Raw genomic sequence first — 57,671 nt, forward strand, 5'->3', positions numbered from 1 at the left:
CCGCGAACGGCCCGGCGGTGCGCACGGGAGCGGCGGCCCGGCCCGGCGCGTCCGGTGCGGCCGCGCGGGCCCCGCGCGGACCCGGGCGGCAGTTCACCGACCATCCCGAGGTCGCCGCGGCCGTGCGGAAGCGGGCGCTCATCGCGTCGATGAGCGAGCAGTCCGGCATGACGAGCCCGGTGTTCCTGCCGCGAACCAGCCCCAACGACACCGTCATCCGGGCCGAGGGGACAACCGGGGACCTGATCAACTTCAGCGCCTACAACTACCTGGGCCTGTCCAGTCACCCGCGGGTGGTGCAGGCCGCCAAGAACGCGCTCGACGAGTACGGCGCCTCGGCCTCGGCGAGTCGCATCGTCTCGGGTGAGATCCCGCTCTACGGCGAGCTGGAGCGCAGGCTCGCCGACACCTACGACGTCGGCGACGCCATGGTGACCACCAGCGGCTACCTCACCAACGCCGGGGTGATCGGCTTCCTGCTCGGCGAGGGCGATGTGGCCTTCTGCGACACGCTCATTCACGGCAGCGTGGTGTCGGGCACCCAGTGGGCGGGCTGCCGCCGCATCAATTTCCGGCACAACGACCCCGAGTCGCTGCGCGCGGTGCTGCGCATGTCGCGCTCGGGCTTCGATCGCGCGCTGGTGGTGCTCGAGGGGCACTACAGCATGGACGGCACGGTCGGCCGAGTCGCCGAACTCGCCGCCGTCGCACGGGAATTCGACTGCGCCGTGATGGTCGACGAAGCGCACTCGTTCGGCGTCTTCGGCGCACGCGGGCACGGCATTCGCGAGCACTACGGCATGCTCGGGTCCGAGGTCGACATCTGGATGGGCACGCTGTCCAAGGCGCTGGGGAGTTGCGGCGGATTCATCGCCGGGGATGCCGACCTCATCGCCGCCATGAAGGCCAGCGCCCCCGGCGTGGCCATGCTCACCGGCGGCCCGGCGCCCTCCACCATCGCCGCGGCCCTGGCCGGGCTCGAGGTCATGGACGCCGAGCCCAAGCGGATCAGCAGGCTGTGGCGCAATGCCGAGTTCTTCCACTCCGCCCTGCGCGAGCGGGAACTGAATCTCGGTGATTCCCAGGGCACCCCGATCGTGCCGGTCATCGTCCCCGGCGAGATCCGCGCCGGATTCGTCTCGGCCATGCTGCTGCAGCGCGGGGTCTACGCGGGCGCCATCTCGGCCCCCGCCGTCCCCCTCGGCAAGGAGCGGCTCCGCTTCTTCATCACCTCCGAGCACACCGAACAGCAATTGCTCGGCACCGCCGACCTGCTCGCCGAAACGGTCGCACTCGCGAATCACGTCCCCGAGGGCGCGGCCGTCTGACACTCGATCGCACCACCCGCGAAGGCGCTGCCGCACAGCGCCTTCCGCATCGCCTCAGCCGCCGACTCCGGTCGGCGGCTGACTCGTTCCCGCGGCCCCGCACGCCGCCCCTTCACTGTCTGGGACAGTTGACGTAGACTGTCGGGACGGTGAGCCCGCCGTGTCGCGGCTCAGCGGTGGCGACGAGGCCGAGGAGAGTGCATGTCCAAGTTCCGGAACAAGCTGGTGGTGGTGACCGGCGCGGGGAGCGGCATCGGCCGCGCGACCGCGGAATGCTTTGCCGCACAGGGCGCGCGGGTGGTGATCAGCGATATCAACAAGGACGGCGCCCAGCGCACCGCCGACACCGTCGCCGAACTGGGCGGGCAGGGCTTCCCGTACGCGGTGGACGTCTCGGACCCCGAGGCGATGACCGAGTTCGCCGCCGACGTCTACACCGCCCACGGCACCCCGGCGGTCCTGGTCAACAACGCCGGATACACCACGGCGGGACCGTTTCTCGGCCACTCGGCCCAGGATTGGGACCGCATCATGGCGGTCAACTTCTGGGGCCCGGTCTACGGCAGCCGGCTGTTCGGACGGCAGATGGTCGACGACGGCGCGGGCGGGCGCATTCTCAACGTCACCTCACCGGCCGCGGTGGTGCCCATTCCGCTCAGCACGCCGTACTGCACCAGCAAGGCCGCGGCGCAGATGCTCACCGAATGCCTGCGCTTGGAGTTCGCGGGCACCGGAGTCGGTGTGACAGCGGTGCTTCCGGCCTTCATCAACACCGGCTTCTACCCCTCGGCCCAGGTTGTGGGCCTGGATCCGCGGATGGCCGCGCGCGGGCGCGACATCTCGGTGCTGGTCGCCAAGCTGGTCGCCCGCGACCCGAAGACGATCGGCCGCAACATCGTTCGCATCGCCGGGCGCAATCCCGCCATCGCCGCCACCCCGATCGAGGCCCGCCTCGTCTGCACCGCGGCCCGCATCTCCCCCGCGGGCGCTCGCCTGGCCGCGCGCTTCATGGACACCCGGCAGCTGGTGGAATTGGTGACGCGCTACGTCCCCGACGCCGTGCTGGACCGCGTCGACGATACCCTCGCGCGGCTGCTGCCCGCGGAGTTCCCCGCCGACACGGAGGCCGTGCGATGACGAACTTCCACCCCCGGGTCGCCGTGGTCACCGGCGCCGGCAGCGGCATCGGGCGCGGCATCGCCAAGGCGCTGGCCCAGCGCGATGCCTCGGTCATCGTGGCCGACATCAATCTCGCCACCGCGCTCGACACGGTGGAAGTGATTCGCGCACAGGGTGGTTCGGCACACGCGTACGCGCTCGACGTCGCCGACACTCCCGCCCTCGAAGCGTTCGCCGAAACAGTGCGCGCCGAGCACGGGGTGCCGGACGTGGTGGTCAACAATGCCGGGATCATCGTCGGCGGGCCATTTCTCGACGTCCCGCTCGAGGATCTGCGGCGCATCATCGACATCAATATGATGGCGATGATCCACGGCTGCCGGATATTCGGCGCGCAGATGGCCGAGCGCGGCACCGGCGGGCAACTGGTGAACATCGCCTCGATGGCGGCCTTCGCACCCGCCCGTCTCACCGGCCCGTACAGCATCGGCAAGGCCGCGGTGAAGCACTTCAGCGAGACCCTGCGCGCGGAGCTGGCCGCCCAGCACATCGGCGTCACCGTGGTCTGCCCCGGCCTGATCGCCACGAATCTGCCCGCCACCGCGGCGGTCGCCACCCTCACCGGCGATCAGGTCGAGATCGGGAAGAAGGCCATGATCAAGGCCATGACCTACCTGGGCATGGACCCGGACAAGGCGGGCCGCAAGATCGTCGCGGCGGCCGCGCGCAATCAGGCGGTACTGCCGCTGCGCCCGGAATCATGGGTGGGCTACCGCGTGGCCCGGGCATTCCCGAACCTCACCCGCGGCGCACTCCGGGTGATCACCGGCCCCGAACTCGAACGCGTGGGCCGGCTGCTCATCGACCGGCCCGAGGTGCTGCGCGCCGCCGAGCGCCTGGCCGAACGGCTCCCGCAGCGGGAAGGCTTGCAAACCTATTGGGAGCCAACGGCATACGAGCCCGGAGCACACGTCTGAGACACTCCCCGGCCCGCCGCCCGCCCGGGATGGCAGGATCACTGACGGTCATGTCATTTCGAGCAGTCGGTGGGTGAAGACGATGAAGTCCAGCGCAACCAGGTCACGCACACGGGTCGGCGAGATGATCCCGGTCCTCGATCGCGAGGTGCACGTGCGCGAGGACGGGCCGGCCGACGGCAAGCCGGTGCTGCTGCTGCACGGCTTCGAGGGCTCGCTGCACTGGTGGGACGCGCTCACCCCGCTGTTGTCCGGCGACTACCGGGTCATCCGCCCGGACCTGCTCGGATTCGGTTGCACCGGAGGCAGTTCCGGTTTCGATCAGGACGGCCAGGGCGACATGCTCGCGGGCCTGCTCACCGCCCTGGACATCGAGAACGTGGCGGTGGTCGGGCATTCCTGGGGTGCGGACGCCGCGCTCGCGGTGGCCGCCCGCACCGAGCGGGTCAGCGAGGTGGTCATCATCGATCAGGCCCCGGATCTGAGCTATCTCACCGTCACGCCGGGTGCGCCCGTGCTCGCGTTCGCCCCGATCGCGATGCTGGTGCAGCACCTCGCCCCCGAGCCGCTGGTGCGGCGTGCGCTGTCCGAGGGCTTCGCACGCGGCTTCGATCTCGACGCCGCCGTACCCGGTCCGGCGCAGATGATCAGCGACCATCGGGCCATGTCGTGGCGGGCCTATCGGGAGGTCAGCGCGGTTCGCCGCCGGGCCCTGGCCGCCAATCCCCTGGACCGTCAGCTGGAGATGACCGAGCTGCCCGCGCTCGTCGTCCACGGGCGGCACGACGGGATGTACGACTGGCAGCGCACCCGCGATCGCTACACCGCGGTGGGCGCGCGCTTCGAACTCATCGACGAGGCCGGGCACAGCCCGAACGTGGAGACGCCCGAACGGCTCGCGGAGATTCTTCGCGACTTCTTGGCTACTTCACAGAAGGTCACCGATACACCGGTCTGATCTGGGTTTTCGTTGAGGAACAAGGTCATCTCAATCCGGTCGAGGCCCGCCCGGAACCAGACCTGGCCATTACCCTGGCTAACGCCTGGGGATGACCGGCAACCTCAACCTAAGGACGGCCGATGTTCACACAGTCCGACCTTTCCACCCTGATCAAAGCCGCGCCGGGGCGCGGTGTTTCCATTTTTCTGCCCACCCACGTGAGCGGGCCGCAGACCCGGCAGGATCCGATTCGCTTCCGGAATCTGCTGACCGAGGCGCACACCGCACTGCTGGCCGCGGGCGCGAGCAAAACCGAGGCCCGCGAGCTGCTCGCCCCCGCCGAGGCGCTCATCGAGGACTATCCCTTCTGGCAGCACCGGGATCAGGGCTTGGCCCTGTTCCTGGGCGCGGACGGCACCCAGTACCGCCACCGGGTGCCCCTGGAACTGACCGAACAGGTGGTGGTCGGCAGCGACTTCTACGTGAAGCCGCTGCTCCCGCTGCTGGCCGCCGACGGCGAATTCGCCGTTCTCACCATGACCGCCGAGGGCGCGCACCTGTATTCGGCCTCCCGGTTCGCCATGACCGAGGACTACGACGGCGGCCTGCCCGGCAGCCCGACCGACAATCTCGACGACGACCGCCAGAACCGCGTGCAGGCCACCCCCGCCGCACGCCCGCACACCGGCGGCCGCACCAGCGCCAGCACCCAGGCCTACGGCGTCACCCCGACGGATTGGCGCAAGACCACCCTCGAGGAGTGGACGGGCAAGGTGGCCGCCGCCGTCGATCGGCACCTGACCGACACCGCCATCCCGCTGGTGCTGGTCGCCGATCCGGAAATGACCGGCCAGTTCAAGAAGCGCACCACCCTGGGCCCGCTGCTGGCCGGCACGGTGGACACCAACCCCGCGGCGCTGACCGGGCCGAAGCTGCACGCCGCCGCCTACGAGGTGGTCCGGCCGCGTTTCGAGGCCGCCCAGCGCGCCGCCGTCGAGCACGCCGCGCAACTGCTGGCCGACAGTCCCACCCGGGTCGCGGTCACCATCGGCGAGGTGGTGCGCGCGGCCTTCCAGGGACGCGTCGAATCGCTGCTCGTCACCCAGGGCGCGGCCGAGTGGGGCCGCTTCGACGAAATGACCGACGCGGTCGAAACCCATTCCGAGCCCGGCACTTCGGTGATCGACCTGGCCGAGTACGCCATCGTGCGCACCCTCGAACACAAGGGCGCGATCTACCTGCTCGCGGCCGAGCAGATCGAGGGGTTGTTCCCGGCCAGCATCGCCGCCCCGGCCGCCATCGCGGTCCTGCGTTTCTGATCCATCCGCCCGGCGCGAGCTCGAATCCGCGCCGGGTTCCGGCGTGCCGATCGTGACCGGCGGCGGGTTGCAAACTCGTTAGCCAGGCGTACGCTCTTCAATGAGTCCACTCATTACGGGATGCGGAAGCGGAGGTGTCGAATGGCGGTCAACAACCAATCGGCACAGGTCAACAGGCGTACGCGCGGCATGCTCGACAAGCAGGACCGCATTTTCGAGGCCGCCGCGGCGCTGTTCGCCGAGCGCGGTTTCGCCAACGTCACCACCCAGCAGATCTCCGATCGCGCCGACATCGCGGCGGGCACGCTGTTCCGGTACGCCGCCTCCAAGGGCGAGCTGTTCCTCATGGTCTTCAACCGGGATTTCCGCACCGCGCTCGACGCGGGCGACCGGGCGGCCCGCACCGAAACCGATTCCGTACCGGCGCTGCTCGCCATGGTGCGGCCGATCACCGCGGCCGCCCGCCGCGGCGCCGAGAACACCGCGATCTATCAGCGCGAACTGCTGTTCGGATCACCCGCCGAGAAGTACCGCGTCCAGGGCCTGGAGCTGGTGGCACGGGCCGAGGCGATGTTCGCCGGCCGGCTGGCCGCCGACGCCCGGGCCCGTGGCATCGACGACCCGCGAGTGGACGAACAGGCCCGGCTGACCGGACGCGGCATCTTCGCGGTGCTGCACCTGGCATTGGCCCGGCCCGCCACCGGCGTCGATCCCGAGCACGACCCGATCGAGGATCTGCGGGCGCAGATCGCCCTGCTGGTCACCGGATTCTTCGCCGCACTCACCCACCGATAGGAGAGAGCATGAGCATCGATATTCGCAAGGTCACCGTCCTGGGAACCGGCGTGCTCGGTTCGCAGATCGCCTTTCAGACCGCCTTCAGCGGCTTCGAGGTCACCGCGTACGACATCAGCGACGACGCGCTGAAGGCCGCGCAGGACCGCTTCGACAAACTCGCCGCGATCTACAAGACCGACGTCGCCGGCGGCGGGGACGGTAAGGCCGAACAGACCGCGGCCGGCATCACGCTGACGTCGGATCTGGCCGAGGCGGTGCGGGACGCCGACCTGGTGATCGAGGCGGTGCCCGAGGTGCTGTCCATCAAGCAGGACACCTACCGCAAGCTCGGCGAATCCGCCCCGGAGAAAACAATTTTCGCGACCAACTCCTCCACTCTGCTGCCCAGCGACATGGTGGAGTTCACCGGCCGCCCGGATCGATTCCTCGCGCTGCACTTCGCGAATCAGGTGTGGAAGTTCAACACCGCCGAGGTCATGGGCACCCCCGCGACCGACCCGAAGGTGTACCAGGCCGTCGTCGACTTCGCCTCGGCGATCGGCATGGTGCCGATCGAATTGCACAAGGAGAAGGCGGGTTACGTCCTCAACTCGCTGCTCGTGCCGCTGCTGAACGCGGCCATGGCACTGAGCGCGGGCGGCTACGCCGATCCCGAGGCGGTGGACAAGACCTGGAGCATCGCCACCGGCGCGCCCATGGGCCCGTTCCGGATCCTGGACGTCATCGGCCTCACCACGCCCTACAACATCCTGGTCAACAGCGACGACGAGAACGGCAAGAAGCTGGCCGCGTGGCTCAAGAGCAACTACATCGACAAGGGCAAGCTCGGCATCGCCACCGGGGAGGGCTTCTACAAGTACTCGGCGTAATTCTCCTGCCGCACACCATGTTCGAAACGATTCGAGAAGGAGCCAGATGTACTACAGCAACGGCAACTACGAAGCGTTCGCCCGGCCCCGCAAGCCCGCGGGCGTCGAGGACAAGACGGCATGGTTCGTAGGGTCCGGCCTGGCCTCGCTCTCGGGCGCGGCCTTCCTCATCCGCGACGGGCGGCTGCCCGGGAACAAGATCACCATCCTGGAAGAGCTGAAGCTGCCCGGCGGCGCGCTCGACGGCATCAAGGAACCGAAGAAGGGCTTCGTCATTCGCGGCGGGCGCGAGATGGAGAACCACTTCGAGTGCCTGTGGGATCTGTTCCGCTCCATCCCCTCCATGGAGATCGACGACGCCAGCGTGCTGGACGAATTCTATTGGCTCAACAAGGATGACCCGAATTTCTCGCTGCAGCGCGCCACCCTGAACCGCGGTCAGGACGCGCACACCGACGGCCTGTTCACCCTGAACGAGAAGGCGCAGAAGGACATCATCAAGGTCTTCCTGGCCACCCGCGAGGAGATGGAGAACAAGCGCATCGAGGAGGTGTTCTCGAAGGACTTCCTGGAGAGCAACTTCTGGATGTACTGGCGCACCATGTTCGCGTTCGAGGAGTGGCACAGCGCGCTCGAGATGAAGCTGTACCTGCACCGCTTCATCCACCACATCGGTGGCCTGCCGGACTTCTCGGCGCTCAAGTTCACCAAGTACAACCAGTACGAGTCGCTGGTGCTGCCGCTCTACCGCTGGCTGCTGGACCAGGGCGTGACGTTCAAGTTCGACACCACGGTCACCGACGTGGATTTCGAGATCACCGCGTCGCGCAAGCAGGCCAAGCGCATTCACTGGGTGTCCGAGGGCGTCACCGGCGGGGTCGACCTGGGCGCGGACGATCTGCTGCTCATGACGATCGGCTCCCTCACCGAGAATTCCGACGAGGGCGATCAGCACACCCCGGCGAAGCTCGACGAAGGCCCGGCCCCGGCCTGGGATCTGTGGCGCACCATAGCCGCCAAGGATCCGGCGTTCGGGCGGCCCGAGGTCTTCGCCGGCGACATCAGCAAGACCAAGTGGGAATCCGCGACGGTGACAACCCTGGATCAGCGCATCCCCGAATACATTCAGAAGATCTGTAAGCGAGATCCCTTCAGCGGCAAGGTCGTCACCGGCGGCATCGTGACGGTGAAGGATTCGAGCTGGCTGATGAGCTGGACGGTGAACCGCCAGCCGCACTTCAAGAAGCAGCCCAAGGACCAGATCGTGGTGTGGGTGTACGCGCTGTTCGTCGACACCCCCGGCGACTACGTCAAGAAGTCCATGCAGGAGTGCACGGGCGAGGAGATCACCCAGGAGTGGCTGTACCACATGGGAGTTCCGGTCGAGGACATTCCGGAGCTGGCCGCGAACGCCGCCAAGTGCGTGCCGGTCATGATGCCGTACGTGACGGCGTTCTTCATGCCGCGCACCGCCGGTGACCGCCCGCAGGTGGTGCCCGAGGGCGCGGTGAACTTCGCCTTCATCGGCCAGTTCGCCGAGACCACCCGCGACTGCATCTTCACCACCGAGTACTCGGTGCGCACGGGCATGGAGGCCGCGTATCAGCTGCTCGACATCGAACGCGGCGTGCCGGAGGTCTTCGGTTCGACCTATGACATCCGGTCGCTGCTGGCCGCCACCAGCCGGTTGCGCGATGGCGAGGCCATCGACCTGCCCGGCCCGCAGATCCTGCGCAAGCGCCTGATGAAGCGGCTGGACGGCACCGAGATCGGTGAGCTGCTCACCGAATTCGGGCTGCTCGAGAAGTAGCGGCTACTCGACGAACCACCGCAGCCCCGAGCCACCGGCGGCATCGCAGAACAGGCCGGTGCCGTCCGGGGCGCGGCCCCGCTGCCCGGCCTTCTTGCACGGCTGACCTTCCACGCCCGCGACCACGGGCCCCGCGCTCCCGCTCGGGGTGGTCGCGGTCGTGGTCGGCGCGGCGGAGGTGGTGGTCGGCACCGGCGCTTCGCAGGAGTACCAGAGTCCGTACTGCTTGGAGGTGTACTCCGACAGGCAGCCGAAGGCGACCGGGCCGGCCGAGCTGAATTGCACACCCGTTCCGGCGCTTTCGTTGACGCAGAACAGCCCGGCGTTGTCCATGCGGCAGACGTAGTCGTCGAAATCCAATCGGCTGCCGTAGGTCAGGATGTGGCCGTCGCCGAGCGTGAACTGCCCGGGGTCGCCCTGCATCCGCCCGATGCCCAGGGTCGCCCCGGGGTAGTCGATCCAGTTTCCGACCCAGTTGCCCGAGGCCTTCGACGGGCGCTCGGGCGGGTTGTCCAGGTCAGCCATGCAGGTCAGCCCCTGCTGCTGGGGGTTGGCGCGCTTGGGCGTCATGCACCGGATCTTGCCGGTCGGGCTGGTGAAGGCGACGGCCGAACCCAGATCGCTGGTGACGCCGGAGGTGTTGGTCACGGTGTGGAAGTCGGCGTCGTCGGCGGGAGTGCCCGCCTTGATCCAGGTGAGCACCGAGGACAGCGCGGCCCCGGCGGCCGGGGGTTTGGATTGTGCCGAGGTGGTGGTGACCGGCGGCGGGGTCGTCTCGGTCACCGTGGGCGCTGCCGCCACGCCGGTGTCGCTCGGTCCCATGAAGTGCCGGGTGGTGAAGAACGTGCCCACGGCCAGTGCCACCAGCACCACGGCCGCCAGCGCGATCAGCCCGGCCCGTTCGGCCTGCGATCGAGCACGGGCGGGCGGGCGCCGGGGTGACTGCCGGGTGGCGGCCGGTCCGCCGGGCTCGGGGTCACCGGTGGGCGCGTAGTCATCGCGGATGGGCTCGAAGACATCGGTGACCTGCGACCAGAGGTCGGCGTCGGGCACGTGCCTGCCCGCGTCCCGCGACCACGGCTCGCCGTCCCGCGACCGCGATTCGGCCTCCCGCGACCGCGGGTCGCTGTCCCGCGACCACGGCTCGGCGCTCTGCGTCCACGTGTCGTCGTCGGGCCGACGGTATCCCGGTGACATCGAATCCCTCTATCTCCTTGGTGCGCAGGCGGATCTGCATCCCGTTCCGCCTTGCCGGTCAGCATAAGACCAAAACGGACATACTCCCCGGTAGGTATGCGGTCCGATCCGGCGCCGCCGAGTCAGTCGGCGCAGGCCCGCCAGATCCCCGCCGTCTCCAGCAGCCGATCCCGAGTCCGATCGGCGTGTACACGCGGCGGTCCCCCGACCCGCCGTGCCAGGTAGACGGTGTTGATCGGCGCGTCCTGCGGATCCAGCAGCAGGACGAGATTTCCCGCGGCGAGTTCACGCGAGCACAGATAGCGCGGGAGCACCGACACGCCCGCCCCGGCGACGACCGCCGAGAGCACCGCCCGCAGATCCGGAATGACCAGGGCCGCTTCGGCTTCGAGCCGGGTGCCGAACACGTGCCGCCAGTACCGGCGCACGATCGGCAGGTCCGCGGCATAGCTGACCAGCGGGACCCCGGTGAAGTCATTGGCGCGCAAACGCTCCGGATCGACGCCCGCCGCCACCGCCGGGGCCGCGACGAGCACGAACTCCTCATCGGCGAGGGGTTCGGCCAGTAGCGTGCGCCCGCGCGGGCGAATGGTGGACAGCACCAGATCGAGCTTGCCGACCCGCAGATCGGCCAGCAGATCATCGGCCAGGCCCGTGACCACGGTCAGCCGCACACCGGCGGCGACCAGCGGGGCGAGCGCGGGCAACACCAGGGCCGCGAGCAATTCGGCCGGGCCGCCCAGCAAAACCGGCGGCTCCGCGGCGCTCTCGGCGGGCGCGTTCCCGACCACGATCTCCAGCGCGTCGAGCGGATCGGACACCCGGACCGCGAGATCGTGTGCGGCGGCGGTCGGGGTGACCCCGCGCGGCAGCCGTTCGAACAACGGCCGCCCGATGCCGCGCTCGAGCGCCTGCAATTGGGTGGTGACCGTCGGCTGTGACAGCCCGACCTGCGCGGCGCCGGCCGTGATCGATCCGGCTCGGTAGACGGCCAGGAAGGTCCGCAGCTGGGCGAGATCCACCGAACCATCGGTCTGCCTATGTCTCATATAGGCGAGTCTATTGGTCAGTCGATCCGAGAGTGCCTAGCGTGGGTGGCACGACGACCTGACACATCGCATACGAAATGTCAGGTGATCCAGTCCGCAGCCCGTTCCGATTCGAGGAGATTTCATGGCCAAGGTTCTTTTCGTCATGACCGGCGTCGATCATTGGACGCTGAACGACGGTACGAAACACCCGACCGGGTACTGGGCCGAGGAGTTCGCCGCACCCTACGAGGCACTGCGCGGGGCCGGGCACGAGATCGTGGTCGCGACACCCGGCGCGGTCGTGCCGACGGTGGATCGCGGCAGCCTCGCCGCCGATGCCAACGGGGGCCAGGCCGGCGCCGAGAAGGTCGCCGAGACGCTGCGCGCGGCCACCGAGCTGACCCGGCCCATCGACCTCGCCGATGTCCGGCTCGACGACTACGACGCCGTCTACTACCCCGGCGGCCACGGCCCGATGGAAGACCTCGCCGTGAACGCCGACTCCGCACGGCTGCTCACGGCCGCCCTCGCCTCGGGCAAGCCCCTCGGTGTGGTGTGCCACGCGCCCGCCGCCCTGCTGGCGACCGCCGATGCCGAGGGGCGTTCCCCGTTCGCCGGGTACCGGGTCGCGGCCTTCTCCAACGCCGAGGAGACCCAGGCCGGCCTGGCCGACAAGGCCCCGTGGCTGCTGCAGGATCGGCTCGTCGCGCTCGGCGTGGACTACCGCGAGGGCGAGCCCTGGGCACCGAAGATCGAGGTCGACCGCAATCTGTACACGGGCCAGAATCCGGCGTCCTCGGCTCCGCTGGCGGCGGAGCTGCTGAAGGCGCTCTGAGTTCGATGGCCGACCGGACCGCGGATGTACTCGACGCCACCCAGCGCTGCCTGCTGCGCTACGGGGTGCGACGGACCACCATGGACGACATCGCCGCCGAGACAGGCGTTTCCAGGTCCGCGGTCTACCAGTACGTCCGCGGCAAGGACGATGCCGTACGGCGGCTCACCGAGCGACTGCACGGCACCGCACTCGAACACGCTCGCGCGGCCGCGAACGCGGATGCCCCACTGGCCGAACGGGTGCACGGGATTCTGGCGGCGAAGGTCGAACTGACCTCCGGCCCGTTCGCCGAATCCCCGCACGCCGCCGAGCTTCTCGATGAGCAGGCCCGGCTCAACGGCGATATCTGCCGCCGCTTCACCGGCGATCTGCACGGCATCCTCACCGCGACGCTCACCGGCGCGCACCTGCGCGATCCCGCGGACACCGCACACATCTTGCTGGCCACCACCATCGGCCTGCTCGCCGCACGCCGCACCGACCTGGTGCCCCGTGCCGCCACCGCCGTCCTGCACGGCATGCACTCGAAACATCCCGAAGGAGAACAGCTATGACCGTAGCCAGTCGTGAGTGGCGTCTGATCGCACGCCCGTTCGGCGAACCGAAGCCCGCGGACTTCGAACTCGCCACCGTCGATCTGCCCGATCCGGCGCCGGGGCAGTTGCTGGTGCGCAACGACTGGCTGTCCGTGGACCCGTACATGCGGGGACGGATGAACGACGTCGAATCCTATATTCCGCCTTTCGTTCTCGACGAGGCGATGACCGGCGGCGCGGTGGGCACGGTCGTGGCCTCGGCATCCGACGCCGTCGCGGTCGGCGCGACCGTGTCGCATTTCGCGGGCTGGCGCGAATACGCGCTGCTGGACGCGGGCTCGGCGCAGGTCGTCTCCACCGAAACCGCTCCGGCACAGGCTTATCTGGGCCTGCTCGGCACCACCGGCCTGACCGCCTACGCGGGCCTGACCGAGATCGCGCCCGTGCGGGAGGGCGACGTGGTCTTCATCTCCGGGGCCGCGGGCGCGGTCGGCTCGGTGGCCGGGCAGGTCGCGAAACAGCTCGGCGCGGCCAAGGTGATCGGCTCCGCCGGTGGCCCCGGCAAGGCGGCGCGCCTGCGCACCGACTTCGGCTTCGACGCCGCGATCGACTACCGCGCGGGCGATCTGGCGGAACAGCTCGCCGCCGCCGCGCCCGAGGGCATCGACGTGTACTTCGACAATGTCGGCGGCGATCACCTGGACGCGGCCCTGGTCACCATGAACCGCTACGGCCGCATCGCGCTGTGCGGTGCGATCTCGATCTACAACGACACCGAACCCGCACCCGGCCCGCGTCACCTGCCGCTGGCCATCGGCAAGCGGATCACCCTGCGCGGCATGAACGTCAGCGATCACATGCACCAGCTGCCCGAGTGGTTCGCCAAGGCCGGCGGCTGGCTGGCCGACGGCTCACTGCGGACCGAGGAGACAATCGTCGAGGGCATCGACCAGGCCCTGGACGCCTTCACCGCGATGATGAACGGCGCGAACACCGGCAAGATGCTGGTTCGACTACCGCACAACTGATTTCGCCCGGCGCTCATCCGCCGTTCACCCGCGCCACACCCCGCCGTGTTTAGGCTCTCGACATGGAGGGGAAGGTGGCGCGGCGGGTCCGCCCGCACACGAAACTGATTGTCGCACTGCTGGTCACGGCGGCCGCACTGGTCGCCGGTTGTACGGGGTCCGAGCCGGGGACGGGCCCCGTCACCGCGCACGACCCGAATGCCGATGTGATCAATATCGTCGCCGGTTCCGAACACGCCGCGGTCTTCGAGCACATCGTGCAGCCGTGGTGCCGGGAACAGGGCCTGACGTGCACCATGACCGCCATGGGTTCGGTCGATCAGGCCCGGCTGCTCCAGGGCGGCGACGCCCCCTACGACGCGTTCTGGTTCGCCGGCAGCGTCTTTCAACAGCTCGGCGACACCGAGCACCGGCTGCAGCGGGTCCAGCCCATGTTCAGCACCCCGCTGGTCTACGCCGGGCGCAAGAGCGACTTGGACGCGCTCGGGTTCACCGGTCGCGACGTGGGGATCGAAGAGATCCTGGCGGCGGTGGAGGCCAAGCGCACCACGGCGTGGATGACCAATCCCACCCAGTCCAATTCCGGCGCGACGGTGCTGCTGGGCTTCCTGAATCACTTCGCGGGCAACGGACCCGGGGTGGCGCTCACGGCCGACCAGCTGAACTCCGAACCCGTGCGGACCGGAATCACCAGATTCGCCCGGGCTTTCGCGCGCACCCCACCCTCGACCGGGCTGCTCATGGACGAATGCCTGGCCGCGCCGCAGCAGTGCCGGACGCTGTTCACCTACGAGGACCTGGTTATCGAGCGCAATCGGGACCTGATCGCGGCCGGTCGAGAACCGCTGCACGTCGTGTATCCCCGCGGGGTGCTGGCCATCTCGGACGCACCGCTGGGCTTCCTGCCGCACGGCGACAATCCCGCCAAGCTGGCCAACTTCGCCAAGCTCCAGGACTTCCTGCTCACCGCGGGCACCCAGCATCGGCTGACCGAGCTGGGCAGGCGGCCCATCACCAGTATCGGGCTGTCGCTGCCCGATGCCCCGCGCGCGGTGTTCGATCCCGATCGCGGCATCCGCGCCACGCTGACCGAGCAGCCCATCACCTATCCGGCCGCGCCGGTCATCGAAGCGGCACTGGACAATTACCAGACCGCCTATCGACCCCCGACCGATCTGGTCTACTGCATCGACGCCTCGGGCAGCATGGGCACCAACGGCGGCTGGGACGGCGTCCAGCAGGCCGCGGACCTGCTCTTCGACCCGGTGGAGTCCAAGAAATACCTGCTGCAGACCGGACCGCAGGACCGCACCGCGGTGCTGGTCTTCGACAGCGTCACCATCTCCGTACCGTGGACCGCCGGCAACGCCGCACCCGCCCTGCGAACCCTGCGCGGTGTCGTGCGCGATCGAAAGCCCAACGGCGGCACCGGAATCTACCGCTGCCTCGCCGCGGCGGCCAGCGCGTTCGAGGGTGCGCCCGACCCCGCCCGCAAGCGCCTGGTCATCCTGATGACCGACGGCACCGACACCGAGGGCGGCGGGCTGGACGCGATCACGCGCAGCGGTGTGCCGGTGGTGACCATCGGCTTCGGCAGCGCCGTGAACACCAAGGCGCTGAACGAGATCGCCCAGCGCACGGGCGGTTCCTACTTCAGTTCCGACAATATGGTCGCGGCCCTGCGCCAGGCCGTTGGTTACCGATAGGAGCGCGTTGCCGAGCAATTCCGTCCTGATCACCACCCTGGCGGTGCTGGTCCTGTCCTTCCTCGGGTTGTACGCGGTGCTGGGCTCCGCGGCCGGCGCGGCCTGCGTCGCGGCCGGCGCGGCGGTCCTGACAGCGCTTGCCGGACAGGCTCTTTCGGACCGCGCACGACGCGGCGCGCTGTCTCGCGAGCTGAGCGCGGCCACCCTGCGCGTGGCGGCCCGGGCAGGGCGCGTCGCCGATCCCGAGACCCGCGCGGCGCTGCTGCGGGCCTGCGACATCATCCCGAGCCTGGTCGAGCGCACCGAGCGGGCAGACCCCGGGCAGCTTCCGGCGCTCGCCGCGGGTCTGCGCGGCGGGCTGGCGAGCGTGGAATCGGTGCTCGATCGCTATCTCGAGATGCAGGAGCATCCGGCGCGCTTCCGCGACACCGACCGGCTGCTCGCGCGCAGCCGCGAGATACTGCGCGGCTTCGAACATTTCGCGGCCCATACCGCCGAGCAGATCGGCGATCCGGACCTGGAGTCCTTCTTCACCGATCTGGCCCGCCTGGAACTGAGCTATCCGCCCGTACTGCCCCCGAGCGAGGACAGATGAACAAGTCCCGACTGCCCGTGCTGCTGGCCGCCGTCGTCGCGATAGTGGTGATCGTGGTCGGCGTCGCGGTGATTCGCGGCTCCCGGGCCACCCCGGCCGCGGTCACCACCCTGAGCTGCCTGGGCGGTTCGGAGAAGTCCGCGCTCATGGCAGACGCCGACGTCCAGGCGATATTGCGCGACGACTACGGGCTGACCGTGAAATTCGACCAGCGCGGTTCCTACGACCTGGTCCAGGTCCCGACCGCGCAATTGCGGAGTCAGGGCGTCGGCTGCCTGTGGCCGTCCTCGGCGAGTGCGCGCAGCGTGTTCGAGGCGACGCATGACATCAACGACTTCCCCGGCTACCGGGCCGAATCGGTGCTGGAGACACCGGAAGTCGTCTACGCCGGACCGGCCGCGACCGACGCCCTGATCAAGGCCGGCATCGTCGCCCAGCGCGAGAACGCCTACTTCATAGTCGATCTCAAGCGCCTGCTGCTCGACTACATACTGCCCAAACAGAAGTGGGAGACGCTGGCCGCGCAGAACCTGGCGGGCCCGATCCGCATCACCAGCACCGATCCCGCGACCTCCAACTCCGGATTCAGCCTGCTGCAACTGGAATTGACGGTCATCGCCTCCGGCGACGTCTTCCAACCGCCCACCGTCGCCGAAGCCAAGGCCGGACTGCCCACCGTGCGCGGACTCTACGATGCCCAGGGCCTGCAGTCGGACAGCTCCAACGGCGGCTTCCGGGAGTGGCTGATCCAGGGCGCGGCCACGCTCTACGCGGGCTACGAGAACCAGGTCCTGCAGCAACTGGCGGCCTACCGCGACAATCCCGCCGCCACCGACGCGCTGCTGGCCGGGACGCGCATGCTGTATCCGGATCCGACGCTGTTCAACAGCAATCCGGTGCTCGCGCTGACGGCCGACGCCCAGCGCCTGATCACCGCGCTACAGGATCCCGACGTTCAGCGGATCGCCTGGCAGCGGTATGGCTTTCGCTCGGCCACCCAGCTGGGTGCGCCCGCCGCCGCGGACTTCGCCCGGATTCCGCTGGCCGCTCAGCCGCGCGGGACGGCGCCGCCCAAGGCGGATGTGACACTGCTGCTGCTCGGGTGTGTGCGCGACAACAGGTGCTCCTGAGAACCGGGAGCAATCTCGAGGCGAGACAGTCTGTCAAATATGTATCGCCGATAAATGTCTCTCACCAGGTGTTATCGATGCTTTCCCTGTCATACCGGGAAAGCGCGTACCTCTGAAATTCTCATACCGAGACACTTCTTGACACCCGATCCACCCCCGGGAAACCGTGTGCCGACGGCAGGTTCCCCGACCCGGAGTGGCAATGACACCGATCTCACCGGACGCGATCGATCTCTTCGATCCCGCCCACCTCGACGACCCGAATCCGCTGTACCGGCTGCTGCGCGAACATTCCCCGGTGTACCGCGTCCCGGGCACCGACTTCTTTCTGGTCAGCACCTGGGACCTGGTCACCGAGGCGGTGAGCAGACCCGAGATCTTCTCCTCGAACCTCACCGGCGTGCTGCTGCGGCAACCCGACGGCCCGCCGATCACCTTCGACATGGACGGCGGCGGCCAGGCCGTGCACGTGCTGGCCACCGCCGACGACCCGGCCCACCTGGTCCAGCGCAAACTGGTACAGCCGCTGCTGGCGAAGCGGATTCGCGGCCTCGCGCCCACCGTGCACGCGCTGGTCGGCACGCTGTGGGAGGACGGGCTGCGGGACGGGCGCATCGACTGGGCCACCGGGATGGCCGACCGACTTCCGCTGGCGCTGGTCGCCGACATCATCGGGCTCCCCGATGCCGATGTGCCGCAACTGCTGTCGTGGGCGTACGAGAGCACCGAGATGCTGGGCGGCGTGGTCGACGCCGACGGCTTCACCCGCTCGGTGGGCGCGGCGGCCGAGCTCACCGGCTACCTGTACACGAAATTCGCAGCCGCCCAGCAGAATCCCGGCGACGACCTGCTCGGGGTGCTGGCGCGCGCGTGCGCCGCCGGCGAGCTGACCGACACCGTCGCGGTCCTGGTGCTGGTTCAACTGGTGGGAGCGGGCGGCGAATCCACCGCGGGCCTGGTGTCCACCGCCGCGCGCATGCTGGCCGCCGATCCCGCACTGCAGCGGGAGATCCGGCGCGAGCCCGCGCTGCTGCCGGCCCTGCTGGACGAGGCGCTGCGCCTGGAATCACCCTTCCGGGCGCATCATCGCCACGTCACCGCCGACACCGTGCTGGGCGGGGTCGAGCTGCCCGCGGGCGGTCACGTGCTGCTGCTGTGGGGCGCGGCCAATCGCGACCCGGCCCGATTCGAGGATCCGGACACCCTGGATCTGGACCGGCGCAGCGGCGCGAACAACCTCGCCTTCGGCCGCGGCGTGCACTTCTGCGTCGGCTCGGCGCTGGCCAAGCTCGAGGCGACCGCCGCGCTGACGGCGCTGCTGGAACGCAGCTCGCATTTCACACTCGCCGACGACGCTCCCCCGCAATGGTTTCCGAGCCTGTTCGCGCGCCGGCACCGTAGCCTCACCCTGCAGATCTCCTGAAAGGCCCGACATGACCGACCTGTCCCCCGAAGCCCTGGTCACCGCGTTCTGCGCCGAATGGCTCACCGGCACACCCGAATCCATCGCCGAGTACTTCCACGACGACGCGATCTACCACAACATCCCGATGGCGCCGCTGCTCGGCAAGGCGGCCATCCTCGAGTTCCTGCGCGGGTTCATCGGCGCGTTCGGCGGGATCGAGTTCACGATCCACCACCAGTCCGCGAACGGCGGCACCGTGCTCAACGAGCGCACCGACCGCTTCACCCTGGGCGACAAGCCGATCGAGCTGCCGGTCATGGGCATCTTCGAGGTCTCCGGCGGCAAGATCACCGCCTGGCGCGACTACTTCGACATGGCACAGTTCGCGCAGATCGGCCAGTCTTGACGCAGCTCAGCCGGACCTGATGCGGCTCGGCCGGGCTCGGCTCAGGCCGACCATCGCCGATATCCGGATTTCGCGTCCGCGATCCTGGCACGACCGTCCCGGAACGACGGTCCGGCAAGACGGCCTGGCGCGACGGCCCCGGCGTCGGTATGACGCCGGGGCCGTCGCGTTCCGTGCGATTGCCCTACTTGCCGTGGGCGCGCAGCTGGTACAGGCCCTCGGTCTCCGCGACCACCACGCCGTTGGCGTCGATGACCTTCGCGGTCAGGGTGAAATCCGACTTGCCCTTGAGGTCGGCTTCCTCGGCGATACGGGCGATCTCCGCCTCCGACAGCGAGGCCTCGGCGATCACATCGGTGCCGGCCGGCTTGCGGAAGAAGATGTGCAGGTCCTTGACCAGCGGGTAGTACTTCGCGGTGTCGAAGCTGGCCAGCGCGAGCGCGCCGCCGAGCACCTCGGCCACGGTGAAGAGCACGCCCGCGTACATGACGCCGAAGTGGTTGCCGTTGCCCTCGGCCGGCACCTTGGTCGCCGCGTAGCCCGGCCGGACCTCGGTGGCCGTGACGCCCATCTTGTGCGCGATGGGGATGGTGAACTCGAGCGCGCTGTTCACTACCTCGTGCAGCGGCGGGGTGGCGTCGTTCGCCATGCGGACCTCCGTGTCTGAACTTACTGGCAATATGCCAACAGCACAGATCATCGTGCGTGAGGCGCGTCTCGCGCAAGTCCGCCCGGTCGGTCCCGGGTCCGGGCGGTGAACCCGGCCACATCCCAGCAAATACCGGCGGTCGCGCTCCTAGGATCGACCGAGGCCCATCGCCGTCCGCACCCGGATCGCGGCGCACATCGAGGCGGGCGATCCCACCGGTTTCGCCGCCCGCCCCGGCCGCACCCCCGACGCCAGTGCCCAGGCGTCGCACCGCGAGAGGATTTCGATGCCGACGCCGTCCGCCGCACCCACGCTGACCACCACCGCACCCGCGACCCGCGCGACCGAGCGCGCCTGGGTCGGCGTCGCGGCCGCCATCTTCGCCATCGCCTGGGGCGGAAACGAATTCACTCCGCTGCTGGTCATGTACAAGCGCGACGGACTGCCGCTGGCGACGGTCGACCTGCTGCTGTTCGAGTACGTGCTCGGCATCATTCCGGCGCTGCTCATCGGCGGGCCGCTGTCGGACCGCTACGGCCGCAGGCCTCTGATGCGGCCCGCACCCCTGGTCGCCGCGGCCGGGTCGCTGCTGCTCGCCTTCGGGGCCGGCTCGGTGCCCATGCTGTCGGCCGGGCGGGTGCTGTCCGGCATCGCGCTCGGACTGGCGATGGCGGTCGGCAGCAGCTGGCTCAAGGAACTCTCCCAGCCGCCCTACACCGCCGGGTCCGCCGCCGGCGCGGGGGCGCGGCGCTCGGCCATGAGCCTCACCGGCGGATTCGGTGTCGGAGCGGGAGTCGCCGGCGTGCTCGCGCAGTGGGGCCCGCTGCCGGACACCCTGCCCTATCTCCTCAATGTCGCGCTCTGCCTGGGCGCGGCGGCGTGGGTGCTGCGCGCACCGGAAACGATTGTGCCGCAACCCGTGACGGCCCGGCTGCTGGACGATCTGAAGGTCCCGGCCGCCGCGAACCGCCGCTTCCGGCTCGTCGCACTGCCGCTGTCGGTATGGCTGTTCACCTCCGCCGCAACGGCTTACGCGATCATGCCCACCCTCATGATGCCCAAGGTGCAGGGTGCGCCCATCGCCTTCTCCGCGCTCATCACCGTCATCACGCTGGGCTGCGGGTTCGCCGTGCAGTCGCTGGCCCGCCGGCTGGACCGGCCCGGCACCCTGCGGCTACCGGTGCTCGGGCTGTGCCTGACCGTGACCGGCATGCTGCTGGCCACCGTGGCCTCGGGTGCGCTCACGCTCTGGCTGACCGTGGCCACCGCGGTCCTGCTGGGGGCGGGCTTCGGCATCGGGCTGGTAGCCGGGCTGCTGGAGATCGAGCGCATGGCCCGGCCCGACGACCTGGCGGGCCTGACCGCGGTCTTCTACGCCGTGAGCTACCTGGGATTCGGCGTCCCGGCGGTGATGGCGGTGCTGCACCAGCACGCCGGGTTCGGCTATCCGGCGATGTTCCTGGCGCTGGCGGCCGCCGCGGCCGGCTGCCTCGGCCTGGTCACCCGAGCCGGACGGGGCTGAACCGCTGGTCACGCGGATCGCCCCTTCCGAATCCCGCGATCCGAGCCTTACAGTCGGGGTGATGAAGTAACCGCGTGTTCATCGGCGCGGGAGTGGAGTGAGCACCGTGGACCTGTGGGAACAGATCAATCAGCCCGTCACCTACGCGATCCCGTTCTTCGTGCTCGCCCTCGTCGTCGAGGTGCTCGCGCTGCGCGAGCACGGCGAGGACCGCACCGGGTACGACCGGGCCGACGCGCGCAACAGCCTGCTCATGGGCGCGGTCTCGGTCTTCGTCAGCGGGGCGGCCAAGTTCGTGGCGCTGCTCGGGTACGCGGTGCTGTACGTGCACGCGCCCTGGCAGCTGGATCCGCGCAATCCGCTGAGCTGGGTGGCCGTCATGCTGGGGGTGGATCTGCTCTGGTACGTGTACCACCGCACCTCGCACCGGGTCCGGCTGATCTGGGCCGCGCACCAGGTGCACCACAACAGCCGGTACTTCAACTACGCCACCGCGCTGCGGCAGAAGTGGAATCCGTGGTTCGAGCTGCTCATCTGGATTCCGCTGCCGCTGCTGGGCGTCGCGCCGTGGATGGTGTTCACGGCGTGGTCGTTCAATCTCATCTATCAGTTCTGGGTGCACACCGAGACGATCGGGAAGCTGCCGCGCTGGTTCGAGTTCCTGTTCAACACGCCCTCGCACCACCGGGTGCACCACGCCAGTGACGCGGAGTATTTGGACCGGAACTACGGCGGAATCCTGATCCTGTGGGACCGGATGTTCGGCACCTTCCGCGCGGAGACCTTCCGGCCGACCTACGGACTCACCAAGAACGTCGACAGCGACAATCTGCTGACGCTGCAGTACTACGAGTTCGGGGCGCTGTGGCGGGACCTGCGCTCCACCGGGCGGATTCGGGACTGGCTCGGCTACACGTTCGGGCCGCCCGGCTGGAAGCCCGGGGACAGGTGGGTGTCGAAGAAGGCGAAGATCCGCGCCCAGGCGTCGGATGTGGCGGCTTCGTCGTAGCCGAGCCCGGCCACGCGCAGCAGGCCCTGGGCGGGCAGGTCGTTGGCGAACGAGTGGCCCACGCCCGCATAGGTTTTGACGTCGTGGTCGATGCCGTACTCGGTGAGGACGCGTTCGAGTTTGTCGCCCCGCCCCCGGTTGGCCGGGTCGTTGGCGCCGTAGCTGGCCACGATCGGGCACGCGCCGCGCAACACCTCTTCGTAGTTGCCGCGGCCCGAGGGATAGAACGGGGCGGCGACGTCGAAGCCCTGCGGGGCGAGCAGCAGCGCAAAGGCGCCGCCGAGGCAGAAACCGACGATCGCGACCTTTCCGGTGCAGCGCTCGTCGGCGGTCAGCAGCGCGCGGGCGGCCTGGATGTCGCGGGTGGCCCGGCCGTCCTTGCTGCTGAGCATGTCCCGGAAGACGCTCGGCACGCAGCGCGCCTTACCCCGGGAGAAGAGGTCGGGCGCGACGGCGAGGTAGCCGTTGTCCGCGAGCAGGCGGGTCTTGCGCCGGATGTCGCCGCTGAGTCCGGCGATGTCGTGCAGCACCACGACCCCCGGCCAGGGCCCGTCCCCCGACGGGGTCTCGAATACCGCCGATACCGGTCCATCCGGTGCGGGCATCTGAATCGCGCTCATCGCCGAGCCCTCCCCACTGGTCGAAACGATCACCTGCGGCGCATCCTATCCCGTCTGGGACAACCATTTCGGGCATCGGGCGGATGGAATTAGACGCGCGGGGCGCGCAAAGGTTGCCCGCCGCGTCGCGGGCGAGAACAGTGGATCTCGGACCGCGTCTTCACGCGGACGGAAACTGCTCGGCAAACGGAGGAGAACTCGTGCGCTTCGGCCTATTCATCCCGCAGGGCTGGCGGCTCGATCTGGTCGGCATCGAGCCGGCTGCGCAGTGGGACGTGATGCGCGGGCTGGCGCAGCGCGCCGACGCGAATCCGGACTGGGAATCGCTGTGGGTGTACGACCACTTCCACACCGTGCCGGTGCCCACCGAGGAGGCGACCCACGAGGCGTGGACCCTCATGTCGGCGTTCGCGGCGACGACCGAGCGGATCCGCCTCGGTCAGATGTGCACGGCGATCAGCTATCGCAATCCGGCGTATCTGGCCAAGGTCGCCGCGACGGTCGATCTGATCTCCGGCGGGCGCGTGGAGATGGGCATCGGCGGCGGCTGGTACGAACACGAGTGGCGGGCGTACGGATACGGATTCCCCTCCGCCGGTGAGCGTCTCGGCCGCCTGGACGAGGGTGTGCAGATCTTCAAGCAGGCCTGGACGACCGGCAGCGCCACGCTCGATGGCAAGCACTATCAGGTGGACGGCGCGATCGTCCGCCCGCTTCCCCTGCAGGAGGGCGGGATTCCGCTGTGGATCGCGGGCGGCGGCGAGAAGGTGACGCTGAAGATCGCCGCGAAGTACGCGCAGTACACGAACTTCGCGGGCGGGCTCGACGAGTTCGCCCACAAGTCGGCGCTGCTGCGCGACCATTGCGCGGCCGTGGGCACGGACTTCGACGCGATCACCCGCAGCTCGAACTTCAACGTCGCCATCGCCGAGACGGAGGCGGAGGTCGAGGATCGCCTGGCGGCGCTGGAGGCCCGGTTGACGCCCTTCACCGGCGCGGAGGCCGCGAAGGCTCAGATCGACAACATCTTCCGGGGATCGGCTGCGGTGGGTACGCCCGAGCAGGTCATCGAAAACCTCGGCAAGGTCAAGGATCTGGGGCTGGCGTATACGATTCTGAACTTCCCCGAGTCGGCGTACGACACGAGCGGGATCGAGCTTTTCGAGAAGGAAGTTATTCCGGCTCTGCGGTGATGTTTCCGTAGGGTTGAGGGGTTGGCCGGCGTTTCGCGTTCTTCCGGGAATGTGGACGTCGGCCTATTCTGAATATTGTTGTATCACAATTGGATTGGGCTATTCTCGATTGCTATTGAGGGGTAGAATTGGGGTATGAATTCGGGAGGGGAATCCACAGCCGCGCAGGGTGCACTCGCACTCGGTGCCGCGGCGGAACTCCTGCTCGAAGCGCCCCTGTATTCGATGGGTGATGACGAGGTCATCGAACTCATGCAGGACATCGAAACCATCACACGCCAACTCGATGCCGCGAAACAACGGCTCGTGCTCGAATGCGGGACACGTAACTTACCCGCGCGGGCTGGGGTGAAGAGCCCGGTCCGGTTTCTTGTAGAGACACTGCGGCTTTCCCACGGTGACGCCGCCGCACGGGTGCGAAATACCGAACTGCTCTCTACGGTGTCCGAGGGCACGTTCACTCGGCCGCCGGTATTGCCGTTGGTCGCCGAAGCCCAGCGGGCCGGTGAAATCTCCCTCGACCACATTCGGGCTATTCACGAGGTGATCAAGCAGATCCCCGCCCGCGCGGGCGCGGAAGCCAAAGACTTCGTCGAGCGGAACCTGACCGTCTATGCGCGCCAAGGAGATCCAGCCGGGATCACCACGCTCGGTGTTCGAGTGTTGCTGCACATCGATCCTGATGGGTCGTTGACCGAGCATCGGGACCAGCAGATGCGGCGCGGGTTCACGATCGGGCATCCGCGCGCGGACGGGATGGCCCCCGTATCAGGGTGGGTGACCCCGCAGTTCCAGGCGGTAGTCTCCCCGGTCCTGGAGAAGCTCGCCCGCCCGGGCATGTGCAACCCGGACGATCCCGAGAGCCCTTGGTCCGCTGCCGAACTCGGCATCGATACCGCCACCGACGACCAGGACAGTGCCGGGGCTGATGCGCGGGCGAAGCTGCAAGCCGCTGCCACACGTGATCACCGCACCGCCGCCCAACGCAACCACGACGCGGTGATCGCGCTCCTGCGCCCGGACATGGGACCCACCCGGCTCGGGAACCATCGCGGACTGCCCGTCTCCACCGTGATCACCATGAGCCTGACCGACCTCGAACAACGCACCGGCAAAGCGACCACCGCCACCGGCGGCACCCTCTCGATCCGGGACGCGGTCGAACTCGCCGCCAACGCCACCCCGTACCTGGTCATCATCGACGCCGACGGCCGACCACTGCACTTCGCACGCGGAGAACGCCTCGCCACCCCCGAACAGCGCCTGGCACTCACCGCTGTCGAACGCGGGTGCACCCGCCCAGGATGTGATGCGCCAGCCACCCGGTCGGCCGTGCACCACATCAAGGAATGGGCCGATGGCGGCGAAACCGACATCGAGAACCTGACCTTCGCCTGCGATGCCTGCCACGCCCAGGTCAACACCGGCCCGAACGGGTGGAAAACGATAGTCATGCCCGAAGATTCGGAGCATCCGGGCAAAACCGGGTGGATACCACCACCGCATATCGACCCCGCTCGCAGACCCCGGGTGAACTTCCGTCATCACCCGCAAGTGCGCGGTCCCTCGGGGATCCCGGGTATCCCGGCGCGGCGACTCTGCTAGAGCGCTGCCCTACAGCCGAACCCGCAAAACCAAGAACAAGAACCGACCATTGGTCTTCACTCCAGTGGCCGACGTAGCCCCGAACCCACACGCACCCTTCGCCTTCCAGCGGGGTTCGGGAGGACAAGCAAGAACAACGAGGCAGTGCTGGTTACTTCGCCTGCCGTACCCGACTTCAGCTCCCCAGCTGGGAGCCTGTTCGCCCTCCCAGCCTGGCTGGATGGCCGTGGGAACCTTCTCAAGACCTACAGACACAAGATCCGTCATCGCTGAATGCCGGTACTGCCCCAAGGGGTGATTGTGGTGAGCGGTAATCGATTCGAGGCTTGCTCGTACCCCCACAGGTGGTGGATCACGTTTATCGGCCCGGTAGGGCTGGTACCGCCGTCGAGGCTCCCAGCCGGACCCCGCTGGGCCTCCGTTATCCAGGCAGCTCTCCCTCGGGAGGGCTGGAACCGCGCCCGGCCTCCTCAACCGCACCCCGCTGGTACTCGCTATCTAGGCCGTTCTCCCCGGAAGGGCTGGAACCGCAGCCCTCACTCAACCGGCCCCCGCTGGTACTCGTCATCCAGGCTGCTCGCCCCCGGAAGGGCTGGAACCGCAGCCCTTCCCGCCCGACCGCGCTCCGCTGAGTCTCGTTATCCAGGCTGCTCTTCTGCGGTAGGGCTGGTACTGCCGTCGAGGCTCCCACTGGGCCACGCTGGTATTCCGTTGTCCAGGCTTCTTTGCCGAGGAAGGGCTGGAACCGCACTCGATCTCACTACCGGACCCGGCTGGTTGTCGTTATCCAGTCGTCCACCAACTCAGCCATCTCCCGCCGCTCCGATAGTTCCCAGGGCCCGGCCACGCATCCACACCACCTATCCCCCGTTCGTCCCGGCACGAAGGAAAGCGCGGCCACTGCTACCCCGCCACGCACCGCGGGTGCACGCGGCAGCGTTGCCGTGTGCACCCGCGGCCCGTAGAACGCGAAACATCAGCGGGGCGCCGCAGCCGGGTCCAGGCAGCTGGCGAGGCCATCCACGAGGGAGCAGGTCGCCGGGGCGCGGGTCGGGACGTAGCCCGCGGGGACGCCGGAGTTGGCGGTGATCTCGGTGTAGGCGGGGACCGCGTCGGTGGGGCGGCGGGTCAGGGTGGGGTCGGTCAGGACGTCCACCGTGTAGAGGCCGAAACGCGGGGTGTAGGAGCCCCATTCGTAGTTGTCGGTGAGGCTCCAGTAGTTGTAGCCCATCACGTTCATGCCGTCGGCCTTGGCGCGCTGCACCCAGTAGATCGTGTCGCGCAGATCGTCGGCGCGGGTGTAGCCGTCGGCGCGGGGCAGGCCGTTCTCGGTCGGCATGCCGTTCTCCACGATGTACAGCGGCTTGCCGGGGAATTTGTTCGAATAGTGTTGCAGCGCATAGTAGATGCCTTCGGGCTGCAGGGGGTTCTTCCACAGCTGCGTGAAGTTCGTGAACATGCCGGCCGAACTCGGGGACAGGCCGTAGTAATAGTCGATGCCCACGTAGTCCAGCTTGGCCGCGATCTTGTCGATGAACGGACCGTTCACCACGTCCTCGGCCGCGGGGATGTAGGCGACATTGCTGGTCACCTGCGCGCCCGGCTGTACCGAATGAATGTAGTCGTAGATCTCGTTGTGCGACTGCGCGATTCGATCCTGCATGGCGGGAACCGAGGTCGCGGGCAGACCGCCGTGCCTGGTCTCGTTGATCAGGTACATGGCCGGTTCGTTGAAGCTGACCCACAGCGGATCGAAGCGCGCGTAGCGATCGACCACCGTGCGCGCGTTGGCCAGCCAGTCGGTGACCATGCCGGGGTTGTTCCAGCCGCCGCGATCGGCTTCCCAGCCCGGGTACACCCAGTGATCCAGGGTGAGCATGGGCCGCATGCCCGCGGCGGTGATGGCTCCGATCACGCTGTCGTAGAAGCGCAGTCCGGCTTCGTCCCACACTCCGGGCTGCGGCTGCACGCGCGCCCATTCGATGCCGATGCGGTACACGCGCACGCCGAGCTGCTTCGCGAGCTGAATGTCGGAGGCATAGCGGTGATAGAAGTCGATCGAATCCCGATACGGATCATCGGTCTTGCCCGCCGCGATGTAGCGCGTCCAGTTGCTGTCCGGTGCGCTGCCCTCGGACTGGAATCCGGAGGCGGCCACACCCCAGAGGAAGTCCTCTCCCATGGGTGCGAGCTGTGCGGGCGGCGCCGCTGTGGCCGGGGCCGCGCCGAATGCGAGCGCGATGGCCAGTACGGCCGGGACGAGGGTGTGGAGCCGGAGTCGCATCGGATGTCTCTCCTTCGCTGTGAACGACCCGATCGCGGGGTCGCATGAAAACCGTACAACGCACGGTTTTAGTTACACAAGCCTGGTCGGCGGGGTTCTAGACTCTCCTCGTGGCAAAACGCGGCCCCTACGGCAAAGGCATCGAACGCCGGGAACAGATCCTGGCCGCGGCCCTGCACACCATTGCCGAGCGCGGCTTCCTGGCTACCTCCGTCGCGGAATTGGCCGAGGCCGCCGGCCTGAGCCAGAGCGGTCTGCTGCACTATTTCGGCTCCAAGGAGGACCTGTTCGTCGCGGTACTGCGCAAACGCGATGAAATCGATATCGCGACGCTGGATGCCCTCACTCCCGCCGATCTGATCCAGGTGATCCGCCGAAATACCCAGGTACCCGGCTTGATCGAGCTCTTCACGCACATGCAGGCCGCTGCCGCCGATCCCCGCCATCCCGCGCACGAGTACATGCGACTGCGCTACGAACGCGGTACGGCCGCCTTCGCCGCGACGCTGCGCCGGCAGCAGGGAGCGGGCCTGCTGCCCGCTCACCTGGATGCCGATGCCACCGCCGCCATTTTCTTCGCGCTGGCCGATGGCCTGCAGTCGCGCTGGCTCATCGACCGCGAATTCGATATGACGGCGCATCTGGAAGCCGCCTGGCACAGCATGATCCGGGATCGCTGAGCACTCACCCGATCCAGGCCGCCACCGCCAGGAATACGCAGATCAGCACGAAGAGGATGCCCATGAGCGGCACGATGAATTTCACGTACCGGTCGTAGCGCACCTTGGCCAGCGCGATGCCGCCGGTCACCACGGCCGTGGTCGGCGTGACCAGATTCGCCCACCCCGAGGCCGATTGCCAGGCCGTGACCACCAGCGAGCGCGGCACATTCGCGAAGTCGGCGAGCGGGGCCATGATGGGCATGGCCAGGGTGGCGTGCCCCGAGGTCGATGGGATGAGGAAGGCCAGCGGCACGTTCACCAGGAAGACCGCCACCGCGAAGACCGCCGAGGAGGTGCCGGTCACCACACCCTCCAGCGCGTGCAGCACGGTGCTGGTGATCTCGGTGTTGTTCATGATGACCGTGACGCCGCGCGCCAGCACGATGACGATGCCCGCGCCGACGAAGTCGCCGAAACCCTTTCCGATGGCTTCGGACATCTTGCCCTCGCCCAATCCGCCGACCAGGCCGATGACCACCGCGCCGACCAGGAACAGTGCGGTCAGCTCCGGGAAGTACCAATCCAGTTCCCACGGAAACGATGTCGCGCCGTCTCCCTTGATGACCGTCGCCCACGGGATGATCGCGAAGATCATGAAGGCGAAGGTCAGCCCGACCAGCCACAGCACCAGCACCTGCCGCCGGGTCATCGGATCCGGTTCGTGCTCTTCGGCTTTCATATCGCGATCACCCGGCTGCCAGCCGGACCAGGACTTGCCCGGGTCGTTCTTGACCCGCCGGGCGTACCAGAGCACGTAGGCGATGGTCACCGCGGTCAGCACGACCAGCATGGCCAGCCGCAGCACGATGCCGTCGCCGATGGGCACGTCGGCGGCCGAGGACGCGGTGCCGGTGGCGAAGGGGTTCACCGTCGAACACAGCACGCCCACACCGGCGCCCGCGATGATCGCACCGACCGCTGTCATGCGGTCGTACCCCAGCGCCAGGGTCAGCGGTACGAGCAGCGCGTAGAAGCCCAGGGTCTCCTCCGCGAAGCCCTCCACCGTGCCCGCGATGGCGAAGATGACCATGATGCCGACGATGAGCAGGAAGGATCGATCCCGCAATTTGTAAGCGAGCCTGCCGATTCCGCTGTCCAGCGCTCCGGTGGCGAAGGCGACGGTGATGAACGCGCCCACCGCGAGCACGAACAGGAAGACCGCCGCCGCCCCGTACAGCGCGCCGCTCACGTCCGGGGCGACCTGCCCGGTCGCGGGATCCTGAATACCGTAGAGCCCGTTGATCGGGGCCAGGAACAGATCCCGGACGCGTTCGCCGAAGCTCTTTGTCGCTTCGATGCGATGGTAGGACCCGGCAATGGTCTTGCCGTCCTTGTCCAGCTCGTACGCGCCCGCCGGAATCACGAAGGCCGCCAGCCACACCGCCACCATTACGCCGGCGAGGATCGTGTACGTCGAGGGGAAGGACCGCTTCTTCCGGTGTGAGGCGGGCTGGGGATCCGCGATCGCGGTGTCGCTCATTTGCGCATCCTGTTCGCGAACAGCTGGAAGAATTCGGCCTCGGCCAGCGCCACGTTGCCGAGTTCGCTCAGCAGCACGCGCTCGTTGAAGCCGTGCATGTTGCAGCTGGAATCCTCGGCGCCGATCATGATCACCTCGGAGTTCGGGTTGGCGGCCGCCATGGAATTGGTGAGCGGGATGGAACCGCCCATGGCCGAGTCCACGACTTCGGTGTTCCACGCCTTGCCCATGGCCTCGCGCATGGCGGAATAGGCGGGACCCGTTGTGCTCGCGGCGAATCCGGCGCCGACGTCGCCGCCGGTGACTCGCAGTTCGATGCCGAAGGGTTTCACTTTCGACAGGTGCTCGATCACCGCGCGCTGACCCTGCGCCGGATCCTGCTCGGGGTGCACGCGGACGTTCAGATACGCGCGTGCGTACGGAACTACCGCGGAGGCAGCGGTTTTCACCGGCGGTGCGTCCAATCCGATGACGGTGATGGCCGGTCCGTACCAGATGCGCTCACCGATGGGGCCGGTGCCCAGCAGGGGCATGCCCGGTTCCATACCGGTGACTTCGGCGAATTCCCGGTCGGTGTAATTCGCGCCGGTCCAGGTGTCACGGCGCAGTCCCTCGACGGCCACATTGCCGTCCGCGTCGTGCAGGGTGGCCAGAGCGTGGGTCAGCGCGAGCAGGGCATCGGGTGCGGCGCCGCCGAATTGGCCCGAATGCACGGGTGCGGCCAGGGTGCGCACTTCGACGAAGACATCGGCGACGCCGCGCAGCGCGGTGACCAGGGTGGGGGTACCGGCACGGATATTGCCGGCGTCGCAAATGAGCAGGGCGTCGGCCTGGAAGAGACCGGGCTGCTCGGCCGGGTAGTCGTCGAAGCCGGAGCCGTACTCCTCCTGCCCCTCGATGACCAGGGTGATCCCGACCGGGGGCTTGCCGCCGAAGGCGCGCAGGGCGCCGATATGGGCGACGACATTGGATTTGCAGTCCGCCGCGCCGCGGCCGTAGATCGCGCCGTCCTTTTCGACCGGGGTGAACGGTGGTGTGTTCCAGAGACTTTCATCTCCGGAGGGCTGGACGTCGTAGTGCCCGTAGAGCAGGACGGTCGGCGCGCCGGGCGGGGCGGGGATGCGGGCGTAGATGACGGGCGAGGTCTCGGGCAGCGTCAGCACCTGAATGTCCTCGACACCGGATTTTCGCAACTCTTCAGCAATGAGGTCGTGCGCCGCCTGCACATTCGCCTTGGGGTACTCCGGAAAGGCGATGGAGGGAATCGCTACCAGCTGTTTGAGCAGCTCTTTCAGGTCGGGCATGAGGTCGTTGACAGTGCTACGCAGGTCGGGGCGCAGATCCATCCGCCCATGAAACCACTACTGAACGCTAGATCAGCGAATCTGTGGCGACTTTTGTCGAGAAAATCGGCGGGCCGGTCTCAGCCGCGGGTGCGCGCCGACAGCACCGGCACCGCCGCCGGATCGGCGAGCACTGCGCGCCGGGCGTATTCGATCGCGCCGAGCAGCATCGCGTCCGCGCCGAGCACCGCGGGCAGCACCGTCAGATCCAGCGCGGGGGTCAGCGCGCGGCGGCCCGCGAGGCGATCCTCGATGCCCGGCAGCAGCCACGGGAACCATTCCGCCAGCGTCCCGCCGAGCACGATCTCCTCCACGTCCAGCAGCGCGTGAATTCCCACGACCGCGACGCCCAGCGCCCGCGCGGCGATATCGGCCGCCGCGAGCGCCCGGGCCTCGCCCGCGGTCAGGGCCGCGATGAACAGCGAATTCGCCGCCGACAGACCGGCTTCGCGCAACGTGTCGCCCAGTCCCGCCGCGTTCAGCACGGCCTCGGGCCCCGCGTAGACCACCAGGCATCCGCGCGCCCCGCACACGCACGCGGGACCGTCCATGGCCACCGGCATGTGCCCCGGCTCCCCCGCGACGCCGTGACTGCCGATCTGGATTCGCCCGTTCAGCACGACCCCGCCGCCGATGCCGGTCCCGGCTTCGATCAACACCAGTCCACGCGCCCGCGGGCGGGCGTGAAATTCCGCGAACGCGGCCGCGTTGCCGTCGTTGATCACGTCGATCACATATCCGGATCCGATCAGGCGCTCCGCCAACAGCTCTCGCAATCGCACCGGTCGCAGCCATCCGAAATCCGGTGCGACGGCGACGGTCTGCGCCGCGTCGTCGAGCACCGGCCCCGCCATGGCGATCACCACGCGCAGCAACTCCGGCGGCGGCGCGCCCGGATCGGTTCCGGAGGCGGCGGCGGTCCACCCGGCGATGCCGTTCGCCGCGGCCGCCCGGCGGACGGCGGCGGCCACCGCGTCGGCCATGACCTCGGGCCGTCCGGGCGGGCAGTGATGCGCTTCGTCCGCGCGCCACACCACCGTCCCCCCGAGATCGGCGACCGCCACGCACAGTCGTTCGGCGGTGATCTGCACGGCAATGCTCAACGCCCGCACGGGAATCAACCGCACCGGCCGTACCGGCCGCCCGCGGCCGCCCCCGCGCGGTGCTTCGTCCTCCCCGACCAGCCCCCGCTCGATCAGATCCCCCACCAGCGCGGTCACCGACCCGTGCGCCAACCCGGTGGCCGAGGCGATCTCGGTCCGCGCACACGGTCCGTGCTCCGCGATATGCCGCAGCACCCGGCCGAGGTTCGCCCGGCGCACGGCGGCGGAGTCTGCGGGCTCGGATGCGGGATTCACAGGTCGAGATTATGCTGAGGTTCAATTATTTCAACCATTGACTTAAATAGCGACCAGAGGTTGACATGGCTGTGCAGCGATTCGGACGTCGGAACCTGTTCGTGGGGGCGGGGGTGTTGGCGCTGGCCGGCGCCTGTTCCACGGAGTCGAACAGCGCGAGCGGGCCCGTCGTGGACACGGCGTCGGGGCCCGTCCGGGGTGAGCAGCGGGAGACGGGGGTCGCGTTTCTGGGGATTCCGTACGCGCAGCCGCCGGTGGGTGAGTTGCGGTTCGCCGCGCCCGTGGCGGTGACGCCGTGGGCGGAGACCAGGGACTGCACCACCTACGGGCCGACCGCGCAGCGCAAGTCGCTGACCGAGGTCACCGCTATTCCGGAGCCGAGCATCGCGGGGGACGGGGTGCTGAATCTCAACGTGTTCACCCCGAAGGCGGGCGCCGACGCCGGATTGCCGGTGCTGGTGTGGATTCACGGGGGCGGGTTCGTGGCCGGGTCAGCGGCCAGTCCCTGGTACGACGGGGCGGCCTTCAACCGGGACGGCGTGGTCGTGGTGTCGATCGGCTACCGGCTGGGTATCGAGGGCTTCCTGCACGTCGACGGCGCACCCGACAATCGGGCGGTGCTCGACTGGATCGCCGCGCTGACCTGGGTGCGCGACAACATCGCGGCCTTCGGCGGCGATCCCGGCCGGGTCACCGTCGCCGGACAGTCCGCCGGCGGCGGCGCGGTGTGGGCGCTCATGGCTGCCCCGTCCGCGCGCGGACTGTTCCACGCCGGCATCTCCGCCTCGGGAGCGCTGTCCCAGCCCAATTCCCGGGACGCGGGCCTCGCGGTGGCGCGGCTGTTCACCGCCCGTACCGGTCTGCCCGCCACCGCCGCCGCACTGCGCGATCTCACCGACGATCGGATTCAGTCCTGCGAGGACAGGATGCGCGAGATCGGGCCGGGCAGCGAGACGGTCCCGACGCTGGCGCTCGCGCCCTTCGCCGACGGGACCACCATCCCGCTGGACAGCACCGAACTGCTGAAAACCGGTGCGGCGACCAATGTTCCGCTGCTGCTCGGTTTCACCCGCGACGAGTTCAACGCCATGACCCGCGACCAGCCGGTCACCGACGCCACCCTGCCCGCCGCCTTCGCGTTCCTGGGTCTGCCGCCCGCGAGCATCGAGGCCTTCCGGGCCGCCTACCCTGGCGATTCCGCCGCCGAACTTCTCGGCCAGGCACAGAGCGACACCCTGCTGCGCGCACCCACCTACCGGGTCGCCGAGGATCGCGCGGCCCGCAACCAGGCCACCTGGCTGTACGAATTCACTTGGGCCTCAACGGCTCCCGACAACAAGGGCAGCTCCTTCCATTGCCTGGATCTGCCCTTCGCCTTCGACTGCCTGCGGGCGCAGGGCGTCACCGCCGTCGCGGGCGACAATCCGCCCCAGGCGCTGGCCGACGCCGTGCACCGCGCGTGGGTGTCCTTCATCACCACCGCCGACCCCGGGCCCAGCTGGCCGCGCTACACCCGGGATCGCCGCGAGACCATGATCTGGGCCGAGAACCCGCGCGTTCAGTCCGATCCGTTCGCCGCTCAGCGGGGACTTTGGCTGGCCTGACCGGCGTGTCCGTCGCGACGGCGCCGCTCCCGTGCGGGCCCCGCTGTTTCAAATGGCAAACTGGGGGCTACTACCCCGGCAGGATGGATTGCCCAGCACGTCGCGATGGACGGATGGTTTCGAATGCTCGGATTTCGCCGGTGGGTCGCACCCGCCGTACTGATCGCCGCTGCCACACTCCCCGCGACAGCCCCGGCATCGGCGGCACCCGGTGAGGAGCGGGCAGCACTCGGCGGCGGTTCGGGCATCGTGCTCGGCGGGCACGCAAAATGCAGCCTGACCACCATCGGACGGGACGACGCGGGCCGCCTGGTCGGCTTCACGGCGGGGCACTGCGGCGAACCGGGCACCCCGGTCGCCGGTGAGCAGTTCCCGGACGCGGGGGCGGTCGGGCGCGTGGTCACATCCGACGACACCCTCGACTACGCGGTCATCGAATTCGATCCGGCCAAGGTCACCCCGCTGCGCTCGGTGGGCGGCACCACCATCGCCGGTCTCGCGGCCACTCCCCCGGGCGCCTGGGACGTGGTCTGCCAGAACGGCCGCACCATAGGCGAGGCGTGCGGCGTCGTGTGGTCCGCGGGACCCGGCGGTTTCATCGAGCAGGCCTGTTCCAGCTACGGCGATTCCGGCGGCCCGCTGCTGCTCGGCGATCGCCTGGTCGGCCTGGTCTCCGGCCCGCTGATCAACGACACCCGGGCCATGCGCTTCACCTGCACCAGCGCCCTGAACCCCTTCCACACCCCGGTTGTGGCCGTATCCTTCGATTCGGTGCGCGCAGCGGTGGACGCGGGCAAGGGCGTGGGCGCGGGCTTCCAGCCCATCTGATCGACCGAACGCCGGGGCCGGGCGTGTCGAACGTCGATCACCTGACCGGTGGCGGTACGCACTCGGCATCCCCCACGCTCGACCGCGCACCGCAGACGGCGGCGCACGTCGTCCGGACAAATGGAGCAGCGCCATCGGAATCGCGTTGGCGGCAGGGTCGGCGGGCCGGAACGACGATCAGCGGCGGCCGGACGGCTCGGCCCGAACCATGTGCGCCGGGGCGGATTTCAGCGTGGGCGCAGCACTTCCAGGGCGCGGTCGATGTCGTCCGCCGTGTTGTAGAGGTGGCAGGCCAGGCGCAGGCGGCCCGCGCGGACCGCGCCCACCACCTTCGCCGCACGCAGGCGTTCGAGGGTCGCCGCGTCCGCGGGCACCGAGACGATGGCCGAATTCCCCACGGGCAGATGGAGTCCCACGCGCAGATGGTTCGCGATGGCGACGTTGTGCGCCCGGATGTTGGCGATGCCGGCCGAGAGCAGCAGCTCCAGCGCGGGTAGTTGCCCAATCCACGCGGGCCAGACCGGGGAGAGATCGAAGCGCCGAGCGTCCGGGGCCAGGCGCAGCGGGGCGTCGTAGACCGAATCCCACGGGTCGTCGCCGGCGTACCAACCCGCGGCGACCGGGCGCAGGGTGTCCAGAGCCTCGTCCGTACCGGCCAGGAACGCCGTGCCCTTCGGGCCGAGCAGCCACTTGTAGCCCACGCCGACAAGCCAATCCGCGCCGGTGTCGTGCACCGGGAACCAACCCGCGGCCTGACTGACGTCCAGCAGCACCCGGGCTCCGGCGGCGTGCGCGGCGGCGACCAGCGCCGGGGCGTCCATGACCGCGCCGTCGGCGGACTGCACGACCGCGGCCGCCACCACGTCGTCACCCGGGCGCACCGCCGCGGCGAGCTCCGCGAACGGGACGGTGCGCACGCGAATATCCCTGCGCGCCAGGAAGGGCCAGATGACCGAGGTGAACTCCGATTCCGGCAGCAGCACGTTCGCGCCCACCGGCAGGCTCTCGGCCACCAGACCGACGAATTGGGAGACGTGCGCGCCGATGGCCACCCGACTCGCCTCGACGCCGAGCAGTCGGCCCAGGGCCGCGCGGCAGTTCGCGACGATGCCGTCGACCGCCGAGATGTCGAATTCCCCGCGCACCCGGCGCTGTTCGGCCGCGGCGACCTCGTCCGCGACGGCCGTCGGGAGCAGCCCGTAACTGGCGGCGTTGAGGTAGGTCACGGTGGGCGCGAACGCGTTCCGGACGCCGGGCGGAAGCAGGGAGAAGGTTCGAGCGTGGGTCATCAGCTCATGGTCCCCGCCCCCGCGACCCCGGAAAAGAGCCGGTGAGCCGGGAACTGGTCTGTTCCCGGCCCACCGTTATTCGACCGGTTCGACGCGGACCGGGGGCGGTTACCGCGTCGGGGGGTCGGCGGTCGCCGCGCCGATCGGTCGAAATCCAGTCAGGCGGAGCGTGATTCGGCCGTGGCGACGGCCTCGCGCTTCACCTCGCGGCGGAACCGCAGGATGCCGTCCTCGATGGCGCCCTTGCGGAGCATGGCGCGATCGCGGAAGTAGTTGTTGATGACCAGCCACGGCCCGCGCGTGCCCTGACGCGGCATGACGCCGTCACCGCGCTGGATGTAGCCGGAGGTGAGCGCACCGCCCATGAGCGAGGCCTCGGACCGATCGCCCTCCTCGGGAACGGCCACGACCTGCGAATAGCCTTCCGCCTTCATGTGATTGAGCAGGCGGCAGAAGTACTCGGCGGCCAGATCGGCCTTGAGCGTCCAGGACGCGTTGGTGTAGCCCAGGATCACCATGGCGTTGGGGACGTTGCTGAGCAGAGCGCCCTTGTAGGCCACCAGATCCCGGGTCGCCAGCGTCTCGCCGTCGACCTCGAGCGCAGCGCCGCCGAGCATCTGCACGGTCAGGCCGGTCGCGCTCACGATGATGTCCGCCTCGAGCTCCTCGCCCGAGCGCAGGCGGATGCCCTTCGGGGTGAAGGTCTCGATGTGATCGGTGGCGATGGACGCCTTGCCGCTGCGCAGGATGCGGAACAGGTCGCCGTTGGGCACCACGCACAGGCGCTGATCCCACGGGTCGTAGGACGGGGTGAAGTGCCGCATGTCGATGTTCGGGCCGACCTGCGCGCGCACCGCGGCCAGCATGAGCTTGCGCGAGAGCTTGGGGTTGGTGCGCGAGAGCTGGTAGCTGGCGCGCTGCAGCGCGATGTTGCGCGCCCGGCCCGCCTTGTACGCCACGGCCGCGGGCACCCGCGCGAACTTGAGCCCGACCGCGACCGGGTCGTCGGCGGGCAGCGCCGCGATGTAGGTGGGCGACCGCTGCAGCATGGTGACGTGCGCGGCGTCCTTGCTCATGGACGGGATCAGCGTGATGGCGGTCGCGCCGCTGCCGATGACCACGACCTTCTTGCCGGTGTAATCCAGGTCCTCGGGCCAGTGCTGCGGGTGCACGATCTGCCCGGTGAAGTCCTCCTGGCCGGGGAAGCTGGGCTGGTAACCCTTGTCGTAGTCGTAGTAGCCGGTGCAGCCGATCAGGAAGTCGCTGGTGTAGGTCTCGGTCTGGCCGGTCTGCTCGTCGAGCACCTGGACGGTCCACAGGCTCTCGTTGCTGTCGAAGCTCGCGCGGGTGACCTTGCGGCCGAAGCGGATGTTCTTCGTGACGCCGTACTCGGCGGCGGTGTCCTCGATGTACTGGCGGATGTTCGGCCCGTCGGCGAGGACCTTGGTGCCGATCCAGGGCCGGAAGCCGAAGCCGAAGGTGTACATGTCCGAGTCCGAGCGGATGCCGGGGTAGCGGAACAGGTCCCAGGTGCCGCCGATGGCGGTGCGCCGCTCCAGGATGAGGTAGCTGCGCCCAGTGTTCTCCCGGGTCAGATGGCAGGCCATGCCGATACCGGACAGGCCCGCGCCGATGATCAGTACGTCGACATGCCGCGTCATTGAGGTACTCGCTTCGTCTGGTCGTCCGCCCGGGCTTCGTCGTCCGAGCGTCCCCGGGATGTTACGTGTTATCCGGGGTAACGTCTACTATAGCCGCGGACCGCCGTCCGGGGTGCGGGTGACGGCGGTCCACCGACCTGGGGATATCCGCGACTACGCGGCGCGCGTGTGCCCCGAGCGATCCGGCTCCGAGCGATAGCGCGTGGTCGAACCGCCGATGCCGAGCACCTTCCACACGGTCTTGGCGATCGGGTTCATCAGCCCGATGCGCTGGGCCAGCGCGCGCACGTCGCCGAAGTACCCGGCGAAGGTCTCCTTGGAGTCGGGCAGCCCGAAGAAGACCTCCCTGCGCACCCGCTCCGGAATGCCGAACTCCCGGAAGAAGGCGCGCGGCGGAATGATGATCGCCCGCCCGCCGATCCACATGACGATCGGGAAGGCCAGCGAGAGCACGAAGCGAGCGAGCTGATTCGCCTCGGGCACATGGTGTTCCAGGTATTCGTGGGCGAAGGAGATGTGCCGGGCCTCCTCGGCGACGTGAATCGCCATGACGCCGCGCATGATCGGGTGAATGTCCGCGCCCGCGCGCAGAATCGCCTTCTGAATGTGATCGATCGGCTCCTCGCCCGAGAGCACGGCGATGAAGAACAGATTCGGGAACAGCGCGGCCAGCGGCGGGACCACGTAGGTGAGCTGTCGCAGGATCGGCCCCATCCCGGGCACGTCGCGCCCGATGCGGTTCACCATCTCCTGGAACATCAGGGTGTGGTTGCACTCCTCGATGACCTCGTGGGTGCAGTACCGGAACTCGGGCGAGCCGTTGGGCAGCTTGAAGGTCTGCTGCACCATGCCGCCGATGAGCAGGGTTTCGAACTGCAGCCCGACCTTGGCGATATTGGCCTGGCGCCACTGCCCGATCTCGATCTTGCGATCCTCGGTTTGCGCCTGATACCAGGGATGGCGAGCGAACATGTCGCCCGCGGCGGGCAGAATCCAGCGGGGATCGTTCGGGATGACCGCGAAAGCCGAGTTGTCCCAATCGATGTCGGCGTAGGGATCGAAATGCTTGTCGACCGAGCCCTGCGAGAGCAGCAGGACCTTGTCCGCGTAGCTCTGCGCGAGCGCGAGCACGGAATCGGCGGTAGTGGGTACTGACACCATTGTCAGGCCTCCTGGGAGTGACCAAAATTACTGTATCTCATGGTTACACTTATCCCCGGAGGCGTCAACCGCCGCCGTGCCGCCCGGTCAGCTCCAGAAGACCGGATCCAGGCCCCAGGCCGCGAATTCGGCCGCGACGCACTCGCGCAGCGCGGCGCGGGAAGGAAAGCGATCGGGATCCGCGCCGGTCACCGCCAATGTCACGGTGTCACCGTCACTCGACCAGGACAGGTTGAGGCCGACCTCGATCCGGCGGAACAGTTCGGTCGGACCGGCGCAGACCACCGGGCGCATGAGCACGGTGCGCGCCCGCACGCCGCCGATCGTGGCCACCGCGCGCCCGGTCTCACCGAGGTTGGTGCACAGGCACTCCGGTGCCTTGGCGGTGCGCGAGAAGTAGCCGAGCACGAAGCGCGGCAGCATCATCTGCACCGGTTGCAGGTGTTGCAGCGCGGGCGTGGTGGCGGGATCGGCGTAGGCGCGCGCGGCCTGTTTGATGGCGGCGCGCACCAGCGCGAGATCGGTGCGCTCCCCCGCGCGGTAGGGCACCGCGATGGGCAGGCCGGTGGTGGCGTTGCCGCGCGGGTCGTCCGGGCCGCGCATCGAGTGCGGGATGTCGACCCGCACCCGCGCGCCGTCGGCGATGCGACCCGAACGGCCCAGCACGCCGACTCCGACGCCGATCATGAGGCCGTTCGCGGTGCCGCCGTGGGCGGCCGCGACGGAGTTCCATTCCGCGAGAGGTACTTCCACGACGAGGTCGGCGGGGGCATAGGTTTCCGGCAGGTCGAGGGCCGGCGCTTCGGGGCGCGGATTGCGGGCGGGTTCGGTGACCGCGCGGGCGGCCACCGCCGCGCGCACTCCCCGCGCGGCAGCGGTGATCTGAGCGGCGGCGTCGGCGAAATGCCTGCGGTACAGACCATCTCGGGGTGTGCCTCCCACCAGCGCGCCCGAACCATCGGCCGCCGACGGCGCGGCCCCGGTGTCGATCCGGTACAGCGCGTCGCCCAGGGCGTAGAGCACCGCGCCGCCGTCGGCGCCGACGTGCGAGGTGACCAGCGACAGCAGGGTGCCGCCGGTGGTCGTGGGCGCGGCGGACAGGCGCCACACCCGGCCCGCGACGGGATCGAAATCCACCCGGGTCTGGGCGAGAAACCAATCCAGCACACCGTTCTCGGGAATCGGCTCGGTGTCCCGGCCCAGCGCCAGGGAGTACTCGGCGCGCACCCACCAGGGCCGGGCCAGCGGCACGGTGGTGGTGCGCACCCGGCGGGCCAGGAATCCGTGTGCCAGCTGCGCGTGCAGGCCCGCCAGGACCGCGGGGTCCACGGGTGCGTCGAAGCGCCAGGCCACCTGGTTCACGATGGCGTTGCCGTACAGATCGTGCAGTTTGAGGAACAGGTCGTCGTCGGCGGTGAGCCGGTTCATGGCGACCGGCGCGGACACGGGCGCGGTGGGTGCGGCCATGTGAATCCTCCTGATCAGCGCTTGCGCAGGGTGCGAACGGTCAAGGGAGCGAAGACGAGAGCGATGAGCAGCGCGGCCACCACCGACCAGAGCAGATCGCTGCCGCCGGCGCCGGTGTCGGCGAGGGTGCGCACCGCGGCCACCAGGTGGGAGACGGGGTTGTAGTCCGAGACGTGCCGCAACCAGGCCGGCATGGCCTCCTCGGGCACCAGGGCGTTGGAGGCGAAGCTGAGGAAGGTCAGCACCAGCATGGACATGCCCTGCACCGCGGCCGGGCGCGCGACGGTCACGCCGATGAAGGCGAAGATCCAGCTCATGGCGGTGGTCGCCAGCACCACCAGCAGCGCGCCGAGCACGAGACCGCCGGGATGCTCCGGGCGATAACCCATCCCGAACCCGACCAGCAGCACCATCACCGCGGCGATGACGTAGCGGGTCGCGCCCGCCACCAGCGCCCCGGTGACCGGCGCCGACCTCGCTATCGGCATGGCCACGAAGCGGTCGAAGACGCCGGAGCGAATGTCCTCCGAGAGCTGGACGCCGGTGGCCACCGAGGAGGTGAGCACGATCTGCACCAGCACACCGGGAATCAGGGTGGGCAGGTAGGCGTGCATGCTGCCCGCGATCGCGGTGCCGAACACGCTGCCGAACAGCAGCGGGCCGATGATCGGCAGCAGCACCGCGTCGTAGAGCAACTGGGGACTGTGCCGGAAGGTGAGCATGCCGCGCTGGGCCATGATGAGCGATTGCCGCAGGCCCGCACGGGGTCCGAGGTGGACCACGGTGGGGCGGCGCCGGACGCGTGCGGCGGGCCGGGCGGGTGCGGTGTCGAGAACGGTCATGACGCGGCCCTGCTGTCTGTCGAGTGCTGGGTGAGCGCCAGGAACACCGAATTCAGGTCCGGGCGGTCGACGGCGAAGCCGCGCAGGCGGATTCCGCTGGTGCGGCAGGCGGTGAGCACATCGGCGGCGCTGTCGATGTCGTTCAGCGGTACCGAGAGGGTGGCCGGTGTGTCCCCGTGCAGCGGGGTCACCCCGATGATGCGTTCCACGGCGGCGTCGGCGAGCGGGCGCTGGGCCGCGTCGACGAGATCGATGCGCAACATCTCCTCTCCGAGTGAGGATTTGAGCTCGCCCGCCGTGCCCTGGGCCACCACGACACCCTTGTCGATGACGGCGATGCGGTCGGCGAGCGCGTCGGCCTCCTCCAGGTACTGGGTGGTGAGCAGGATCGTCGCCCCCCGATCGACCAGACCGCGGACCACCGACCACATGCGTTCGCGGGTATGGGGATCCAAGCCGGTGGTCGGCTCGTCCAGGAAGATCAGGGGCGGCAGGGTGATCAGCGTGGCCGCCAGATCCAGGCGGCGGCGCATGCCGCCGGAGAAGGTGCCGACCCGGCGCTGAGTGGCGGCGGTGAGCTCGAACTCCTCGAGCAGTTCGTGCGCGCGCAGGGTGGCGGCACGGCGGGTCAGTCCGAGCAGCTGCCCGAAGAGCCGCAGATTCTCGATGGCGGTGAGGTTTTCGTCCACCGCGGCGTACTGGCCGGTGAGCCCGATCATGGACCGCACCGCCGTGGCCTGGCGCACCACGTCGTGGCCGAAGACCAGGGCGTTGCCGCTGTCCGGGCGCAACAGGGTGGCGAGCATGCGCACGATGGTGGTCTTGCCCGCGCCGTTGGGGCCGAGCAATCCGAACACGGTGCCCGCGGCGACCCGCAGATCCACTCCGCCGACGGCGGTGAGGGACCCGAAGCTCTTGCCGAGCCCCCGGGTCTCGATGGCGAACTCGGTGCTCATGAGGCACCTCCGATCCTGACGGGTGCGATCGCTCGCTCCGGCGGTGCTGCCGGAAGAGCGGACGACACAAGGGATTCGATGACATCGACGGCTCGCGCGACACCGTCGTCACGAAAGCGGGCTGCGTGCGCTGCGGCGCGCAGCACGACGTCCGGGTCGGCCGCTCGCTGCAGCAGGCGTTCGAGCCGGTCGGCCGACAGCGCGCCGAACGGCATGGCGGCCCCGAGTCCGAGCGTCTCGATCTGCCGCCCCCAGAAGGGCTGATCGGCCTGCATCGCGCAGATCACCTGGGGCACACCGGCGCGCAGCGCGGCGGCCGTGGTGCCCGCGCCGCCGTGGTGCACGGCGGCCGCGCAGCGCGGCAGCACCACGCCGTGGTCGACCTGGTCCACCACGGCCACATCGGGGGTGAGCCCCGGCCGAAAGGCCGTGCCGGTCAGCAACAGTCGCCGGCCCAGCCGCTTGCACGCGGTGCGAACCAGCAGCTCGAGATCGTGTGGGTCACCGACCCGCATGGATCCGAAGCCGACGTACACGGGCGGATCGCCGGCATCCAGCCAGGTGTGCAGTTCGGAATCGAACGGAATGCCCCGGGGCGCCGCGGCGGGCCGGCGCACCGCGGGTTCGCGGGTCCCACCCGGCCCCTGCGCCGAGACTTTCTGCCGCGAAACGGATTCGGTCGACGGCGGTTCCGCGACCGCGGCGTCGATCGCAACGTCCGGCGGCGCAGCGCCCGTTGCGGCGAGACCGGCGGCCGGAGCGTCGCGGTACGCGGCGGAGGGCGTGATCCGGCCAGGTTCCCGACCGGATGCGAGTTGTGCGGTGCGCCTGGTTCCCGAGTCCGGCACGACGGGGAAGCCGGTGACCGGTTCGTCGCCGCGGAGCTCGGCGGCGAGACCGGGGAAAAGCCCCGCGTCATATGCCTGAATACTGGTGCGTTGCAGGTATTTCCGCGGACTCACGGAACGTACGGCAGCGATTTCCCGGGCCAGAGCGCGGGCCCTGAGCGCGGTCAGTGCCCGCCAGCCCGCGCGGTTGAGCGCTCCGGGCAGGTGGACGCCCAGTGCGGTCGGCAGTACGGGGACCGCGCGGTTCGGACGTATGGGGAAGAAGTGCAGGGCAGCGAGCGGAATATCGCGTCCGCGGGCGACTTCGGCGGCGACTTCCTCACAGGCCATGCCGGTGACGAGCAGCTCGGCCGCGTCCGCCACGGCGAGCAGATCCCGTGCGGCCTCGGCGAATCCGCGGCGCTGCAACTCCAGTAGCGCCCGGAAGCGCGCGCGCAGGTTCCAGCTACCGCCCCGCCGGTCCTCTTCCTGTGCACGCAAGAGCTCGGCGCTGTCCAGCCCGAAGCCGACGACCGGAATTCCGTGCCCCGTGGCGAATTCCACCAGGTTCGGGGACACCGCCAGGGTCACGTCGTGTCCCCGGCGCAGGAGCTCGCGCCCGAGCAGCACGCCCGGTTGCGCGTCACCCCGACTGCCCGCGAAGGCCAGTAGCACCCGCATCACTCAGCCCTGCGCCGGCGCGGAGACGAGTTGCGCCGCAACCGGGTTCGCCGCGTCCGCGTCGACTCGCGGAGCCTCGGTCCGCAGCGCGCTTCCCTGCCCGGCCGGGTCGGGTACCGCACCGGGCTGCCCCGTCCGGTCGCATACGCCGCCGGACCGGCTTGCTCGGCCGGGTTCCGCACCGGCGAGGGCCGGGGTGGCGACCGCCACCGCGGGTGCGGGCCGACGTCCGGCCTCGTGTTCGGGTGCGAGGTGGGCGTCCCGCCCGGCATCGGCGAATTCCGATGTGCTCGTGAGCAGCACGCCCGCGAGAGCCGGATCACCGGCCGATTCTCGAAGACCGTCGGACACCGTGCTGTCGGGTGCGACGGCGGTGGTGATGCGCGCGGAGTCGGCGGTCGAGGTGTGGTCCGGGCCGACCACCCGGACCCGGTCGGCGGGCGGCTGCCCGGCGAACTCGCCTATGGCGCGGGTGAATTCGGCCAGGAAGCGGTCCATCTCGGCGGCGGGGAACGCGGCCGGGAAGCGGGTGGAGAAGCGCAGTCCGTCGGCGGCGCGGACCACCCAGAAGAAGACCTCGTCGCCGGAGTAGGACTCCGAGCGCAGGGTGTGCCCGCGCAGCGCCTCCACCAGCTGATAGTCCGGCAGGACCCGGATGTCCAGGAAGGAGATGCCGAAGCGGGGGCGGTCGGCGCAGTCCAGAAGTTCGAGGGCGCGGGTCCAGGTGGCGTTGTTGGCGACGCGGGACTTGCGCAGCGCGGTGCGGGTGGCTTCCAGCGCGCTGTCGGGGTCCGGATCCGGGGCGAGGGTGATGTCGATCGGGACCACGTTCACGAACCAGCCCATGGACTCGAGCCATTGCAGATCCGGGCGGGTGGCGATGGGCATGATGGCCCGCAGCGACAGGTACCCGTAGGCGCGGCGATACGCGATGGCCAGCGCCGCGAACACCGCGACCGAGAGCCGGTGCCCGCGGGCGGTGATCGCCTCCTCGATGAGTTCGAGTTCGTTGAGCGGCAGCAGTTTTCGCGACACGCTGGTCTGCGGCAGCACGGAGGGCTGCCCGCTGCCGGGCGCGATGGCGGGTTCGAAGCGGGGCAGCATGCCGCCCGAGCCGGCCAGGAACCGCTGCCACAGCCGCACCGGTTCGCAGCCCGGGGTGAGCGCGGCGGCGGAGCTGCGCTCGAGGGCGGCGAAATCGGCGGGACTGCCGAAGGTGATCGACTCGCGAACCTGCTCGCCGCGGGTCACCTCGCGGTAGAGCGTGCGCAGTTCCAGAATGACGATGGCCTGGGAGTAGGCGTCCATGACCGAGTGATCGGCGGCGACCAGCACGGTGAAGTCACCGGTCTCAGGGTGCTCGACGGTCGCGAGCAGGCAGTGCGGCCACACCAGGGGCGAGAGCCGAACCTCCAGCGCCTCGGCGAGGTAGGCGTGGATGGCCTCGGGGGTGGCGACGGCGGGCACGGGGGTGTCGGCGACCGCTACCGCGTCCGGCGCGCAGACCAGGCGGCGCGGCTCGGGACCGTCGCAGTCCACGGTGGTGCGCAGGCCCTCGTGCCGGGCATGCCACAGCCGCACGGTGGTGCGCCAGTGGCCGGCGTCGAAGGGCGCGTCGAGTTCGAAGATGGTGCCGATCCAGCGGCCGCGCCCGGGGCGCGGATCGCCGGCGTCGGTCTCGCGGCAGTACTGCGCGTGGACGCTGGTGAGCGGCCGATCATCCGGGGCCCAGCCGCGGCCCGGATGGAGTTCCGGATGCCAGAGCGTCAGCCCGCCCGGTCGCAGGGCGAATTCGGATAGGTGGGTGTATTCCATAGCGACGTCCTCATCAAACAAAAGTGAATGGCGAACAGGAAGCTATTTGCGGAGACAGGCCATGCGAGGTGCGTTCATAACCCGTTCCTTTCGAACCTTCACCGGCTGGGCTGCGCGCTGATCAGCGACTTCTTGACAGCAGGTCGGAGAATTGTGGCGGCGACGCTGCCGAGAGTGGCGCTCAGATGGGCGCTCGACCAGGACACCATTTCCATCTCGATCCCGCAACGGTTCGAAACGCTAACAATTGGTTAACGGACGGTTCTCACACCTTTCACTGTGTGCCCGGCCACTTCTCGTATGAAATTGGTCCGTCATTCACTTTCGGCTGATTCGACGCGCGCGAACACACCCGCGGGCGCACAATCCCGGGGCCGCGGCGGACTACCCGCGGCGCGGAAGCCTCTCCCGATCCATCCCCGCTCCCCCTGACCGGCCACCCATGCTCGAGGCAGCGAAAAATGAAGACCCGGAACGGGTTTCGTCCGGGTCTTCATCGTGAACTACGTATTCTGTTGTGCCCCCGCTGTTTCAGTCAGCGATGAGCCTGGCGACTGTTCTCCGAATCAGGAGTAGATCGCCGTCACCTCGGCGCTGTACTTCTCCAGCACGACATTGCGCTTGAGCGACAGCTTCGGGGTGAGTTCGCCGGTCTCCTGGGTCCAGTCGGAGGTGAGCACGCGGATCTTCTTGATCGCCTCGGCCTTCGAGACCTTGGTGTTGGTCTCGGCAACGGCCGCTTCGATTTCCGCGAGCAGCGCCGGATGCGCGGCCAGTGCCTCGATGGTGGTGTCCGCGGGAATGTCGTTGCGCTGCTGCCAGCCCGGCAGTACCTCGCGGTCCAGGGTGATCAGCACGCCGATGAAGGGCTTGTTGTCGCCGACGACCATGCACTGGCCGATGAGCGGATGCGCGCGCAGCGAATCCTCCATGGGGGCCGGGGAGACGTTCTTGCCCGCGGCGGTGACCAGGATTTCCTTCTTGCGCCCGGTGATGCTGAGGAACCCGTCGGCATCGAGCGTGCCGAGGTCACCGGTGCGGAACCAGCCGTCGACGAACGCCTCGGCGGAGGCGGCCTCGTTCTTCCAGTACCCGCCGAACACGACCGAACCGCGCACCAGCACCTCACCGTCCTCGGCGATGCGCACCGCGTTGCCCTCGATCGGCACGCCGACGCTGCCCACGCGGGTCCGGCCGACCTGGTTCACGGTGACCGCGGCGCTGGTCTCGGTCAGGCCGTAGCCCTCGAACACCGGCACGCCGATGCCGCGGAAGAAGTGGCCGAGGCGCGCGCCCAGCGGGCCGCCGCCGGAGACCGCGCCGTCGCACCGGCCACCAAGGGCCGCACGGAGTTTGGCGTAGACGAGCTTGTCGAACAGCGCGTGCTTGGCGCGCAGCAGCAGACCCGCGCCGCCGTTCTCCTGAGCCCTACTCCACTCGATGGCGGTGTCGGCCGCGGCGTCGAAGATCTTGCCCTTGCCGCCGTCGTGCGCCTTCTGCTTGGCGCCGTTGTAGATCTTCTCGAACACGCGCGGCACGGCCAGCACGAAATTCGGCTTGTACGAACCGAACTGGTCGACCAGGGTGGTCCAGTCCGAGGTGTGCGCGACGGTCACCTTGGCCGAGAGCGCGCCGACGGAGATGGCGCGGGCGAAGACGTGGGCCAGCGGCAGGAACATCAGGGTGGTGCGGCCCTCGGCGAGCAGGTGGCTCAGCGCCAGCTTGCCGGATGTGGCCTCGGCCAACAGGTTCGAGTGCGTGAGCATGACGCCCTTGGGGCGGCCCGTGGTGCCGGAGGTGTAGATCAGGGTCGCGGGCGACTCGGCGCGCACCGCGGCGCGGCGTTCGGTGAGCGCCGCGTCGTCGACCGATTCGCCGCGCGCGACCAGCTCGGCGACCGCGCCGCCGTCGATGCGCAGGGTCTCGGTGAGGTCGGGGGTGGTGATGCTCGCGACGGTCTCGGCGTGCCGGTCGTTCTCCACGATCAGCAGCTTGGTGCCGGAGTCCTCGAGGATCCAGCGCGCCTGATCGGTCGCGGAGGAGTCGTAGATCGCGACGGTGCACCCGCCGGCGGCCCAGATGGCGTAGTCGATGAGCGTCCACTCGAATCGGGTGGCGGCCATGAGCGCGACACGGTCACCGGCCTGCACACCGGACGCGATGAGGCCCTTGGCCACCGCGCGCACCTGGGCGGCGAAGTCGGCGGCGGTCACCTCGGCGTAGCCGTCGGCGGTGGGCTTGTGGAAGGCCACGAACTGCGGGGAAGTCCGCTCGAGGTCATCGACGATATCGGTCAGGGCGGCGTTCTCGGCGATGGTGTACGTCGCCTCGGCCGTGAATTCGCGATGCGCGATCGTGGGCGATACCACTGGTCAACTACCTCCTTCGGCGCGTCCGAACGGGCAGGAAAGTGGAGCTGTCCGGAACGCGGGCACACTGCTGCTGCGGCCCAGGGTACGGGCCGATTCACAATGCTGGCCAAATGCGCCGTGGATCACAATGTGCGCGTGAACACCGAGACGGGCACGTCGATGTGCCCGGGACCAGCGGCGAAAACCGATTCAGCGGCCGCGCGCGAGGCTCACCATGGCGTCCAGGCGCACCCCGAGGGCGTTGACCTGATCGCGCAGCGCCTCGATGTCCTCGAGATCGATGCCCACCGAATCCAGCACGGCGTGGATCATGCGCTGGGCCGGGAGCTGGAGTTCACGGCTGGCGGGGGTGGCGTGCAGCAGCACCGCGCGGCCGTCGCTCTCGCTGCGGCGGCTCTCCACCAGATCGCGCGACTGTAGTCGCTGGACCAGCGGAGAGACCGTGCCGTAGTCGAGGTGGACGTGCTCGCCGAGTTCCTTCATGGTGATGCCCGGTCGTTCCCAGAGGGTCAGCAGCACGAGGTACTGCGGATAGGTCAGGGTCATCTGATCCAGGAAGGGGCGGTAGGCGGCGGTCATGGACCGCGACGTGGAGTACAGCGCGAAGCACAGCTGTGCGCTCAGCGACAGCAGTGCGTAGTCGATCTCCTCGTCCGCTCCGGCCCGGTGCCCATCGGGTGCGGAAGACGGATTTTCTGGCATTACTGCACTGTACTGCGCACCGTGGAGAGCACCGCGTCGGTCGCCGAGCGGTCGCCGATGGTGATGCGCAGCCCGGTCGGGTAGCGCTTGACGTGGATGTCCGCCCCGGCGAGCGCGGTGCCCACCCGGTCGGTATCCGGCTCCGCCAGCGTGAGATAGGAGAAGTTGGCGTAGCTGTCGGGCACGGCCAGCCCGAGGTCGCGCAGGCCGGTGGTGAGCCGCCGGCGGTGCCCGCCGATCATCGCCACCCGCGCCTCGATCTCCGGTTCGGCCGCGTAGCAGGCGCGGACCGCGACCTCGGCGAGGGCGTTCATTCCGAAGGGCACCTGCCAGCGGGCGATGCGCCGGATGAGCACCGGCGCTCCGACGGCGTAGCCGACCCGCAGCGCCGCCAGCCCGTACGCCTTCGAAAAGGTGCGCAGGACCAGCAGATTCGGATACCGCTCGAGCAGCGACAGCACGTCGATGCGCGCGTCGGGACCGACGAAGTCGACGTACGCCTCGTCCAGCACGACGGTGACCGTCGCGGGAACGCGCTCGAGGAAGTAGTCGAATTCCCGCGGCGTGATGAGGGTTCCGGTCGGATTGTGCGGGCTGCACAGCACCACCAGCCGGGTGTCCGCGTCCACCGCGTCGGCGATGGCCTCCAGATCCTGTCTGCCGTCCGGGGTGAGCGGCACCGCCACCGGCCGCCCGCCCGCCATGGTCGTCAGGATCGGATAGCCGTCGAAGGTGGGGGTGGCCATGACCACTCCCGCTCCGGCGGAACCGAATTCCTGCACGATGTGCATGATCACCCCGGTCGCCCCCGCGCCGACCACGATGTGATCGGCGCGCACGCCCAGGTGGTCGGCGATCAGGCGGGGCAGGCGCCGGGGCAGGAACTCCGGGTAGCGATTGGCCGAGGCCAGGGCCCGGCCCAGGGCTTCGCGGACCGAAGACGGTGGGCCGTAGGGATTCTCGTTGAGCTGCAACTGGTGACCGGCCCGGGTGATCGATCCCATGGCCGACCTCAGCGCCCGCCCCAGCGCACCGCGGCCGCGGCCGCGAAGTCGCCCGCGTGTGCGAACCCGGCGAAGACCACCAGTGCGCCCGCGGGCACCCGGCCCTCGTCCACGGCCCGGTCGAAGGTCACCGGAATGCCCGCGGCGAAGAGGTTTCCGCACTCGTCGAACGTGTCGGGATGCCGCTCCGCCGGAAGTTGCAGCGCGTCACGCCAATTGCGCAGGAACGCGCGATTGGGCTGGTTGGTGACCAGCAGATCCAGTTCGGTGCTGGGGATTCCGAGCCGCCGGCACACGGCCTGGGTCACCTCCGGCACGATGCGATTGCCGCGGCCGAGCACCTTGGCGATCTTGGATTCGGTGAAGCCGACATGCATCTGGCCCGGCCCCGCCTCCCAGTAGCGGCGCGGCGGATCCGCGAGCACGGTCATCTGCCCCGCGAACTCGGGCAGGTGCCGGGTCTCGATGTCCAGGATCGGCGAGGCCCCGGACTTCACCAGCAGCCCCGCGCCCGCGCCGTCGCCGGGTATGGCGGCCTGCGGCTTCCCGCGGACCTGCTCCTGGGTGAATATCTGACCGGCCGAATTCTGCACGGTGACGATGAGCGCGGAGCGCGCGTCGGTGCTGATCAGCAGCTGCCGGGCGAGCTTCATGGCGTGCACGAAGGCCGCGCACCCGCCGTTGTGCAGATCGATGAGCCATTCGGGGTCGATGCCCAGGCGCGCGGCCACTTCACCGCCGTTGCCGACGATGCCGGTCTCGGGCAGCTGGGTGTGCACGATGAGAATGTCCACCTCGCGCAACACTTCCCGGCCCCGGCGGGCCAGGATGGGCGCGACCGCGCGCTCGGCCATGTCGGCCGGGGTCTCGCCCGGCGCGACGTGGCGCCGGAACTTGGGCGCTTTGAACATGAGGTTGCCGGTGACGTCCTGGGGATCGGCGTAGCGCGCGAAATAGTCCGCGGACACGACGTTCTCGGGCAGGTATCCGGCGATGTCGACGAGGCTGACGGTGTCGGTGCTCATGCGCGGTCCATCCATTCGGGCTTGATGGGCAGGCCGTTGGCGTGCCGGTGTTCGCAGATCGCTTTGAGATTGCGCAGTTCGAGCAGATGCCCGGCGGCGAAGAGGTGCCAGAAGTCGCCGACCCACACCGGACGGCCTTGCGGCGCGGTCTCGGGGTAGCCGTTCTCGTCGTAGAACGGATGGTGACAGTTGGTCCACAGCACCACCGAGCCCGGTTTACCGAGCACCAGCTGTGCGTCGACCACCCGCATGAGGTAGATCATCCACAGGTGTTCGCCCTGGTCCCAGGCGCAGTGATAGTCCACGGTGCGGGTCTCGCGGCTGGCAACGGTGCGGGTGTAGATGCGGGTGTGCGAGCCGATGCGGTCGTCGGACACCCAGAGGCCGGGTTCGGAGGTGCGCTCGAAACCCCGCATGCTGTAGGTCCATTCGCCCAGGCTGCGGGTGTCGGACAGGTAGTCGAAGACCTCGTCCGGCGGGGCGGCGATGTACTCGTTGACCGTGCAGTAGTCGCCGAAGATCTCGTCGTGCGGATACACCGCGCGGGTCATGTCCAGCACCATCGGCATGCCCTCCTTCACGCTGAGGGTCTCGATGCGATAGACGCCGGGCACGTCCAGATCCGGCGCCTGGGCGGCGGAGTCGGCGAGTTCGGTCATGGGGTGGGCTCCTTCAGGAAGGGGGCGAAGGGCGGCACTTCCGCCGCGTCGCAACGGAGTTCGATGAAGACCGGCCCGGTTTCGGCGGCCGCCTTGTCCAGCGCGTCCTCGAAGTCGGCGAGGGTGTGCGCGGTCCGGGCGGGCAGGTCGGGGAACATGGCGGCCACGCCCGCGCCGATCTCCGCGGGCCGGAATCTGTTGAAGGTGTAGTCCCCGGAGTAGTAGAGCTGCTCGCGGGTGGCGCACATGGCGTGCGCGTTGTTGTTGAAGACGATGAAGGTGACCGGCACGCGGTACTCCACGGCGGTGTGCAGTTCGTGCCCGTGCATGAAATACGAACCGTCCCCGGCGATCACGACGGTCCGGCGGCGCCGGCCGAGCGCGGAACCGATGCCCGCCCCGAAGGAGTAGCCCATGCCGCCCATGCCGAGGGCGATCAGGAAGCGGCCGCCGTCGGGGACCGGCAGGTGGTGCACCACGGCCGCCCCGGTGTTCCCGGCGTCGGCGACGATGTCGGAGCCGGGCTCCAGTCGCGCGGCGATGGCGGCCACGGCCTCGCGGTAGCGCACACCGCTTCCGGGGGCCGGGGGTACCGCGAGTTCGGGCAGCGACCCCGAATATAACGGGGCCGCAACGAATCCCGGCCGTGAGGCGCGGGCGGCGAGCTCCAGCAGGTGCGCCCGCGGCGGGCCGGGCAGGCGCAGCGCGTTCGTGACGAAGGGCGCGTCCACCCCGACGTGCAGCACCGCGGGGCAGGCCGCGAGCGCGTCGTCCAGCCCGGCGCGGGCGGTCATCGGCAGGGCCGCGCCCGCCAGCACCACCAGCCCCGCCCCGGCCACCAGCTCCGGCGCGTGCGGGTGCCCCATGACGCCGGTGAGCCCGGCGAAGCGCGGATGTTCGTTGGGGAAGGCGTCTTTGGCATCGGGGGTGAGCAGCACGACCGCGTCCAGGGCCACCGCCAGCGCGGCCAATTCGGCCCGGGCGTCGGCGCGGGCGATCTCGGGTCCGGCGATGACGACCGCGGGCCCCGAGGCCGCCGCCAGCAGTGCGACGGCCGCGTTCACCTGCGCTGTCCCCGGGCCCGCCGATGGCCGGGTCGCCGCCGGGTCGCGGTGATCGGTTCCGGCCGAGTCGTATTCAGCGCCGGCCACGGGAACGGCCGTGGCCGAGCCCGTTCCGGCGGGTCGCTGGAGCACGGGCGCGGCCTGAATGTCCTTGGGCAGCAGCAACGCCACCGGCCCGCCCGCCAGCGCGGCGGCGATGGCCCGGTCCAGCGCCGCGTGAATGTCCTGCGGGCGCGTCACTTTCACGCAGAGCCGGGTGACCGCGCCGAATATCCGCTCGGCGTCCAGCAATCCGGGCCCGCCGCCCGTGTCCTGGAACGCGCCGCGCCCCTGCTGGCCGATCGGCGGCTGCCCGACCAGGGCCAGCACCGGGACCCGTGAGTCGTACGACTCCGTCAGCGCGGCAAGCAGATTCATCGCGCCCCCGCCGGAGGTGGCGGCCACGACGCCGAGCCGGTTGGTGGCGCGGGCGTAGCCGTCCGCCATGGTCGCGGCCCCGAACTCGTGTTTGGCGACGATGCCGGTGAGACCGTCCGCGCGGGCCACCGCGTCGTAGACGTCCTCGATATTGGCCCCGCCGACGCCGAACAGGTGATCGGTGTGGGCGGCGAGCCGCGCCACGATCACATCCGCCACGGTGCCGGAAGCCCTCCTGCTATCGGACACGAAACCCCCCTTCGAATTACATTGTGGGCGATGCATCGGACACAATGTATCTCCGGCGAAACCTCCGGAACAACGTGTCACAAATCACAGAGTTGCTCGAAAAGCGCTGGTGGACAAGCGATTAGGAGCGGCAGACGCCGAGAGCGGCGGTGCCGTCGAACCTGATGTCCCCGCCGCGCATCGCCCGGCGGGGACCCCGATCCGGACGCGGCGACCGCCGGATCAGCTGGTGGGCCGCAACCGGTTCGCGATCAACTCATGTGGTTCAACGAGCCGGGCGGCGTGCGGGTTCAATCGACTCGGCGATCTCCCCGCGAGGGGACCTTAAAACCTGCGCCGTCTTCTGCCGATGTGCGCGAGAACAGTACGAGAGACTTTGTATTGGGCGCGTGCACATCGGCCGGGCGCGGACCCGGATACGGCCGCGAACAGCACACCACGGCGGAGCCCGGAACCGCTGGAATTCGCGTTCATGTGCCCCCGCGTTGCCCATTTCGCAACCGGCGACGGTCACACTCTAAAGGGCATATGTCCGTTCTCGGCAGGTACCTGTCCGGTGGGTCCGCACCGCCCGGGATGCCCCGCCGGGCGCGCGGGCTGCCCAAGATTTTGAGGGCACCCCGGGGACCGCACCGCTCATTACTATGTGCGGGTTCGGAAGGCATTGGCGTAGACGGCTATCCAGGAGGGTGCGTTCGTGCTGCTGATCGTGGCATCTCGCCACGCCTCGATTCGATGAAGGGGCTCCGATGCCACGCACGACCCGGATCACCGTCATGCTGCTCTTCGCGGCCTGGGTGGTCGATTACATCGACCGGACGGTCATCAACTTCGCGCTCCCCGCGATCGGTGACGAACTCGACCTCGATCACACCCAACTCGGTCTCCTGGTGTCGGTTTTCTTCCTGGCCTACGCGATCGCCCAGGTACCCGGCGGACTGCTGGCGGACCGCTACGGCTCGATCCGGATCGGCGTCATCGGCCTGCTCGCCTGGTCGGTCTTCACCGGCCTGACCGCCCTGGCCTGGTCCTTCTCCGCACTGCTCGCCATGCGGTTCCTGTTCGGGCTGGTGCAGGGCGTGTTCCCGGCCGCGGCGCTCAAGGCGCTGTCCGAGCGCACCCTGCCCGAGCAGCGCACCACGGCGTCGGGCTGGACCAATTCCTCCAACGCCGTGGGCATTCTGCTGGCCGCGGTGATCGCCGGGGTCATGCTGCCCACCCTGGGCTGGCGGGCGATGTTCGCGCTCATCTCGGTGCTCGGGGTCGGGGTGATCTTCGCGTGGCGGCGCTGGATGCCCGAGCCGCTCGCGCAGCAGGAGTCGCCGGTGACCGATCGCCCGCCGGCCGCGGACCGGCGGGCGGTGCTGTTCTCCCCCGCGCTGCTGGGCTTCGCGGCCATCTTCTTCGGCTACGACGTCCTGGTGTGGGGTGTCACGGCCTGGACGCCGACCTTCCTGCACGAGGGTCGTGGCGTCTCGATGACCCTGGTCGCGGTGGCCGCGGTGCCCTCGACCCTGGCCGCGGCGGCGGGCGTGGTGCTGGGCGCGCGCATGTCGGACCGCCTCGGCGGGCGGCCGCGCGTGATCGTGGTCCCGTCCATGGCGTTCACCGCCGTCATGCTGCTGATTCTGCCGCGCCTGGAATGGTTCCCGGCTTTCGTCGCGGCGGGCACCGTGATGAGCCTGGTGGCCGGGCTGGCCTTCATGCCCGCGTTCTCGGTGCCGTTGCGCGCGCTGCCGAGCGCCTACATGGGCGCGGCGTCGGGTGTGATCATCTTCGGCGGCCAGCTGGCGGGCGTGGTCAGCCCGCTGGCGTTCGGCATCGTCACCGACCATCTCTCCTACACCTCGGCGTTCGCCGTCATGATCATCGGCCCGGTGCTGGCGATCATCGCCGCGGCGCTGGTCCCGCAGACAGCCGACGAGTTCCGGGCGGCCGTCGCCGCCCGGAAACCGGTGGTCGCCCTCGCGAAGGAGCCGCTGTCCTGACCACGCTCCCGCGCCGAGGTCAGGCCGCGCGGACGGCCCCCGGCCCGGCATCGGCGACGCCCGCGGCGCGCGCGATGCTCGGCAGCACCAGCGACAGCAGGCTCATGTCCATCGGTAGGCGGAACATGTCCAGCCGGTTGTGGACGAAGCCGACCGACAGCCCGGACACTGGATCGGCCCAGCCGCCGGAGCCGCCCAGGCCCAGATGACCGAAGCCGCGGGGCGCGCCGAGCGTCGGCAGCGGGTGATAGCCCAACTGCCAGAAGGCGAGCCGGGACGGATCGGGATTGGTCCGCGTGTACCGGTCCAGACCGCGGGCGATCCGCGGACTCAGCAGCCGGACGCCCTCGAACTCGCCGCCGTTGGCGATGACGCCGTAGACGCGGGCGATCGCGTCCGCGCTGAAAACCCCGGTGGCGGCGCCGTTCTCGGAGTGCGACAGGGCGGGCGCGGGTCCGCGCAGCGCGTCCTGCGCCCCGGTGAAGTGCATCGTGTTCAGGATCGTGCCGACCAGCGGCAGGCGGATCACGGCGGCGGTGATCGGCCGCCCCAGGCCGGTGCCGGTGGCCGAGACCCCGGGTCCGACCAGTTCGGCGACCGGGGTGCCGTCGGCGGGTGCGCCCAGGTGCAGGCCCGAAAGGCCCAGCGGCTCGGCGAGTTCGGTGCGGAAGAGCTCGGCCATGCTCGATCCGGTGACCGCGCGGGCCAGCCCGCCGAGCAGCCAGCCGTAGGTGAGCGCGTGGTACACCGGCAGCCCGCGGGTCCAGTCCGGGGTGGCCGCGGCCAGGCGCTGTTCCATCAGCTCGTGATCCAGGACGTCGGCGGCGCCGTGCACGAGCGGACGCAGGTCCGAGAGCCCGGCGCGGTGCGCGAGCAGATCGCGCACGGTGATGGAATGCTTTCCGCCCACGCCGAATTCGGGCCAGTACTCCGCGACCGGGGTGTCGTAGTCGAGCAGGCCGCGATCGACCAGCCGATGGATGACCAGCGCCGTGACGCCCTTGGTGGTGGAGAAGGACAGCGCCGTGGTCTCGAATTCCCAGGGGACCGCACCCGCGTCGTCGGCGGTGCCGGTCCAGATCCGGACCACGGGTTCGCCCCGCAGATAGACCGAGAGCGCGCCGCCGGTGCGCAGGTAGCTGTCGAACAGGCGCGCGAAAACGCGTGCGGTTCCGGCGAACAGGGGATCGGCGGTACCGCGGATACCTTCGGGCAGAGTACTCATGGCTGGCAACCTCATTGTCGGGCCGGTGGGGCTTTTACTGATCGAAGGCGATGTGCAGGTCGTCGGATTCGGGGAGGGTCTGGCAGGCCAGGGTCAGGCCCATCGCGAGTTCCTCGTCGATGAGGGACTCGTTCACGAGCATGCGGGTCCGGCCCCGTGCGACGCGACATACGCAGGTGCCGCAGGCGGATTCGCGGCACACGTACGGTGCGTCGATGCCGTGGTCCAGGAGCACGTCCAGCAGCTTCTTGCCGCGTGGCCACGGCAGGGTGTGCGTCGCGCCGTCGATCTCGACGCGCACGGTGGCGTCGCCCGCCGCGCCCGCGACGCCCGGCGGGGCGGTGGGCGCGAGGGTTCCGGTCGCGATCGGCGACGCGGGTGTGGGCGGCTCGAACGGGTTGTCCGTCAGTGAGCGGTATTCCTCCTGGCGGATCACGCGCTCGGATACTCGCAATTGTGCCAGGCCACGCTTGGCGACCAGGGTGAATCCGGGCGGGCCACACAGGTATATGTCCCAAGTGCGATAGGGGCGCATCCAGGTCGCCAGGCCGGGCGCGGTCGGTGCGCCCCGCTCGGATTCGAGCCAGTGCAACACCGTCAACCTGCGCGGATAGCGCTGCACCAGCTGCTGGAGCCGGCGCGCGAAGATGATCGAGGCACGGTCCCGGTTCGCGTACACCAGGGTGATCTTTCCCCGGCCCCGGGCCAGCGCGGATTTGAGAATCGACATGACCGGGGTGATGCCGCTGCCCGCCGCACACAGCAGCAGATCCCGGTTCCAGGCACGCGGTGAGAAGTTCCCGGCCGGTTCCAGCACGGTGAGCAGGGATCCCGCGGTCACGTTGTCGCACAGCCAATTCGAGGCGTAGCCGAGCGGCGTCCGCTTGATCGTGACCGCGAGCCGGTCGTCGCAGTGCGGGCTGCTGGAGAGCGAGTAGCAGCGCGCCACCGATCCCGTGCGGGCGCTGGGTACCCGCACGGTGAGGAACTGCCCGGGTGTGTACTCGAACCGGCTGAC

Annotated in this window: 48 protein-coding genes (1 of these 48 running past the window's edge); 24 read left to right on the forward strand and 24 right to left on the reverse strand. The window is 69.3% G+C overall.

The features are described from left to right. The 8 genes from ABZ319_RS02680 to ABZ319_RS02715 all read left to right on the forward strand — a co-directional run. Positions 1-1,328 (forward strand): aminotransferase class I/II-fold pyridoxal phosphate-dependent enzyme (locus ABZ319_RS02680; RefSeq protein WP_354984547.1); only part of this gene is annotated, 1,328 nt, incomplete at its 5' end. Positions 1,329-1,529: 201 nt separating this feature from the next. Next, positions 1,530-2,465 (forward strand): SDR family NAD(P)-dependent oxidoreductase, encoded by a 936-nt coding sequence (locus tag ABZ319_RS02685; protein WP_354984548.1) that lies wholly within the window; start codon positions 1,530-1,532, stop codon positions 2,463-2,465. Then, complete coding sequence (locus ABZ319_RS02690) at positions 2,462-3,424, forward strand: SDR family NAD(P)-dependent oxidoreductase (RefSeq protein ID WP_354984549.1); 963 nt, start codon at positions 2,462-2,464, stop codon at positions 3,422-3,424. The genes ABZ319_RS02685 and ABZ319_RS02690 overlap by 4 nt, the downstream gene beginning before the upstream one ends. Positions 3,425-3,506: 82 nt before the next feature. Continuing rightward, the gene (locus ABZ319_RS02695; protein WP_354984550.1) at positions 3,507-4,382 is read left to right on the forward strand and encodes an alpha/beta hydrolase; all 876 of its coding nucleotides are present in this window, start codon (positions 3,507-3,509) and stop codon (positions 4,380-4,382) included. 122 nt (positions 4,383-4,504) lie between these two features. After that, a complete protein-coding gene (locus ABZ319_RS02700; protein ID WP_354984551.1) occupies positions 4,505-5,683 on the forward strand; it encodes a hypothetical protein in 1,179 nt (392 codons plus the stop codon). 141 nt (positions 5,684-5,824) lie between these two features. After that, on the forward strand, positions 5,825-6,478 hold the full coding sequence (locus ABZ319_RS02705) for a TetR family transcriptional regulator (protein WP_354984552.1): 654 nt from the start codon (positions 5,825-5,827) through the stop codon (positions 6,476-6,478). 8 nt (positions 6,479-6,486) lie between these two features. Next, entirely contained in the window at positions 6,487-7,350 is an 864-nt protein-coding gene (locus ABZ319_RS02710; RefSeq protein WP_354984553.1) for a 3-hydroxyacyl-CoA dehydrogenase, read from the forward strand. 46 nt (positions 7,351-7,396) lie between these two features. Beyond that, positions 7,397-9,160: an oleate hydratase gene (locus ABZ319_RS02715; RefSeq protein ID WP_354984554.1), complete on the forward strand. Its 1,764-nt coding sequence runs from the start codon at positions 7,397-7,399 to the stop codon at positions 9,158-9,160. A gap of 3 nt (positions 9,161-9,163) precedes the next feature. Here the strand turns inward: ABZ319_RS02715 and ABZ319_RS02720 are convergent, their stop codons facing one another. Both ABZ319_RS02720 and ABZ319_RS02725 read right to left on the reverse strand, forming a co-directional pair. Continuing rightward, positions 9,164-10,357, reverse strand: a complete 1,194-nt coding sequence (locus ABZ319_RS02720) for a hypothetical protein (protein WP_354984555.1) — start codon at positions 10,355-10,357, stop codon at positions 9,164-9,166. A 122-nt stretch (positions 10,358-10,479) separates the two neighbouring features. Further along, on the reverse strand, positions 10,480-11,406 hold the full coding sequence (locus tag ABZ319_RS02725) for a LysR family transcriptional regulator (RefSeq protein WP_354984556.1): 927 nt from the start codon (positions 11,404-11,406) through the stop codon (positions 10,480-10,482). Positions 11,407-11,530: 124 nt separating this feature from the next. Here ABZ319_RS02725 and ABZ319_RS02730 point away from each other — a divergent pair, with 124 nt between their 5' ends. The 8 genes from ABZ319_RS02730 (at position 11,531) to ABZ319_RS02765 (ending at position 19,032) form a co-directional block, all read left to right on the forward strand. Further along, positions 11,531-12,223: a type 1 glutamine amidotransferase domain-containing protein gene (locus ABZ319_RS02730; protein WP_354984557.1), complete on the forward strand. Its 693-nt coding sequence runs from the start codon at positions 11,531-11,533 to the stop codon at positions 12,221-12,223. A 5-nt stretch (positions 12,224-12,228) separates the two neighbouring features. After that, a complete protein-coding gene (locus ABZ319_RS02735; protein ID WP_354984558.1) occupies positions 12,229-12,780 on the forward strand; it encodes a helix-turn-helix domain-containing protein in 552 nt (183 codons plus the stop codon). Continuing rightward, positions 12,777-13,790, forward strand: a complete 1,014-nt coding sequence (locus ABZ319_RS02740) for an NADP-dependent oxidoreductase (protein ID WP_354984559.1) — start codon at positions 12,777-12,779, stop codon at positions 13,788-13,790. Before ABZ319_RS02735 ends, ABZ319_RS02740 begins: the two co-directional genes overlap by 4 nt. Before the next feature lie 62 nt (positions 13,791-13,852). Further along, positions 13,853-15,496, forward strand: coding sequence for a vWA domain-containing protein (locus tag ABZ319_RS02745; protein WP_354984560.1), 1,644 nt, complete (start codon positions 13,853-13,855; stop codon positions 15,494-15,496). A 7-nt stretch (positions 15,497-15,503) separates the two neighbouring features. Continuing rightward, a complete protein-coding gene (locus ABZ319_RS02750; RefSeq protein WP_354984561.1) occupies positions 15,504-16,091 on the forward strand; it encodes a hypothetical protein in 588 nt (195 codons plus the stop codon). Then, positions 16,088-17,221, forward strand: a complete 1,134-nt coding sequence (locus tag ABZ319_RS02755; RefSeq protein WP_354984562.1) for a hypothetical protein — start codon at positions 16,088-16,090, stop codon at positions 17,219-17,221. The genes ABZ319_RS02750 and ABZ319_RS02755 overlap by 4 nt, the downstream gene beginning before the upstream one ends. 202 nt (positions 17,222-17,423) lie before the next feature. Beyond that, positions 17,424-18,644, forward strand: a complete 1,221-nt coding sequence (locus tag ABZ319_RS02760; protein WP_354984563.1) for a cytochrome P450 — start codon at positions 17,424-17,426, stop codon at positions 18,642-18,644. A 19-nt stretch (positions 18,645-18,663) separates the two neighbouring features. Continuing rightward, complete coding sequence (locus ABZ319_RS02765) at positions 18,664-19,032, forward strand: limonene-1,2-epoxide hydrolase family protein (RefSeq protein ID WP_354984682.1); 369 nt, start codon at positions 18,664-18,666, stop codon at positions 19,030-19,032. Between the two features lie 184 nt (positions 19,033-19,216). On the opposite strand, the gene ABZ319_RS02770 is transcribed toward ABZ319_RS02765, so the two are convergent. Further along, positions 19,217-19,681 (reverse strand): YiiD C-terminal domain-containing protein, encoded by a 465-nt coding sequence (locus ABZ319_RS02770; RefSeq protein WP_354984564.1) that lies wholly within the window; start codon positions 19,679-19,681, stop codon positions 19,217-19,219. Positions 19,682-19,967: 286 nt separating this feature from the next. Between ABZ319_RS02770 and ABZ319_RS02775 the strand changes: the two genes are divergently transcribed. Further along, complete coding sequence (locus ABZ319_RS02775) at positions 19,968-21,203, forward strand: MFS transporter (protein ID WP_354984565.1); 1,236 nt, start codon at positions 19,968-19,970, stop codon at positions 21,201-21,203. A gap of 97 nt (positions 21,204-21,300) precedes the next feature. Beyond that, positions 21,301-22,212: a sterol desaturase family protein gene (locus tag ABZ319_RS02780; RefSeq protein ID WP_354984566.1), complete on the forward strand. Its 912-nt coding sequence runs from the start codon at positions 21,301-21,303 to the stop codon at positions 22,210-22,212. Here ABZ319_RS02780 and ABZ319_RS02785 read toward each other — a convergent pair. Beyond that, complete coding sequence (locus tag ABZ319_RS02785) at positions 22,113-22,865, reverse strand: dienelactone hydrolase family protein (RefSeq protein ID WP_354984567.1); 753 nt, start codon at positions 22,863-22,865, stop codon at positions 22,113-22,115. The genes ABZ319_RS02780 and ABZ319_RS02785 overlap by 100 nt on opposite strands. A gap of 167 nt (positions 22,866-23,032) precedes the next feature. Between ABZ319_RS02785 and ABZ319_RS02790 the strand changes: the two genes are divergently transcribed. Both ABZ319_RS02790 and ABZ319_RS02795 read left to right on the forward strand, forming a co-directional pair. After that, positions 23,033-24,025 (forward strand): LLM class F420-dependent oxidoreductase, encoded by a 993-nt coding sequence (locus ABZ319_RS02790; RefSeq protein ID WP_354984568.1) that lies wholly within the window; start codon positions 23,033-23,035, stop codon positions 24,023-24,025. Between the two features lie 135 nt (positions 24,026-24,160). Continuing rightward, the gene (locus tag ABZ319_RS02795) at positions 24,161-25,630 is read left to right on the forward strand and encodes a DUF222 domain-containing protein (protein WP_354984569.1); all 1,470 of its coding nucleotides are present in this window, start codon (positions 24,161-24,163) and stop codon (positions 25,628-25,630) included. 976 nt (positions 25,631-26,606) lie between these two features. Here ABZ319_RS02795 and ABZ319_RS02800 read toward each other — a convergent pair. Further along, positions 26,607-27,914, reverse strand: coding sequence for a family 1 glycosylhydrolase (locus tag ABZ319_RS02800; protein WP_354984570.1), 1,308 nt, complete (start codon positions 27,912-27,914; stop codon positions 26,607-26,609). Between the two features lie 110 nt (positions 27,915-28,024). Here ABZ319_RS02800 and ABZ319_RS02805 point away from each other — a divergent pair, with 110 nt between their 5' ends. Continuing rightward, complete coding sequence (locus ABZ319_RS02805; RefSeq protein WP_354984571.1) at positions 28,025-28,594, forward strand: helix-turn-helix domain-containing protein; 570 nt, start codon at positions 28,025-28,027, stop codon at positions 28,592-28,594. A 4-nt stretch (positions 28,595-28,598) separates the two neighbouring features. On the opposite strand, the gene ABZ319_RS02810 is transcribed toward ABZ319_RS02805, so the two are convergent. The 3 genes from ABZ319_RS02810 to ABZ319_RS02820 all read right to left on the reverse strand — a co-directional run bounded on the left by ABZ319_RS02810 (position 28,599) and on the right by ABZ319_RS02820 (position 32,817). Next, on the reverse strand, positions 28,599-30,116 hold the full coding sequence (locus ABZ319_RS02810) for a YfcC family protein (RefSeq protein WP_354984572.1): 1,518 nt from the start codon (positions 30,114-30,116) through the stop codon (positions 28,599-28,601). Further along, the gene (locus tag ABZ319_RS02815) at positions 30,113-31,462 is read right to left on the reverse strand and encodes a M20/M25/M40 family metallo-hydrolase (protein ID WP_354984573.1); all 1,350 of its coding nucleotides are present in this window, start codon (positions 31,460-31,462) and stop codon (positions 30,113-30,115) included. Before ABZ319_RS02815 ends, ABZ319_RS02810 begins: the two co-directional genes overlap by 4 nt. A gap of 77 nt (positions 31,463-31,539) precedes the next feature. Next, positions 31,540-32,817: an ROK family transcriptional regulator gene (locus ABZ319_RS02820; protein ID WP_354984574.1), complete on the reverse strand. Its 1,278-nt coding sequence runs from the start codon at positions 32,815-32,817 to the stop codon at positions 31,540-31,542. Between the two features lie 65 nt (positions 32,818-32,882). Between ABZ319_RS02820 and ABZ319_RS02825 the strand changes: the two genes are divergently transcribed. Next, positions 32,883-34,421 (forward strand): carboxylesterase family protein, encoded by a 1,539-nt coding sequence (locus ABZ319_RS02825; RefSeq protein WP_354984575.1) that lies wholly within the window; start codon positions 32,883-32,885, stop codon positions 34,419-34,421. A gap of 123 nt (positions 34,422-34,544) precedes the next feature. Next, positions 34,545-35,249: a hypothetical protein gene (locus tag ABZ319_RS02830; protein ID WP_354984576.1), complete on the forward strand. Its 705-nt coding sequence runs from the start codon at positions 34,545-34,547 to the stop codon at positions 35,247-35,249. Positions 35,250-35,476: 227 nt separating this feature from the next. Here the strand turns inward: ABZ319_RS02830 and ABZ319_RS02835 are convergent, their stop codons facing one another. From ABZ319_RS02835 to ABZ319_RS02900, 14 genes are all read right to left on the reverse strand, one after another. Beyond that, positions 35,477-36,538, reverse strand: coding sequence for an aminotransferase class V-fold PLP-dependent enzyme (locus ABZ319_RS02835; protein ID WP_354984577.1), 1,062 nt, complete (start codon positions 36,536-36,538; stop codon positions 35,477-35,479). Between the two features lie 158 nt (positions 36,539-36,696). Next, the gene (locus ABZ319_RS02840) at positions 36,697-38,199 is read right to left on the reverse strand and encodes an NAD(P)/FAD-dependent oxidoreductase (RefSeq protein WP_354984578.1); all 1,503 of its coding nucleotides are present in this window, start codon (positions 38,197-38,199) and stop codon (positions 36,697-36,699) included. A gap of 153 nt (positions 38,200-38,352) precedes the next feature. Continuing rightward, positions 38,353-39,360, reverse strand: a complete 1,008-nt coding sequence (locus ABZ319_RS02845; RefSeq protein WP_354984579.1) for a diiron oxygenase — start codon at positions 39,358-39,360, stop codon at positions 38,353-38,355. A gap of 87 nt (positions 39,361-39,447) precedes the next feature. Next, complete coding sequence (locus ABZ319_RS02850; RefSeq protein ID WP_354984580.1) at positions 39,448-40,827, reverse strand: hypothetical protein; 1,380 nt, start codon at positions 40,825-40,827, stop codon at positions 39,448-39,450. 14 nt (positions 40,828-40,841) lie between these two features. Then, on the reverse strand, positions 40,842-41,669 hold the full coding sequence (locus ABZ319_RS02855; protein WP_354984581.1) for an ABC transporter permease: 828 nt from the start codon (positions 41,667-41,669) through the stop codon (positions 40,842-40,844). After that, complete coding sequence (locus ABZ319_RS02860; RefSeq protein WP_354984582.1) at positions 41,666-42,625, reverse strand: ATP-binding cassette domain-containing protein; 960 nt, start codon at positions 42,623-42,625, stop codon at positions 41,666-41,668. The genes ABZ319_RS02855 and ABZ319_RS02860 overlap by 4 nt, the downstream gene beginning before the upstream one ends. Next, a complete protein-coding gene (locus ABZ319_RS02865; protein ID WP_354984583.1) occupies positions 42,622-44,133 on the reverse strand; it encodes a nucleotide disphospho-sugar-binding domain-containing protein in 1,512 nt (503 codons plus the stop codon). The genes ABZ319_RS02860 and ABZ319_RS02865 overlap by 4 nt, the downstream gene beginning before the upstream one ends. A 3-nt stretch (positions 44,134-44,136) precedes the next feature. Next, the gene (locus tag ABZ319_RS02870) at positions 44,137-45,948 is read right to left on the reverse strand and encodes a condensation domain-containing protein (RefSeq protein WP_354984584.1); all 1,812 of its coding nucleotides are present in this window, start codon (positions 45,946-45,948) and stop codon (positions 44,137-44,139) included. Between the two features lie 566 nt (positions 45,949-46,514). Then, entirely contained in the window at positions 46,515-48,317 is a 1,803-nt protein-coding gene (locus tag ABZ319_RS02875; RefSeq protein ID WP_354984585.1) for a long-chain fatty acid--CoA ligase, read from the reverse strand. A 192-nt stretch (positions 48,318-48,509) separates the two neighbouring features. Then, on the reverse strand, positions 48,510-49,022 hold the full coding sequence (locus tag ABZ319_RS02880) for a MarR family transcriptional regulator (RefSeq protein ID WP_354984586.1): 513 nt from the start codon (positions 49,020-49,022) through the stop codon (positions 48,510-48,512). Next, a complete protein-coding gene (locus ABZ319_RS02885) occupies positions 49,022-50,026 on the reverse strand; it encodes an aminotransferase class I/II-fold pyridoxal phosphate-dependent enzyme (RefSeq protein ID WP_354984587.1) in 1,005 nt (334 codons plus the stop codon). Before ABZ319_RS02885 ends, ABZ319_RS02880 begins: the two co-directional genes overlap by 1 nt. Before the next feature lie 8 nt (positions 50,027-50,034). Further along, positions 50,035-51,051, reverse strand: a complete 1,017-nt coding sequence (locus ABZ319_RS02890) for a 3-oxoacyl-[acyl-carrier-protein] synthase III C-terminal domain-containing protein (RefSeq protein WP_354984588.1) — start codon at positions 51,049-51,051, stop codon at positions 50,035-50,037. Beyond that, positions 51,048-51,710: an SRPBCC family protein gene (locus ABZ319_RS02895; RefSeq protein WP_354984589.1), complete on the reverse strand. Its 663-nt coding sequence runs from the start codon at positions 51,708-51,710 to the stop codon at positions 51,048-51,050. Before ABZ319_RS02895 ends, ABZ319_RS02890 begins: the two co-directional genes overlap by 4 nt. Continuing rightward, positions 51,707-53,440, reverse strand: a complete 1,734-nt coding sequence (locus ABZ319_RS02900; protein WP_354984590.1) for a thiamine pyrophosphate-binding protein — start codon at positions 53,438-53,440, stop codon at positions 51,707-51,709. Before ABZ319_RS02900 ends, ABZ319_RS02895 begins: the two co-directional genes overlap by 4 nt. Before the next feature lie 749 nt (positions 53,441-54,189). On the opposite strand from ABZ319_RS02900, the gene ABZ319_RS02905 reads away from it, so the two are divergent. After that, entirely contained in the window at positions 54,190-55,428 is a 1,239-nt protein-coding gene (locus tag ABZ319_RS02905; RefSeq protein ID WP_354984591.1) for an MFS transporter, read from the forward strand. A 19-nt stretch (positions 55,429-55,447) separates the two neighbouring features. On the opposite strand, the gene ABZ319_RS02910 is transcribed toward ABZ319_RS02905, so the two are convergent. Next, positions 55,448-56,653 carry a serine hydrolase domain-containing protein gene (locus ABZ319_RS02910; RefSeq protein WP_354984592.1) on the reverse strand — a complete coding sequence of 402 codons (1,206 nt, stop codon included), beginning with the start codon at positions 56,651-56,653 and terminating at the stop codon, positions 55,448-55,450. Between the two features lie 34 nt (positions 56,654-56,687). Continuing rightward, positions 56,688-57,671, reverse strand: the 3' portion of a protein-coding gene (locus tag ABZ319_RS02915) for a ferredoxin--NADP reductase (protein WP_354984593.1). Its footprint extends 93 nt past the window's final position; only the last 984 of its 1,077 coding nucleotides appear in the window; its start codon lies off the right edge, out of view; the stop codon is at positions 56,688-56,690.

This window comes from Nocardia sp. NPDC005978 (assembly GCF_040614455.1).
Taxonomy (GTDB): Bacteria; Actinomycetota; Actinomycetes; order Mycobacteriales; family Mycobacteriaceae; genus Nocardia.

Bases quoted from the DNA above. Each gene is read 5' to 3' on its own strand.
- ABZ319_RS02685 (WP_354984548.1), top strand. From the start codon at position 1,530: ATGTCCAAGTTCCGGAACAAGCTGGTGGTGGTGACCGGCGCGGGGAGC.
- ABZ319_RS02690 (WP_354984549.1), top strand. From the start codon at position 2,462: ATGACGAACTTCCACCCCCGGGTCGCCGTGGTCACCGGCGCCGGCAGC.
- ABZ319_RS02695 (WP_354984550.1), top strand. From the start codon at position 3,507: ATGAAGTCCAGCGCAACCAGGTCACGCACACGGGTCGGCGAGATGATC.
- ABZ319_RS02700 (WP_354984551.1), top strand. From the start codon at position 4,505: ATGTTCACACAGTCCGACCTTTCCACCCTGATCAAAGCCGCGCCGGGG.
- ABZ319_RS02705 (WP_354984552.1), top strand. From the start codon at position 5,825: ATGGCGGTCAACAACCAATCGGCACAGGTCAACAGGCGTACGCGCGGC.
- ABZ319_RS02710 (WP_354984553.1), top strand. From the start codon at position 6,487: ATGAGCATCGATATTCGCAAGGTCACCGTCCTGGGAACCGGCGTGCTC.
- ABZ319_RS02715 (WP_354984554.1), top strand. From the start codon at position 7,397: ATGTACTACAGCAACGGCAACTACGAAGCGTTCGCCCGGCCCCGCAAG.
- ABZ319_RS02720 (WP_354984555.1), bottom strand. From the start codon at position 10,357: ATGTCACCGGGATACCGTCGGCCCGACGACGACACGTGGACGCAGAGC.
- ABZ319_RS02725 (WP_354984556.1), bottom strand. From the start codon at position 11,406: ATGAGACATAGGCAGACCGATGGTTCGGTGGATCTCGCCCAGCTGCGG.
- ABZ319_RS02730 (WP_354984557.1), top strand. From the start codon at position 11,531: ATGGCCAAGGTTCTTTTCGTCATGACCGGCGTCGATCATTGGACGCTG.
- ABZ319_RS02735 (WP_354984558.1), top strand. From the start codon at position 12,229: ATGGCCGACCGGACCGCGGATGTACTCGACGCCACCCAGCGCTGCCTG.
- ABZ319_RS02740 (WP_354984559.1), top strand. From the start codon at position 12,777: ATGACCGTAGCCAGTCGTGAGTGGCGTCTGATCGCACGCCCGTTCGGC.
- ABZ319_RS02745 (WP_354984560.1), top strand. From the start codon at position 13,853: ATGGAGGGGAAGGTGGCGCGGCGGGTCCGCCCGCACACGAAACTGATT.
- ABZ319_RS02755 (WP_354984562.1), top strand. From the start codon at position 16,088: ATGAACAAGTCCCGACTGCCCGTGCTGCTGGCCGCCGTCGTCGCGATA.
- ABZ319_RS02760 (WP_354984563.1), top strand. From the start codon at position 17,424: ATGACACCGATCTCACCGGACGCGATCGATCTCTTCGATCCCGCCCAC.
- ABZ319_RS02770 (WP_354984564.1), bottom strand. From the start codon at position 19,681: ATGGCGAACGACGCCACCCCGCCGCTGCACGAGGTAGTGAACAGCGCG.
- ABZ319_RS02775 (WP_354984565.1), top strand. From the start codon at position 19,968: ATGCCGACGCCGTCCGCCGCACCCACGCTGACCACCACCGCACCCGCG.
- ABZ319_RS02795 (WP_354984569.1), top strand. From the start codon at position 24,161: ATGAATTCGGGAGGGGAATCCACAGCCGCGCAGGGTGCACTCGCACTC.
- ABZ319_RS02800 (WP_354984570.1), bottom strand. From the start codon at position 27,914: ATGCGACTCCGGCTCCACACCCTCGTCCCGGCCGTACTGGCCATCGCG.
- ABZ319_RS02810 (WP_354984572.1), bottom strand. From the start codon at position 30,116: ATGAGCGACACCGCGATCGCGGATCCCCAGCCCGCCTCACACCGGAAG.
- ABZ319_RS02815 (WP_354984573.1), bottom strand. From the start codon at position 31,462: ATGGATCTGCGCCCCGACCTGCGTAGCACTGTCAACGACCTCATGCCC.
- ABZ319_RS02825 (WP_354984575.1), top strand. From the start codon at position 32,883: ATGGCTGTGCAGCGATTCGGACGTCGGAACCTGTTCGTGGGGGCGGGG.
- ABZ319_RS02830 (WP_354984576.1), top strand. From the start codon at position 34,545: ATGCTCGGATTTCGCCGGTGGGTCGCACCCGCCGTACTGATCGCCGCT.
- ABZ319_RS02835 (WP_354984577.1), bottom strand. From the start codon at position 36,538: ATGACCCACGCTCGAACCTTCTCCCTGCTTCCGCCCGGCGTCCGGAAC.
- ABZ319_RS02840 (WP_354984578.1), bottom strand. From the start codon at position 38,199: ATGACGCGGCATGTCGACGTACTGATCATCGGCGCGGGCCTGTCCGGT.
- ABZ319_RS02845 (WP_354984579.1), bottom strand. From the start codon at position 39,360: ATGGTGTCAGTACCCACTACCGCCGATTCCGTGCTCGCGCTCGCGCAG.
- ABZ319_RS02850 (WP_354984580.1), bottom strand. From the start codon at position 40,827: ATGGCCGCACCCACCGCGCCCGTGTCCGCGCCGGTCGCCATGAACCGG.
- ABZ319_RS02855 (WP_354984581.1), bottom strand. From the start codon at position 41,669: ATGACCGTTCTCGACACCGCACCCGCCCGGCCCGCCGCACGCGTCCGG.
- ABZ319_RS02860 (WP_354984582.1), bottom strand. From the start codon at position 42,625: ATGAGCACCGAGTTCGCCATCGAGACCCGGGGGCTCGGCAAGAGCTTC.
- ABZ319_RS02865 (WP_354984583.1), bottom strand. From the start codon at position 44,133: ATGCGGGTGCTACTGGCCTTCGCGGGCAGTCGGGGTGACGCGCAACCG.
- ABZ319_RS02870 (WP_354984584.1), bottom strand. From the start codon at position 45,948: ATGGAATACACCCACCTATCCGAATTCGCCCTGCGACCGGGCGGGCTG.
- ABZ319_RS02880 (WP_354984586.1), bottom strand. From the start codon at position 49,022: ATGCCAGAAAATCCGTCTTCCGCACCCGATGGGCACCGGGCCGGAGCG.
- ABZ319_RS02885 (WP_354984587.1), bottom strand. From the start codon at position 50,026: ATGGGATCGATCACCCGGGCCGGTCACCAGTTGCAGCTCAACGAGAAT.
- ABZ319_RS02890 (WP_354984588.1), bottom strand. From the start codon at position 51,051: ATGAGCACCGACACCGTCAGCCTCGTCGACATCGCCGGATACCTGCCC.
- ABZ319_RS02895 (WP_354984589.1), bottom strand. From the start codon at position 51,710: ATGACCGAACTCGCCGACTCCGCCGCCCAGGCGCCGGATCTGGACGTG.
- ABZ319_RS02905 (WP_354984591.1), top strand. From the start codon at position 54,190: ATGCCACGCACGACCCGGATCACCGTCATGCTGCTCTTCGCGGCCTGG.
- ABZ319_RS02910 (WP_354984592.1), bottom strand. From the start codon at position 56,653: ATGAGTACTCTGCCCGAAGGTATCCGCGGTACCGCCGATCCCCTGTTC.